We start from the raw sequence: 57,671 nt of genomic DNA on the forward strand, positions 1-57,671 counted from the left end.
CTTTGCTGATTTGTAATACTTGCTCCTGTGTGAATTTCAATGAGGAGTGCCCCTTTCCCGCCTAGACTTGGCTACTTCCTTATTAACCAAGTTTCCAGAATTTGAAAAGGGGTACCTAAGTAGTAACACTAAATTTTACTATTTGGGAACGACATTTGCCTATTTGCTCGCCATTTCGATCGTTTCGGGCATTAACAAACGGTATTTCACTATTACTGAACTTAGGGACATTAATAGTGAACAAACATTCGGTAATCGCTCGTTTTCGAGTATTTCGAGCCAAATAGCGCAACGAGGTTAAGTAATTAAGGAAATTTCGTTCGTTAATTAGTTTCGGCAGCATAAGGTACGTCTTCGGCTAATGGACTTTTCGCGCGCGCGTTCGACTTCCACAATCGCGTCTCGTTGCGTCGTAAGCTTTCCGCCTTAGCAGGCATAGGCGCAATTTAGCGAGCACCTCCCTTGCAGGGAGGTGGGCCGTAGGGAAGGGGCGGTTTTGTAACCGCCTCATCCCTCGGCTCCTCCATCCTCGCCTATCCGCCAAATCTCGCTTGCCGCCGGCTTCCGGCTCCCGGCTTCGGCCACTCGTTTACGGCTCCGCTTCTCTGCCTGTCTTGCTCATCGGGTCTCGCGGTCGTTCGCCTGTACTCTCGTTAGCTCCCGATCGCTCCTCTGCCTCCCTTCGGCCAACCTGCTTGCGCTCGCTCCTCCGTCTTGCCTTGCTCACTACGTCTCGCTACCGTTCGCTCCTACTCTCGTTGCTCGTTCACTCTCCGCAGTATCGCACTCGCTTCGGCCGATCTCCTTCGCTCTTCTCCGTCCGCCCTCGCCTCGGCCGACACCTTTGCTCCTTTGTCTCCCTTCGGCCAACCTGCTTGCGCTCGCTCCTCCGTCTTGCCTTGCTCACTACGTCTCGCTACCGTTCGCTCATACTCTCGTTGCTCGTTCACTCTCCGCAGTATCGCACTCGCTTCGGCCGACTCTCCTTCGCTCTTCTCCGTCCGCCCTCGCCTCGGCCGACACCTTTGCTCCTTTGTCTCCCTTCGGCCAACCTGCTTGCGCTCGCTCCTCCGTCTTGCCTTGCTCACTACGTCTCGCTACCGTTCGCTCATACTCTCGTTGCTCGTTCACTCTCCGCAGTATCGCACTCGCTTCGGCCGACTCTCCTTCGCTCTTCTCCGTCCGTCCTCGCCTCGGCCGACTCGCTTGCGCCCCGCTTCTCCTTCCACCTTGCCTCAACCGACTCGCCTATGCTCCGTCCCTCTCCAACTTCGCCTCCTTCGCTGCCTACGTCACGCTTTGGCCGACTCGCTTACATCCGACTCGGCCGTCTTCCCCCTCCCCAATGCTTGCAAACCTCCCTCCGCTTCCGTTCGCCTCGCCCGCCGCGTCGGATTAGCCGCAGCCGTCTCGCTGCAGAAGCTCCTTCGCCTTGTTCAAATATTTGACGACGGCGAGCACGAACGTGGCGTGCGACCAGGTGAGCGGCGCGACGGACAGCGGGCTGCCGTCGAACGGATCGAGCTGCTCGGACAGCAGGCCCGACTCCAAAGCGTGCCCGGTCACCCACTCCAGCGTCCGGCGCGGCGCGGCCAAATCGTCCATCGACTGGGCGCATTCGATTTCCCATTCGGCCATCCACAGCGTGCAAATGATCCACGGATTGCCGGGGACGCGTTCGATATCTTGCGACCGCTGAAAGTAATAATCGTTTTTGTAACGCGCGATGCCGCCTACGTCCGTCCGAACCGTCAGCTGCTCCTTGAGGCTGCGCATCGTGCTGACGACGCGCGCATCGCTTGCCGGAAGGACGCCGAACTCGAAAATGCCGTAAACGCTGCTTTCCGGCGTCATATCTTTCGCCCACGTGCCGTCCTGCCGGAACAGCCCGCGAGCGAACGTTCCGCTCTCTTCGTCCCACAAATGCCGGATAATGCCCGAACGGACGGAGGCGGCTGCTTGCCTGTACCGCTCGCTCCGCTCCCGGTCGCCGAACAGTCCGCAAAAATCGGCGGCCGCCTTCAGCCCGCCGTACACCGCCGAAGCGGTAAACGTATAAATCCCGTACCGCTCCTCCCACAAATCGTAGCTCGGCTTCGGCAAACCGAGCTCCTCGTCGATATAGCCGCGCATGAACTTGGCCGCCTTGCGGATCAGGCTCCCGTACAGCGATTGGCAAAGCTCGATATTGCCGGACGCGCGGTACATTTGCCATAGCGAAAACAGCACGAGCGCCGTCTCGTCCTCCTGAATCGGCAGCTGCGCCTGCCCGTTCGCGATGAACGGATGCCAACTCGAGCCGACCGTACCGTCCGGATTGTATTTATGATGCAAGTAGCCTTCGGATGCGATCGCCTCGGCGCAAAACCGGTAAAACGGAACAACCGTCTCATGATAGCCCGCCATGGACATCGCATACGCGATCAAAGCGCCGTCGCGCGGCCACATGTAGCTGTAATGATCGCGGTTATAGTGCAAAATGTCGGTATCGTTCGCCGCGATAATCGCCCCGCGCGCATCGGTTTGCGTTCGGACGACAAGCAGGCTTTGTCTGAACATCGCGGCGACCCGCTCGGGGAGATCGGCGAAATCGCGCTCCGTCTTGTTCGACCATCGCTGCCAATAAATTTGCACGCGATCCAGCAGCTTGCCCGGGTCGTTCTCGCGCACGTATCGGTCGAGCCGCTTCGCCTCTTCGAGCGAATCCGCCACGGACAGCCAATAATAGCACGGCTCCGCCGCGTTCGCGCCGACACGCAAGCGAAAGCCGACCGTGCTGTCGACCGATCCTTGCGCGATCGAATTGCCCATCAGGTGGCCGTCCTCGGCGTCCCTCCACGTCCCTTCGGCCAAGTGGAACCGTTTGACGCCCATCGCGTACTGGACGATCCCTTCCCCGCCGGCCAGCCCGTTCGCCATAAAGTACCGGTTTTTCTTATAATGAAATACCGTCCCGTTCTCCGGATAAAAAGCGGCCGTATCGCCGACCTCCGTTTCGTTGATCGAGAAATCCTGCGTGAAAAAAATCCGGATGTCCCGTTCCCGATCCGTCCGGTTGACAAGGCGAATCCGTTTGATGTAAATATTGTCCCTTTGATGGACGCCGTCGTTGATGTCCAGCCGCAAACCGAGCTCGTCATGTTCGGCGGATACTTGCGTGACGAGGGAATCCGGCACGTAGCCGGGCGTCCAGCGCCAGCCGTCGTCGCCGAGCCAGACGAAAACGCCGTCCGCCCATACGCCGATCCGGCACGGATAGCCGCCTACGTGGTTAAGCTGTCCGACGTACGGATAATACAAATCGCGAATGCGCGTATACCGGTCCAAATTGATAAGCATCGTGCCGTTGCCGATTGCGTAATGGCGGGGCATCTCGTGACGGTCACCCTTTCTGGTTGCGGGAATTAGGACCCCCTCCCCGTCCGCGGGAGCCGCGGCGGAAAGGGGGCTCGATATCGTTGAGCGTGCCGGAACCGGCACCGAAGCGTACGGCGAGCCCGCGGGATCGGCAGCAATCGGAGGCGGCGCGTGAACGCTTAACGGAGCGACGGTTTAACAGAGCGATGGTTTAACAGAGACGGTTTAACAGAGACGGTTTAACAGAGACGGTTTAACAGAGACGGTTTGCAGAGACGGTTTGCAGAGACGGTTTGCAGAGACGGTTTGCAGAGACGGTTTGCAGAGACGGTTTGCAGAGACGGTTTGCAGAGACGGTTTGCAGAGACGGTTTGCAGAGACGGTTTACAAAGACGGTTTAACTGAGCAGCCCGATTTGGCCGTAGTCGGATAGGGAGGCAACCGAGCGGCGGCCCGACAAAGCAGCATGACATGCATCGGGCAAAAACCGAAACGCCGCGCGACAGAGCGGAAACTCGTTAGAGCGGCGCAGTCCGACGGAATAGCGGTGCGACAAACCAGCGGTTCCGCCGCTAGGGACGGCTTGTTACGGCGTTATCCGACGAGCCCTGTTTGATAAAATAGCCCCGCTCGATCGAGCGAGCGGCAGCCGACGGGACGGCGGCGGATGGCCGCCTGCGCCACGGCCGACGGCACGGCCCAAGCGTAACCGACGAGGGGGCGGTCGACTTGGTTTATAGCTGCAGAATGGGCTAGAGACACCGGGTACGGTATACTTTGCACACAGTGCTCCTTCGTATCATGAAAAGGTCGCCGGTCATTAATGAACTTCATTTTACTAATAAGGGAATCGCATTTGCTTATTCGCCCGCCAATTAGAAGGTTTCGAGCATTACGAAACGATACTTCACTATTACTGAACTTAGGGACATTAATAGTGAACGATCGTTCGGTAATCGCTCGTATTCGTGCATTTCGGGCCAATTAGCGCAATGAAGTTCACTAATTAAGAAGGTTTTATTCGTTAATGAATTCGGCTCCACGTACGCTCGGCCTAAACGGACTTTTCGCACGAGTGCGTTTCGACTTACGCTAATCGCGTCATGCTGCGACGTAAGCCGACCGCTTGCCCCACGCCGTTTGCAGACGGGACTGCACTATTAGCGATGCCCCCCGCCCCGCCCCGCCTCGCCTTACCTCACCTAAACTATACCTTCCCCATCCGCAACTCACTTAACCTCGCCTAACCTCGCCTAACCTCGCCTAACCTCACCTAACTTACCTTACCTTACCTTACCTTACCTTACCTCACCCCTCCGCACCCTCACCTCACCTCACTTAACCTCACTTAACCTCAATTAACCTCACCCATCCTCACCTCATCCTCACCTCATCCTCACCTCATCCTCACCTCGCCTCACCCATCCTCACCTCGCCTCACTCCTCCTCACCTCACCTCGCCTACCCTCTCCTCGCACCTCTAGCCTTGCCCGCCCCCTAGTCTCGCTCGTTCCGGGATCCGTTCGCCGCCCTGACGTAAGGCGGCATGTCGGCCGCATGCCGCGCGGTGAGACGGCTCGTCATCCGTACGAAGCAGTCGTACTTGTTGCTGGCAGCGCCGAGGACGGCATATTCTTCCCGCGACACCGGATAAACCCGGATTTCGCCCGTGGCGAAATGCGCGATCATGCACGACCGTTCCGCATCGTACTCGACGTAACCGATTTGCTTCGATTCGATCGGAATTACATTCATGCCGGTTCCTCCCTGCTGTCCGCATCCAAGATATGCCCCCCCCGCATCCCGCACACGGATACGCTGGGCATAGCGGAACCGTTGTTCCGCTAATCGCCGGTAACCGGACGATTTTCGAAAAGAACGGAACAAGCCTTTGTTCCGTTAAATCGCCCGTATCGTTCCAAACCGGCCGAATATTCGCCAAAAACGGACCGATAGCGGAATTCGAGTTCCGCTATCGGCCGTGTTCGATCGCATACCGCTCCTCGCCCCCCGCTAAGAGACTGGGGGGCGCCGCCGCGCCGCCGCACCGCCGCACTGCCTCGCAACCGTGCGGCGCGCCGACGCGTCAAAGCACCCCCCGGCCCGCGGCTATCCGAAGTGGCGGGTCAGCTCCCGCCTATACCTCTCGGCCAGCTCGACCGCCGCCTCCTCGCGCTCCCCGTGGGCGATCAGCGTGAAGCGGGGCTCGCCCGTATCGGGCAGCAGCAGCACCCAGCCCGCCCCCGATTCGTCGTACACTTTGATGCCGTCGAGCAAATCGGCCTGCCGGTTCCGCACCTGCTCCGTCAGCAGCCGCATCAGCCGCCCCTTCTCGTCCCACGGCACTTCCACGTACGTGCTGTGCAGCGAGAAGCTCGGCATGAACTGCAGCAGCTGCGAGACGCTCATCCCGCTCCCGAGCATGTTGCGCGCCAGCAAGCCGACGCCGAACAGCGCATCGTGGACCGGATGGAACGGATGGGCGGCCGACGCCTCAAGTACGGCCCGCGGGCTGCGCTTCGTGCGGACGACGCGGCAGCCGAGCGCTTCCGCCGCCGAATCGAGAAACGTCGGGGCGCTCAGCGGCACGCCGACCGTCCGGTCGCGGCAGCACCGGAAGTACGACAAGTAGAGCAGGACGTCGGCCTTTTCCTCGGGAACCGGCATGCCGTTCTCGGCGTAAAGGCGCAGCAGCTCGCCCGCGCTGTCGAAACGGGCGCCGAAATCGGCGCCGCTGTCGGCGACGGCCGCTCCGAAGCCGGCGTCGGATACGCCCGGCTCGACGTGGACGATTTTCCAGCGGAAAGCGCCGGCTACCGTTCCGATCAAACGGCGAACGGTCGGATTCGCGGCCGAAACGGCTACGACGAGCGGCTTGCTCCCGCCGCCGCCGAGCTCGGCGATCAGCTTTTTGCCGTACGCTTCCGTCAAGCCCTCCGCCGTGCAAATGTCCGGAATGCCGCTTACATCCATACGCGAATAATCTTCGAGCGCGAGCGCGTTGTCGACTTTCCGCTCGTCGCTTTTGCCGATCGGCAAGCCGGCGGCGTCGATGCACTCGATCCGGCACAGGACGCGCCCGCCGACTTCGGCGCTGCTTACGTGGATGCCGCCGCCGGCGCCGAGCGCCTTGACGCCGAAGCGCGCAGCCGCGGGCAGGCTGTCGCCGGCGTCGGTAACGCAGGCGCCGACCGCCTGCAGCGCCGGCATGAGCACCGAGCGGATAAGGCGGGAGAAGCCGTCGGCGGACGAGCTGACCGCGATCCGTTTGCCCTTCGCGAGGCTCGCGCCGTAAGCGCCGGCAAATTTCGCCGCGAAATCCGGCGTCACCTCCTCGTTCGCATAGCCGTACACCGCTCCGTCGGAAAAGAGCGGCTTTCTCGCGCTTTCGCCCCAAATGACCGAATCGCTTTGCACCGCATGCTCGCGCACCCGTTTATGAGGCCATAGTTTGACGCGGGGGAGGACGTGGGCTTTCGGACCGATCGTGCAGTGGCTGCCGATGACGGCCTCGTCCGCGATGACCGTTTCCGGATGGCAGCGAATGCGGCTGCACAGCGTAGCCCCCGATATTTCGCTCCGTTCGCCGATTCGGTTATGATCCCACATGATCGTTTGGCGGAGCGTGCTGCCGCACCCGATCCGGTTTCCCGAGCCGAGCACGGTGTAGGCGCCGATCTGCGCGCTCTCCTCGATGACGGTGCCCCGGCCGATGTATACCGGTCCGTCCCACCCGGCGCACCCGGAAGGAAGCATGACGCCGTCCTCGACGTAAACGCCGGGATACAGCTCCCTGCCTTTGAACGCCGCCTTCACTTTGCCGTCCAGCATGTCGAAGTGGGCTTGCCGGTACTGCTCCATATTGCCGATATCCGACCAGTAGCCTTCGCTGACGCAGCCGTACAGCCGCTCTCCCCGTTTCATCAGGAGCGGAAACAAATCGTTGCTAAAATCCTGCTCCTTGCCTTCCGCGACCCCTTGCAGCGCCTCGGGCTCCAGCACGTAAATGCCGGTGTTGACCGTGTCGCTGAACACTTCGCTCCAGTCCGGCTTTTCCAAAAACCGGACGATTCTCCCTTCCTCGTCCGTCATGACGACCCCGTATTCGAGCGGACGCCGCACCCGCGTCAGCACGATCGTCGCGAGCGCCTCCTTGCTCTCATGGAACCGGATCGCCGTTTCCAGGTCGAAGTCGGTCAAAGCGTCGCCGCTGATGACGACGAACCGTTCGTCGAGAAAGGCGGCGGCGTTTTTCACGCTGCCGGCCGTCCCGAGCGGCGCGTCCTCCTCGAAATAGTGCAGCTCGACGCCGAAATCGCGGCCGTCTCCGAAATGATTGCGGATCACTTCCGGCATAAATTGCGTCGTGACGCCGATTTGCGTTATGCCGTACGTTTTCAACAAGTCGATAATGTATTCCATGCACGGACGGCCGAGCAGCGGAACCATCGGTTTCGGAAGCTGGCAAGTCAGCGGGCGCAGCCTCGTTCCTTTACCGCCTGCCATGATGATTGCCTTCAATCGTGTCCCCCCTGTGTAGGTTCGATCCAAAGTTTTTAGGTCAGTCTATGTCTATATTTCGCAGCTCCCGCCGCGTCGATATGCGGAAGCTAAACCGTCCCCATAGCCTCCGCCCCGCTTGAAACCTCCGGGACTTCGGCGTCCGGGCGGCGAGTTCCGTGCGACCCGCCGAGCAGCGTGTCGTAAATGTCCCGGACCCGCTCCGCGATGGCGGCCGGGGCGTAATCCGCGAGCAGTTTCCCATAGGCTCGATCCGCCATTTCGCGGCCGCGGGCGGGATCGAGCAGCTGCTCGGTAATGTGCCAGGCGAGCGATTCGGCATGGCCCGGCAGCGCCTTGTAGCCGTCGTGCCCGTGCTCGACCAGCTCGGCGAGCCCGCCCGTATCCGAGACGACGAGCGGCGTTCGCGACGCCATCGCCTCCAGCGCCACGATGCCGAACGGTTCGTACAGGCTCGGAAACGCACAGACGTCGGCGGTCCGGTACAGCCGCGCTTTTGTCCCGTCGTCGACGAATCCGGGGAACGAGACGCGATGCCCGATGCCGAGCTCCGCGGCTTGGCGCTCCAGCGTCTCCCGCATCGGACCGGCTCCGACGACGACGAGCCGCGCCTCCGGCACGCGGGCCAGGACCGACGGCATCGCCGCCAGCAGCACCTGCACGCCTTTCTCGTAGACGAGGCGGCCGACGAACAGCACGACGCGATCGTTCGACCCTCCCCGCGCCTCCGCGCCGTCGTCCATAAGCGGCTCCTCTTCCGCCGGAATGCGGATCCCGTTCGGCACGACGTCGACTTTCGCCTCCGGCAGCCCGAACAGGCGGACGACTTCGTCCTTCATGGGCTTGCTGCAGACGAACACCCGGGCCGCCTCGTACGTCAGCTTCCATTCCAGTCCGTGAATGCGGCTGGACAGCTCGCCGTCCAGCTTCCCCTGCCGTCTGCCCGACTCCGTGGCGTGAATCGTCGCGACGAGCGGCAGCCCGTAGCTGTGCTTCAGCTCCCGCGCGGCGTGAAACACCATCCAGTCGTGCGCGTGCAGCAGATCGACGCGCCCGCCGCGCTCCTTCCAGCCGACGACGAAGTCGACCATCGCCAAATTCATTTCGAACGTCCAGTGGTAAAACTCGGTATCGCCCGAGCAGAGCACGGGCAGCCGGTGCACGTGGACGCCACCCCGGATTTCGTAATCGGGAGCGCCCTCGACCGCGGTCGTCACGACGTGCACCGCCGTCTCTCCCCGCGCCGCCAGCGCTTCGGCCAAGTCGGCCACGGCGCGCGACAGGCCGCCCACGTATTTCGGCGGATATTCCCAGGCGAGCATGAACACGTTCGGTTTGTCGCGGACGTTCTCCGCGCGCGGATCGGGCCATGGCGCCGCCGCAAGCGCCGGAACGTAATCGGCGAAATCGATGTCGGGAAAGCAGTTATGCCGGTGCTCCAGACTTTCGAGAACCGGGACGTCGATCCGGCCGGCCTCGATCATGCCGCACAAACGGTCGAACGCACCGAGATGCTCCTTCGTCCGGCGGACGGCGTAATCGACGACCGTGCGGCTGTCCATGATGAACGCCCAGTCGCTGCTTTGCGCCAGCATAAGCTCCCGCGCCGCCTGGTTCAACGCCCGCCGCATCGACCGCTCCGGCTCCCGCCCGGCATGCCGCGCGGCAAGCCGGATCATCCGCTCCTCGGCCTGATGCAGGTGGCGGTACAGCCAGTCGTTCGCGGGCTGCAGCCATACTTCCGACGAATGGCTGCGGCCCCAGCTCGACGCGTTGATACGGCCGGTATCCGCGACCGGGTATTGCCGCAAATATTCGCTCGGCGTCACCATTTTGACCGTATGCTGATCGTAGTACGCTTTGCGGCACAGCATGTCGACCCAGATCGGCCCTTCGTACCACCAATGCCCGAACAGCTCCGCGTCGTAAGGCGACACGATCAGCGGCAGCCGGTCGAGCCGGCCGTTCCAGGCGCTCGCCTGCTTGCCCCGGCACTCCAAAAAATGGTCGGCCTGCTCGGCCGCCGCTTTCCGCGCCCATTCGGGATTGTACGGCTCGCGGTGACGGCCGGCCCCCGTAATCCGGTAATATTTGATTCCCGTATTGATCCGCTCGTGCGTCGGCAGCACGTACGGCCGTATATACTCCCACTCCTCGGCGTCGTCCCAACCGAGATCCCAGCCGATATCCCGGTAATATTCCCGGTAATCGTAATGGCCCGGATAGCCGTCCGTCGCGCTCCACACTTGCTCGGACGATTCCGGATCGCGCGGGAACGCCGTCACGCCGTATGGCGTCATAAGCGGAGCGAGCAGCTTGCGGTTCGGCGCGGGCGACGCGTATTCGACGGCCGTCGAGTCGCTGACGAAGTAGTCGATCCCCTCCATTTTCAGCAGCCGGTCGATTCCCGGCGCATACGCGCACTCCGGCAGCCATATTCCTTTCGGGCTCCGGCCGAAATGCCGCTCGTAATCGCGGATGCCGGTGCGGATTTGCGCCCGGATCGCCTCCTCCGTCTTCATCAGCGGCAAATAGCCGTGCGTCGCCGCCGACGTCATAATTTCCAGCGCGCCCGCGTCCTGCAGCTTTCGGAAAGCCGCGACGACGTTTCGCCCGCAGCTCTCGTACTTCGCTTTCAGCGCGCGGAACCGCTCCGCGTACATGGCCGCGAGCGGGCGCAATCGCTCGTCGCGCTTCAGCCGCGCCGTTTCCTTGTCGGCCAGCCCGATCAGCCGGTCGAGATGATCGGCGCAGCGGGTCTGCATCAGCGGATCGGAGCACAGCGACAGCAGCGTCGGGGTCATCGACAGCGTCACGCGGAAATCGACCCCGTCGCGGACGAGGTTGTCGAACACGTCGAGCAGCGGCAAATACGTCTCCGTCATCGCCTCGTAAAACCACCGCTCCTCCATCACGTCATCCCGTTCGGCATGACGGACGTAAGGCAAATGGGCGTGCAAAATCAACGCCAAATACCCTTTCCATTCAGGCTTCGTTTTCCACCTTCGGCGCATGGAACCCCCCGGTACGTTTTCTCTTATGGCGGCATCCGGTGCGGACGCCCAAAGCTTACAATCGGTAAGACGCGAAATGTTCCAAGCCGTCCGGAGGAATGTAACGCGTCGGACGGGGAACGGAAGCTTCGGCGGCGACGCTGGCGAGCGGAGCCCCGTAGCTTGCGGGACGGTCTCTCGGTGTCTGCACGACGTTGGCGCGAACGAAAGGGACGAACTGCCTTTCCCACGTATACCCCCCGAGATCGGCGGTGTAGGCCCGGTCGGCTTCCAGCCCGGTGATGTACCAATTGTCGGCTTCGGGCGTGAGCGGATAGTCGATCGTCCGGTTCGCGTTATGACCGTTAAAGAGGAGATGCGTCACGTCGTAAAGACGGAGCGCTTTCGGCAATTGCCCGTAGTCGCATTCGAAATGCTGCGAGGCGAGCCATTTTTTGCGGTCGGAAATTTCCCAGTACGCATAAAGCGTGTGCGCGTCCCGCGCGAGCAGGCGCAGCATATCTTTGCGGTACGCGCCGGGCGGTTCGTAGCTTTCCGGCACAAGCTGCTGCAAACGGATCCCCCTTTCGCGATTGTGATACTTTTAACCATACGAGAGGTCTACCCGATTTATGACTAACCCACAAATTCAATTTGGGGAGTCAGAGATCGGGAAGGATTCGAAGCCCCCCGTCCCGGAAGCGCCTCTTAACGATCTCTTTACACCGGTTCGCCGTTTTTTCGGTTCTCCGTCCGCGCCATTTGCGGTACAATATATACGTTCGCACAGATAAAGCGCTTTCTTGCAGGCAAAGGGGTCCCCGCCATTGGCACGCATACCGTTCAACTTCCAATCGCTGTTCGTGAAAAGCATGATCAGCTTCGTGGCGATTATCGTTCTTCTCGCCTCGTTCAACATTTTGTCGTTCGCCTTCTTCAAAACGACAATCGAGCGGGAAATCATCCATAACAACCGGCTGTCGCTCGTCAACGCGGCGGATCGGTACGAGAAGCATTTGGCCATCGTCAAAACGCTGCTGTTCAAGCTGTACCAGGACGAAAACGTCGTCTCCTTCGGCAGGCAGCTCGCCGCCAAAGACGGCTCCGGCGTCAACTATTTGAAGCCGGCCGAAATCCGGGACCAGCTCCGGCGCGACGTCAACAACCCGTTTCTGTACCTGGACAACATCCTCGTCTTTTACAACTCGGCTTCGTACGCGGTCGACAAAAACGGCACCGGGGACGCCGACCGGTTGTTTTCGCTGTTTTACGCCGGAGAGCCTTACGACATCCGCTATTGGCAGCGGCAGTTCGCCCTGCCGTATACGTCCGAGCTGCACCCGAGCCGCCCGTTCGCCATCGTCTCTTCGGATACGCAGAGCAAGCGGCTGCTGCCGATGACGGTCAAGCTGCCCGGCTACAACCATCTCGTCATCGGGTTGCTGGACGCGGAGCGGCTGTACGAATCGTTTTACAGCAAAGACGGTTCGGACTTCGCCATCGTCCATCCGAACGGGCGGGCGCTGTTCGACTCCGCCGACCCGCAGTCATCCGGCAAACGAATCGTACCGGACGGCGCTCCGGAGTTCGTCGCGAGCGATAACGTGTACACGTTTTACGAAAAAAGCGCGGAAACCGGCCTGACTTATACGACATCGGTTCCGTACGCCAGCATCGCCGCGCAAATCGACAGGCTGAGATGGACGCTCGCCGCCTTGTCCGTCTTGTCGATCGCCATCGCCGCGGCCGCTTCGGTCGTGTTCAGCCGCAAAATCGACGCCCCGGTCAAACGGATCATCGATTCGCTGAGACAGCGCAGCCCGGAAGTCGTTCGCAGCGGCATTTACGAATTCAAGCTCATTAACGAAATTTCCCGGGAGCTCATCCGGGAACGCAACGACATCCACGACGATTTGCAAACCAAGACGTCGCTGCTGACCGATTTCGGCTATTTGAGCAAATTGAAAAAAATCGCGACGGGCTCCGGCGAATGGAAGGAGCCGATCGACCGGCCGGAGCCGTTCCGCGTCGTGCTGTTTCAGTTCCGGTTCCGGAACGCGATGCTGCAGGCCGCCGGCGTGAGTGCGGACGGACTGGTCTATGCCGCGCGCGAATGCGTCGACCTGACGATGTCGGGGACGTTCGAGCATTCCCGCACGCTGCTGACGGACGGCAGCCAGCTCGTGTCGGTCGTTTACGGCGAGGCGGCGGACGGCGAGCTGGGGCGGGCGCTCGGCAAGCTGAAAACGATTTTCGACCGGGACCGCGACCATTATCTCGTGACGGCGTCGGTCAGCTCGTCGTTTCCCGCCGGCTCCGATTTCAACAAGGCGTACATGCAGGCGATGGATCGGCTGAAGCAGGAGAAGCTGCTCGGCGACATGCAGCTGCTTTGGGAGGACGTCCCGCCGCAAAGCCATTTCGTGTTTACGGCCGAGCAGGAGCAGGAGTTTTACGTCAACATGCGGGAAGGGAACGGGGCGGCGTGCGGCCAGCTGCTGTTCCGGATGCTCGAGCAGATGCGCAAAAAAGAAGCGTTCCGCTCCCAGTTCCGCATCTTCGCCTTGAGCGCCGCCGCCAAAATCGTCAAAATCGCGGAAATGGCGAAGGTCGACCCGAGCCGGACGGAACGGCTGAACGCCATGCTGGGCGAGCTGGAGGAATGTTGGACGTTCGACGATTACGTTCGGTTTTTCGACCGGTTCGTCCCGCCGGCCGCCGAAGCCGTCAGAAGGAAGCGCGAGGAGAAAGACCCGGTCGTCGAATTTTTCGCGCACTATTTGGAGTCGCATTACGCCGAGGATTTGTCGCTCGATACCGTCGCCGACCGGATGAACATGTCGAGCAACTATTTGTCCGCCTATATCAAGGAGAAGACGGGCACGAACTTCAGCGATCATCTGAACGGCATACGCATTCGCGAGGCGAAGGACATGCTCGTCCGCACGTCGCTCAGCATTCAGGAAATCGGCGAAAAAATCGGCTACCGCAACGTCACGTCGTTTATCCGCATGTTCAAAAAAATAACCGGCCTCACTCCCGGCGACTACCGCAAACGGTCGGCGCTCGGCAGCGAAGCCGGACTCCAGGCGTGATGCCGGCGCGGAACGTCCGCTATATTCAGGCAGCCCTTCCTAATCGGCAAACGAAAAGCTTATTTGCTTCGCAAATAAGCCTGAAACGCTTCGTTGTATTGGTTCATGTAGCTTTGCAGCCCGATCATGTTCAAATGCCCGATATATTTGTCCCAGTCCGCAAACGGCACTTCGCCGGTAATGAACTTCGCCTGCATGTCCTGGACGTACTTCGTCACTTCCGTGCCGAGACCGCCCGGACTGAAATTGAACGCCGGCCATATTTCTTTCACCGCGTACGGCTTCACCTTCTCCGCGGCGTCGAGCGATTCCGGCAAGCTTTCCGAGCCTTTGAACAGCGGAGACCGCACGTAGCCGGGATAGCTGCCGCCGAGCCAGGTGACGTAAGGGGTCAGCGCCTGCTCCATCGTCAGCCCGTCCGGGCTCGACGTAATCGGCTTCAAGTAGCGCAGCTCCCCGTCTTCGGTTTCCTCGTACGTAACGGACGGAACGCCCATGAAAAACAGCTTGCTTCCTTCGTCCCCGAACAAATGGTCGATCCATCGGAGCGTCGCTTCCGGGTATTTGTTTTTGCTCGTGATCGCAAACGCGCCGGGATGGACGAGCGGCGCCTTCACGTGGGAGTACAGCCGGTCGCCGTGCGGGCCTTGCAGCGCGGGGGCGCCGACATAGCCGGTCTGCTTCATCAGCGTAAACGGGTTCGGCATCACCGTCGCGCCGTATACGCCTTGCGTCCCTTTCGCGTAAAACTCGCTGCTGCCGATCGTGAAGACGTCTTTCTCGATCAATCCTTCGGCATACAGCTTATGGATATATTCGAGCAATTCCTTGTAGGCCGGATCGGCGGGAATGAACCGGAGCCGTCCCGCTTGTTCGTCCCAATCGACGTTCGTATTGGCCAAGCCGCGGTTGCCGAGCCCCCACGCCCCCTTCAGCTGGTGAATGAGCACGTTAATGCCGATGCTGCCGTACGGAATTTCGTCGGCGACGCCGTTGCCGTTCGGGTCGCGCTCCTTGACCGCCTTCAAGTACGCGTACAGCTCGTCCGTCGTCTGCGGCTCGGGCATGCCGAGCGCGTCCAGCCATTTTTTGTTGATCCACAGCGGCGTCCCGATCAGCATCGACAAAAAATCCGGATCGTAATAGGACGGGATCGAATAAATGCGGCCGTCCGGCATCGTGAGCGAGTTGCGCAAGTCCGGATGGCGGTCCAGCAGCCGTTTGATGTTCGGCGCATGCGCGTCGATCATCCCGTCGAGCGCGATCAGCACGCCGTCCTTGCCGTATTTCATCAGCTCGGCCGGGGTGAGACGGGCGGCGTAAAAGGCGTCCGGGTAGTCGCCCGTCGCCAGCGCCAGCTTTCTCGCTTCTCCCATGCTTTCGAACGGTACGAGCCGAAACCGGACGTTCATATTCGTCATCTCGGCGTACCGTTTCCAGACGAGCACCTCGTTCCAATCGGAGGCGTTCGTCGCCGATTTCCCGGCCAGAAACGTCAGCTCGACGGGCCTGCTCATAATCGGCATCCCTTGCGGCAGCAGGGAAGGCGGCTCCCCGGCCGGAACCGCGCCGTCCGTACGCTTCCCGCCGAACCAAACGAGGGCGCCCGCCAGCACAAGCAGCAGGACCGCCCCCGCGGCCAGCCGGCCCCGGTATTTGTTCGTTGCGGCCATCCGTCGGCCCCGCCTCCTTCCCGTATGCGTTCCCGCAAATGCGTTCTCAAACAGCATTATACCAAAATTGCGCCGCCGGAACGTTATTTCGGCTGCTCGGCGATATATTTGTCCATCAGCTCGTCGTAGCTGCGCAGCGCGGTGTTGACGTCGACGTTGTTTTTGACGACCTGGGTCATCACCTTCGTAATTTCGTTGAACGCCTTGTTGGCGTGAATCGTCGTCGGGAACGGCTTCGTCGGCGCCGATTTGAAGACGGCCTGCACGTTTTTCCCTTTCAAATAGTCGAGATGTTGGCCGAACGCGTCCTGATACTTTTTGTCCTTCAGCACCGACACGCGCCCGTTTTGGGCCATGTCCGACTGGACCTCGCCGGAGACGACCGTTTCGATCACCTGAAGCGCCGCTTCCTTATGCTTGCTCGTGCTCGGGACGATCATGACGTGCAGGTCGATCTGGGTGCCGACGCCCGGCTTGCCCGGCCATGTCGGATACGAGGCGAGGTCCCAATTCGTAAACTGGCCTTTCACTTCCGCAAGGTTCGGCAGCCAGTTCAGGCCGGCGAGCATGGCCAGCTTCCGGTCTTTGACGAATGCGTTGACCCCCGAGCTGAACGTCTGGATCGTCGAGTTGCCGGGAATCGCGTAGACGTCTTTGGCCATCTGGACGACCTGCTTCCATTCGTCGGTATTGCCGACCGACTTGAACGTCTTCGGATCGATCAGCGGCAGCCCGAGCTGGGAGCCCGCCCGGTATATCGAATCCGGCTCGAAGCCGCGATACTGCACCGTATCCTCCTTGCGCGTCACTTTTTTGGCAAGCTCCGTCACTTCCTGCCACGTCATGCCGTCCTTCGGGTATTCCGCCCCGAACTTGTCGAAAATGTCTTTGTTGTAGTAGAGCGCGTTGAAATGCATCGTATACGGAACGCCCATCAAAAAGCTGTTTTCGCTCGTAATTTTGATCGCGTCGAGCGTCGTCGGATTGAATGCGGCCAGGTCGATGTTCGCCGTTTTGATCGCGTCGGTCAAATCTTGGTCGATTTTCAGCCTTTTCAAGTCCGGCAGCAGCAGCGACGTATGGAAAATAATGTCCGGCAGCGAGCCGGCGGCCAGCAAGTTTTCGAACGAATTCGTCTTATCGTCGAGGACGATCCGGTTGATCGTAATATGCGGATATTTTTTGCTTACCGGCTGCACGATGTAACGCTGAATTTCGTCTTCGGTCAAATAGCCGGTCGCCCTGATCCCGATCGTGACGGTAACGGGGTCTTGCTTTTTGTTCGCTTGCTGGGCCGGGGCTTTGTCCGCGCCGCCGGACGCCGCTTGGTCTCCCGTCCCCGATCCGCCGCACGCCGTCACAAGAACCGCCGCCGCCGCGCTCGCGGCGATAGCGCCGATCCATTTGGTCGCTTTTTTCGCTTTGTTCGCTTGATGCATCTCGTTCGAATCCTCCCGTTTGTTCGCTAAAGTAACGTTGCCGTCAAAGCGCCCGCCGCGTCGACGGTCACCTTGTAGCAGGCGCCCGAAGGCGCGTACAGGCGCAATTGGTCGGACGACGTGGCGGAGGCGTTCCGGAAAGGCGCGGAGACGCCGTCCAGCATGTTGCCGCCCGTTTCGATCCGCTCGCTGCTCGCGGCGATTTGCAGGCCGTACCGGTTTTGGTTGCCCGTCTCCGCCTTGCGGACCGCATTGTCCCGCACGACGCCGTCTTTGTTGCCCGCGCTGACGATAATGCCGTCGTACCGGTTGTGCTCGGATAAGCCCGCCGTTCGGACCGTGTTGGAAACGATGCGGAAGCGCGACGTTTCGCCGGCCGATATGCCGTAGAAGCCGCAATCGCTCACGTCGTTGTCGGCGATCGCGACGTCGGCCGACTTGGCCGATTCGATGCCGTTGACCGCAATGTTCGCGATGCGGTTGCCCGCGACCCGGCAGCCGGCGGAATTGTCGACGTACACGCCGCGCCGGGCATTGTTTACGATATTGCGCTCCACGATAGCGCCCCGGCACCGCGAAACCGTTATGCCGTGTTTGCCTGCTCCCGCGTCGTAGACGAAATTGTCCGTAATCGAGACGTCCTCGACCAAAGCGGCCGGATCCCCGTAGCAGCCGATGCCGCCGTAGGCCGCCGCCCCGGCGACGAAATTGTTCGCGATCCGGATCGAACCGCCCGCCTGCGGCGTTCCGCGCTGCACGCCGTCTTTGTCTTTCGTCGACTCGCTGTTCGGGGCGGGCGTGCTCACCGATATGCCTCCTCCGCAGTTCAAAATCGCATTGCCTTCGACGAGGCATCGTTTCCATTTGAACAAACGAACGGCCCAATACGTCAGCCCCTCGAACGTGTTGTTCGCGATGACGATGTCGGACGACCATACGTCGTGAATCGCGCCGTGCGTTCCGACGCCGGCCGCCCAGGCGGTCGTCCCCGGCGTTCCGCTCGCGCCGAAGTAGCAGTCGCGAACCGTCACGTTTCGGCACGGCGTTCCGTCGTGACGGCCGAACGCCGCGAAGCTGAGCTTCGTCGGCACGTCGATCTGGATCGCCTCGGAAAAATAACGCGATCCGTCGTCCGCGTTTTTGTAGCCGACGAACCGGCAATGGTCGATCAGCACGTCGCGGCTGGCGTTGATTTCGATCGCGTGCGCCCATACGACGTCCTTGATCGTGACGTCGCGAACGGCGACATTGCGGGCGTGGCCGAAGTTGAAGCCGACGTAGGCGTCGGGGTATTGCAGCACGTTGCCGTCCCACGTGCCGCCTTCGACGACGATATCGCCGTGCCCTTCGTAGCCGTCGTACTGCGCGCCGACGTCGCCGTTCAGCAGGAAGCTGTCGTTGTGGCACCGCAGCATGACGGCGCCGGGGTGAAGCGCCAGCTTCGTGCCGCGGTATATGCGCAGCATGCGCGTCAGCTTGTACGTGCCCTGCGGTACGTAGACGTGCGCGCTTCCGTCCGCCAGCGCCCGGTCGAGCGCCTGCTGTACGGCCTCCGTGTCGTCGCGGCTCCCGTCGCCTTCCGCGCCGAAGTCGCGCACGTTCAGCCAGTCGAGCTTGCGGTGGCGGACGGGATGCTCCCCTTCGCCGGGCCCGCTCCCCGGGCCGTCATGCCCCGGGCGGCCGTACACCGCTCCGCTTACCGCGTCCCCTCCCGCATAGCTGCGCTGTCCGCCCAGCATCGCCTGCGCGGCTATCGTCGCCCCGGCCGCTCCGAGGGCGGCGATCATGTCTCTGCGGCTCCACAGCTTGCGGCCTCCTTTGACGCCGCCGCTTCCCGTTTCGCCCCCGGTCGGGGGGCTTGATTTTTCCGGTGCCGCCGTTGCTGTCGACTCTGCCGCTCTCGCCGACGCTGTCGTTCCCGTCGACGCTGTCGCTTCCGCCGACGCTGTCGCTTTCGCCGCGGCTGCTTCTGCTGCCGATTCGCGGCCGTGCCGCCCTTTCATACCAACCAGCCTCCTTTGCCGAAACTTCTCTCCCAGTGTAAAGCCGCCGACCGGCATGACCCTATACACACGTTTCACGATACCTTGCAATTGTCCGGCCGACCGTAACGTTTGCACACAATCGTAAAAAATGGCAACTGCGAGCGGCCGCCCAGATACCTAACCGCCCAGGCGCGGCCGCAGTTGCCCGGAATCGGCAGCTTGTGGTCGGCTGTCGGTCTCCTTCATTCGGTTCCCGCGCCGATCTCTTCCAAATAACGGAATAACATTCCGTGATCCCGAAACGTCGAGGCGATTCGTCGCTCCGGCGCACCCGGCACGCCCAAAGAACTGTACAAAAAACGAACAAATGTAAATTGCGCCCTGCCCCGCGGCGACCTTAGGATATACATGGCAGCGCCGCTGCGAAATGAACGATGGAACAACGAAACACGGAGGAACGAAACGGATGAACAACATTATCAGCTATTCGGATTTGCTGCTGCTCGGAGGCAAACCGGAGCAAAACGCGGAAACGCTGCTGCGCGAAGGAGCGGCCCATATCGAGCTGCTGCTGGACGGGGAGGCGTGGGACGAGATGGAAGCGGCGATGGAGAGACTTGCGGCGCATTTGCGAGGAACAACGGCTTCCTTTACGGTACATCCGCCGGCCTGGGATACGAACTTGACGAGCGAAAATCGGGCGATACGCGAAGCTTCGTTCGCGGAATACCGCAAATCGATCGCATTCGCCGGCCGGATCGGAGCGACGCACGCCGTGATCCACCCCGGCTTCCGCTTCTCCCCCGCGTTCGACATCCGAACCGCGGCGCTTCGGGCCGAGGAAGCCGTCGGCCGGCTGTGCGCGGCGGCCGCGCCGCTCGGCGTCAAGCTCGCCGTCGAAAATGTCGGCTACCGCGGCAGCTCGCTGTTTACACAGGACGAATACGTGCGGTTCGTGGAACGGCTTGACGATTCCGCCGTTTACTTAATCGACACCGGCCATGCCCATCTGAACGGCTGGGACATCCCCGCCCTGATCCGGCAAGCCGGCCGCAGGCTCGGCTGCGTCCATCTTCACGACAACTTCGGGGACGCGGACGCCCATTTGCCGGTCGGCGAAGGCTCGATCGACTGGGGGCCGGTCTGGGACGCGCTCCGCGACGCTCCGGCCTGCCAGCTTATTTTGGAGTACGCCCCCGGAACGGACGTCTCCAAGCTGCGCGCCGGGCGGGATTTGCTGCGGTCCGTGGGGCTTTAGCGCGGCCATCCGCTCGATGCGCAAACAATGACGGGTACAGGAGCGCGTCCGACGGAGCCATTTGGGGCGAAGCTCATCCCTTGCGCCTTTCCCGCCGCCCAAATAAGAGTCTTCGGAGTACGCTAAATCAACGGGTTCGGCAACGAAACTGGAGTTAGCGGTTTTTTGAGGCTCTTAAAACAGTCCTGAAGCCGCCGGAAGCCTTCCTCAGGACGATATCGAAGGAAAGAAGAGTCTCAAACACCCCCTATTTCCCCAAATTACCTATATGGGATAGAAATAAGAGGTGCAAAAGACCGCTATTTGCAGCTGCATTCATAAGCGAATACAAGATGCGAAAGATGCCCCCGCAAAAAAAGCCGCCCGCTACCTGTTCGGGTAACGGGCGGCCCGCGACCGTCTCGCGGCGCCGAGACGGGCCTCGGATTCGCCAGCGAGTTGGAAACTTCGTATCGAGTCTTGCATCACGCCTTCTCGCCTTCAGCCCTCACGCCGCCACGCCGCCACGCCGCCACGCCGCCATGCCGGATCGGCTACGTTCCGTCGGCGAACGCGTTCGCGTCTTCGGCGCCCCGCCGCTTTCGGAACTGATTGGGGCTCTGCCCCTCGATCGATTTGAACACTTTGCTGAAATAGTACGGATCGGAAAACCCGACCTGCTCGGCGATTTCGCCGATCGAAGCGGACGTGCTCCACAGCAAATGTTTGGCCCGCTGGACGCGAAGCTCGCGAATGTAGGACACCATCGGCATTCCGGCGTATTTTTTGAACAGCTGGCACAAATATTCGTATTTGCGGCGAAACTGCTTCTCCATCGTCTCTTTCGTAATCGGCGTGCTGTAAAACTCGTTCAAATAGTTCACGATGCCCCGGTACGTCTGGAACGAGGCGGGGATCGCGCCGGCCGCGCTGCTCCGTTCGAGAAGCTCCTCGGCGATGTTCGCGAACATTTGCCCGAGCAGCAGCGTCGCGGCGAAGCGGAAATAGCCGCGCGGCTTCGTCTGCCCTTCGAGCAGTTTTTCGAACAGCCCCAGCAGCTCGAAGCGCCGCAGCGGGGTAAACCGGCGCGGAATCCAGAGCGGGTCGTGATCGACGCTAGAGAACGTGCGAAGATCCTGCTTTTGCAGCTGTTTGATTTTAAGATCGCCGTCTAAGTTTCCTCCATGCTCGAGCGGGCGCAGCGGCGGATCGGCGGCAAACTGCACCCAGAAAAAGCCGGCGCTCGGCGGAAGCGCCTTCCAGCTCCGATGCGTTTCCCACGGCAGCAGCAAGTAGCATTCCCCGGACCGCAGCTCCAGCTTCTCCTGCTCCACCTGCAAATAGACCGGGCCTTCGATGACGGCGATGAGCTCGAAATACGGGTTGGAATGCCCCCAGTCGTGGAACGAATGAATGCCGAGATGCTGCTTGGCCCATTTGACGTCTAGCCTGGCGAGCCGCGATAGCGCGAAGAGCTGTTCCCCCATATCCGTCTCCTCCGTTTCGGGATCTCGTTATCCTCATTATACTAGCCCTCGCTTGCGGCGGCATCCTCCTTTTACGCCGCTCCCGGGCCGGACGGAACTAACGATCGTCCATTTTATCGGGCGAAAGGCGCTGCTATACTGGGGCTACCGGCGACAGGCCGGCCACGGCGGCAAGACCGTCTTCTCGCTCAGCCTTCGACCCGAATCCGCGGTCTTTCCCCGTTCCGGGCACTCGCCGGCCGGGTAAGGGATTTCCTTTTCCTTGCCGGATGGCGACGCCGGAATCACGTTGATCGATGGAGGGAGTCGAGCATGATAGGAAAAAAGGGGCGAACGGCAGTCGCGGCAAGCATCGTTGCGGCGATCGGATTCGGCTGCTCGGGAGGACCGGGCAAGCAGCCCGCGGAGGGGAGCGAAGCGTCGAAAGCGCCGGAGCCGGTCACGCTAAAAATGTATACGCTTGCAAAGTCGTTTTCGGAGGCGGACTTCAAGCGGCTCGTGACGGAGCCGGTTCGCAAAAAGTACCCTCACATCAGCATCGAATTGATGGAGGAGCCGAACGACAGTACGGGCGCCGGCCTGGAAAAGTTTATCGTGGCCGGCAACGTGCCCGACCTCATTTACGCGAATACGCAAAACATCGGCAGCTACAGCCGCGATTTGCAAGTCGCTCTCGATTTGAACGGTCCGGTCAAGCAGTACCAGTTTCGGCTCGACAGGCTGAGCCCCGAGGCGCTCGACTCGATCCGCTCGTACGGCAAAAACGGCGAGCTGTACGGCATCCCGTTTTCCACCAACGGGGCGGCGCTTTACTACAACAAAGACATTTTCGACAAATTCGGCGTGCCTTATCCGAAAGACGGCTCGACGTGGGAAGACATTTTGGAGCTGGGCAAACGGGTCGGGAGAACGGAGGGCGGGGTCGAGTACAAGCCGCTCGGGCTGGCCAGCTTTACGCATCTGGCCACGTCGCTGTCGCTTCCGTATATCGACGCGAAAACGAACAAGGCGGCGTTCGGCACGGACGGTTGGACCCGGGTCGCGCAAACGTACAAAGCGATCAAGGAGCTGCCGAACAACAAATATAAAGGCGGCAACGACGATTTGTTCATGTCGAAGCAGGAGCTGGCGATGTACGCCACGTACGACAACGTGCTGCTGTTTTTGGAGGAGCTGAACAGGAGCGGGAAAGCGCTCGACTGGGACATCGCCTCGTACCCGAACTTCAAGGAAAAGCCGGGCGCCGGGCTCGGCTTCGATGCGAAGGTGCTGCTCGTTTCGTCGAAAACGAAGCACGTCCGGGAAGCGTTGCAGGTGATCGAGTCGATGACGTCGGACGACGTGCAGATGGCGGTGACGCGCAGCGGCCGGATTTCGTCGCTGAACGATCCGAAGTTCAAAGAAAATTTCGGCAAAGACCTCCAATCGCTGCAGGGCAAAAACGTCGCCGCGCTGTTCAAAAACGTCCAGGCGTTCAAGCCGCCCGTCACGAAGGAAGTGAACGCCGTCTCCAAATTTATGGGCGAAGCCGCCGCGGACATCGAGGCCGGCAAAGACATAAACACCGCCCTGCGGCAGGCGGAGGAAAAGGCGAACAAAGCGCTGGAAGCGCTCGGCCATTGACGCCCTATGCAAACCGAAAGCCGGCTCCGATCGTTCGACGACGATCGTCCGGCTTTTTTTCGGCGTTTTTTCCGTTTCCCGAACGAAGGAACGGACCTTTGTCCTCACACCCGGAGCGTCTTCCAGGCTCCCTTCTTGAACCGTTTCATGATCAGAAACGAGCGCACGAACTGGTCGGCGGCGGCGGCGAGCCATATGCCGTACAAGTCCATCTTCATGCCGTACACGAACAGCAGGCTCAGCACGACGCGAAACCCCCATACGCCGATAAACGTGGAGTAGAGCGGATAACGCGTATCGCCGGCCCCGCGCAGCGCCCCGCTCAAAATAAACTGCGTCGCCTGCGACACCTGGATAAAGCCCATGATGCGGATCGACAGGGCGCCCTTCTCGATAATGTCCGGCACCGTCGTGTACAGCATCATAATTTGCGGCGCGAACGCGATAAACCCGACGCCGATCGCTCCGGCGACGTAAACGCCGATTTTGCGCACCTGCCAGCCGTACCGCTCGGCAAGCTCCGGGTTGCGCGCCCCGAGCGCCTGGCCGACGAGCGTCGAAGCCGCGATCGCGAACGCCATGCCGGGCATGAACGAAAGCCCGAAAATGCTGAACGCGATTTGCGTCGCCGCGATCGCCATCGTCCCGAGACTGGCCGCCACCTTGAAAAAAATGAGCATCCCGAGCCGCATGACGATTTGCTCGAGCGCCGACGGGAAGCCGATTTTGCCGATTCGCGCGATCGTCTCCCGGTCCAGCCGGAACAGATGGCGCAGCGAAAGCCGCACCTTGTATTTGCCGCTGAACATGACGATCGTCACCCACGACATCGACACGAGCTGCGCGACGAACGTCGCGACGGCCGCTCCCGTAATGCCCATGCCGCCGTAGCTGCCGACGCCGTAAATGAGCGGGTACCCGATCAGCACGACGAGAACGTTGGCGACGACGTTGATTTTCATCGGCGTCCGCGTATCGCCCGCCCCGCGCAGCGTAGCGGTGAACGACATCGAGATCGTCGTAAAGCCGAGCGACAGGAAAACGATTTTGGCGTACGTCAGCCCGTGCGCGATAACGTCCTCCGTTCCGCCCATCAACCGGAGAAAATCGGCCGCGAACGTGTAGCTGACGGCAATCATGACGACCGACAGCACGATGTTGAGCAGAAACGCCTGCCCGGCCGCCCGGTCGGCTTCGTCGAGCCGGCCCGAGCCGATCGAACGGGCGACGATGACGGTCGTGCCGACATTAAGCGTCGAGAAAAGCGCCAGGAAAAGAAAAAAGGGCTGGTTCGTTAGCCCGACCGTCGCCACCGCTTCCGGGCTTAGCCGCCCGACCATGATCATGCTCAGCATTTGCGTAAAATTCGCGAGAAGCATTTCGACCAAGGACGGTCCGGCCAGCCGCAATATCGATTGCCGAACCGCTTTCTTGTCGTTCGGGTCAACGAGGAAAGCGTCCGTCGCTTTCGTTTCCGCGGCGGGTTCCGCGTGGCCGGACGGCGACTGCCGCTCGCGCTCGGTTTCCACGTTCATGTCCTTCGCACCTACGCTTTCGCTGTGAAGTTATGTTCATCATACCACAGATCGGCGCGGGCGAACGGACAAAATCGTTTTATGTTTCGACATCGGCCTTCGACAGCATCCTTGCCCGTTTTCTAGTAAGCTGGTAGCGACAACTATTTTCATAGAGCGAGTTCAAACGAACATCCGCCAAAAGGAGGCCGTACCGTGGAACAGCAAACTCGCGAAATCGCCGGCGAACCCATGCTGCCGCAGCCGTCTGACGCCCCTGAAGGAGTACGTGTTGAGCATCGGAAACCGAAGCTTACGATGAAATTGCTGCAGGAACAAATTCACGACCTGGAGCTCGAAAACCGTCTGCTGATCCGCCGCCTGGAGCAGCTGGAGCAGCGTTTGCCCTCCAAAGCGCCTTGGCTGGACGAAGCGGCGGCGGCGCGCGACGAAACGGAGACGGAGAACGCGCGCGAATCGCCGGCAGGCGAGCCGGCGCAAGCCGGGGCAACCTTAAGCGCAGACGACCGCGCGCTTGCGACCGCGCACGCCGAGCCCGTGCTCCTTCCGCGATCCGTGCGGCATCCCGTCCCGAAGCGCACGTTCTGGGGACTGTTCCGGTTTCGCAGCCGGACGTGAGCGGACGACTCAGCCTGGCGTCGCAGGCGGATAGCTAGAGCCGATCCGCACCGTTCCGAGCCGGGCCCCGCCCAAGTCGCGCAGGCTCTCGAACGCTTGAACGGCGGCGGTCGCGATCTCGATATCTTGGGCGCTCGTGCCGCCGCTGACGCCGACGCCCCCGACGATCGTCTTGTCTTTGACGAGCGGGATGCCGCCTCCCAGGATGACGAGCCGACCGCCATTCGTCGTGTTGATGCCGAACGTCGGCCCGCCGGGCTGCGCCGATTGGGCCAAATTGGCCGTCGGCATGCGCATCGCCACGCTCGTCCACGCCTTCCCTTGGGAAATGTCGATGCCGGCGATCCGGGCGTTGTCCATCCGGTGAAATGCGACGAGATTGCCCCCGTCGTCCACGATCGCGATATCCACGGCCAGCCCGAGCTCCCGCGACTTCCGTTCCGCCGCCGCGATCAGCGCTTTGGCCGTTTCCAGCGTCATTTTGTGCATATCGTTCCAACTCCTTCAACGTTTCGCTCCGATAGCATATGGCCGCCCGCCCAAATCGGTGACCGATGCCGCCGTTTTTGAAACTTCCGGGGCTCCCGCTGCGTCTTAGTTGACAAAGGAGTTGAGAGGCATGCGCATACAGAAGCGGTTTCTTAGTCTCGCGTTGCTTGGCATTGCGGTAATTGCGGCATCGTGCGGCCAAAAAAGCGGTCCGGCGGACTCCGGAGCAAATCCGCCGCCCGAACCGAAGACGCAAGCGGTCAAAGCTGTCGACAACGGAACGATTATATCCAAAGAGGGGAATCGCTGGCTGATCACGGCCTATATCGAAAAAAACGGCACCCCCTACATCGACGCCTACTGGTTCACGGTGACCGATCGGACGGCGCTGCAGACGAGCGGCGGCCAAACCGTAACGCCCGACAAAGCGGCGATCGGCGCGCAGGTGGAGGCATGGCATACGGGGACAGTCGCGGAATCGTATCCGATGCAAACCGCCGCGGCCAAAATCGTCGTTCGCGACGATGCGCGGAAGGCGCCCGAGGGCATGATCGGCCAAGCGGAGGCGGTGCGGCTCGCCCTGCAATCCCAAACCGGGTCAACGATGGCGCAGGCCGTCAAAAACGTCTCGCTCCATGCGGATAACGGGTACTGGAACGTCGAGCTCGTCCGGCACGAAGCCGTGGGGCAGCCGGCAACCGTACGCATCGACGCCCGTTCCGGCCGGACGATACCGATCCCCGTCGCGGAAAACGACGCGTTCCGCCTGTTTTCGCCCCGGCCGGGGACGGAAGCTTCTTCCCCGATCGTTGTCGAGGGCGAAGCCCGCGTATTCGAAGCCGCCTTCAGCTGGACGCTCGAAGACGGGCACAACGTGTTGGCCGAAGGACACGCGAAGGCCGAGGAGGGCGCTCCCGCCTGGGGCCGCTTCCGCTTCGAGATCGGCTACGGGAAAGCTTCACAGCCCAACATGACGCTCCTATTGTTTGTGCACAGCGCCAAAGACGGAAAGGTCGAGCATCAGCTCGCCGTTCCTTTGAAGGTGCCCAAGGACCGGATCGATTACACGATCAAGTAATGCCGAGCCCTGCCGGCAGCGGGGCTGACCCGATGTAAGAGTCACGTCTATCGACGTATTTCGAGGATGAGCGCAAACCGTCGGCTTCGGAAACGTAACGGACGCCACGGCGCTTATTTCGCGAAAATCGGCCGTTTTCCAATCGTAACGGACACCACCTGCGCTTATTTGCTCCGAACCGCCGTCCAAAAGGGGGTTTTTCCCAATTAGGTGCGCCTGTGTCCGTTAGAATAAAAATAAGCCGAAATGAGGCTCGAGAGCGGCCGCCGTGTCCGTTAGACACTTGGAGCTCGGAACTCGGAACTTGGAACTTGGAGCTTGGAACTTGGAACTTGGAGCTTGGCCAGTCCCGCCGCCTCATGCTCGCCTCCGCTCCAAGCGACGACGCCAGCGAGGTCATACGAGCCGATATCGCCTTTCCCGCCGCCTGCAGCAGGAAACCCGCTCCGGCTTCGGCGCTTAAGCGAAGGTCGGGACGGACGGTCTTTTCTGCGTAAACCGAACCTTGTTGGTTGTGCCGAACCGGCAGCGGAGCGGGAAGCGAGGAGCGAGATGGAAATGTTCCCGCTACTTTCGGTCGTTTCCCGTTTGCGGGCAAAACAACGGGAAAACATCCCGCTACTTTCGTCCAAACCGCGCTTTTCGCCGATTCGGTGCCATTTTATCGGGAGCTTCTCCCGGTATTTCGCCACGATACCTATAGGAGAGCGGGTTAGCGGGAGGTTTTCCCGTTCGTTCTGTTCCAACCGCCCGGCAGGATTCGGTTCCGCCGGACGTGGAAACGAAAGGCTCGCATCCATACCGCGAGACGATCCAAAAGAGTTCTCTTGAACAAAAAAGATGCGGCCCGCGAAAGGCCGCATCTTTTTTGTCCTGCTTAAGCGCCCTTGCGCTTGATCGGAACGTAAATGTCCATCTGCACCTCCGGCTTGTCCGGGTGGCAGCGCTCGTCGTACAGCTCGAATTCCGGCGTCCCGGCGTGCTCGTAGCCCGAATGCGGGAACCATTCCGAAAATACCGACTGCCACGTGCTCTGAATCGACGCCGAAAATTGCTCGCGCGGCACTTTGGGCGTCGTGAACACGGCATATTCGGCCGCCGTGAATTCGCGACAGGCGAGATCGTCCGGCACCCCTTCGAAATGCTCCGCCTCCATCCCGATCATGTATGTAAACGTTCCCGAATCCATATCGAAGCTGTGGCAAATGCCGAGCTCGACCGGACTGTCGCGGTGCACGGCGTTCGGAATGCGCTCCCACCGGCGGTTTTGCAAATATTGCTGCCAAAAAGCGGGGATTTCCCGCAAATTTTCGCCGTCGCACGTTGAGGTGCGCAGCTCGTAGCCGATCACTTTGAAAGCGGGCTTGGCGACGATCCGGTATTCCATGCGAATGCCCCCCAAATATGGATTGTATTTGCGCTGCAGCACGTTCAGCTTCGGGTATGCCGGCGGCTTGACGCCCTGCTTGCGGTAATCGGCCGGCGTCATCCCGAACATCCGCTTGAAGGCGCGCGTGAACGTTTCGTGATTGCGGAAGCCGTTCTCCAAGGCGACGTCGATCAGCTTCGCATCCGTATAAGCGATCCGGTAAGCGGAGCGCGCCAGACGCCGCTTGCGCACGTAATCCATCACCGCTTCTCCCGCCATCGCCTGAAAGACGCGATGGAAGTGATAGTCGGAAAAGTTCGCAACCTGCGCCAGCCGCGACAACGACAGCTCCTCGCCCAAATGCGCCTCCGCGTAATCGATGGTCGCTTGAATTTGCTTCAAGTAATCGTCCTTCACGCTTTCCGGCCGACCTCCTCCGTCGTGCTCGTTTCATTGTAAACCGCCAGCGGCGGCCGGTTCTTGATCTTTCTTGCTATTTGAGCGGCGGCACACCGCCGCCCGGCAGTCGCTTCCGCGGAGATAACGGAAACGATTTCCCTCCGTTATCCGAACGAAATGGCGCTGCAAAACGATCCTGGCGGAACCCTTTTTCCGCTATCGGCCGTTTTCGCGGCGAATGTTCGAGGATTGCGGCCGAGATCTGCCTAACGGAAAAAAAGTTCCGCTGTTTTCGGGAGCGCGGGCGAAAGTACGGCAATAGCGGAAAATTTGTTCCTCTATACGATCAGCCGACGCCGCGCGAATGCTTTTCCCGGAACTGTCCCGGAGTCATTTCCGTGCTTTTCTTGAACAGCCGGATCAGATAAGACGGCTGGTAGCGCAGCGTCTCGGCGATATCGGCGATTTTCATGTCGGTCGTCACGAGCAGCTCCTTGCACTTCTCGATGCGCAGGCCGGTCAAATAGTCGATGAAGTTGACGCCGGTTACCTGCTTGAAGGCGCGGCTCAGCTTGAACGGACTGACGCCGAAGCGGTCGGCGTACAGCTCGAGCGACACGTCGGTCGACAGCTCGCCGTGCAGCTGCTCGACGACCCGGTCGACGATGCGGCGCGTCTCCGGATCGATCGCGGCGGATACGGAGCGGACGAACGGCTCGATGACCGACGCCGCGAACCAGCGCGTCATGTCCTCCGGATGGCGGAGCGCCATCAGCTCCTCGTACAAATGCTTCCCGCCGTACACGCTGCCCGGATTGACGCCGGAGCGGAACATGGCGTCGTAGGCGCTCCCGAGCAGCTTCAGCATCGCCTGCTGAACGTGCATTTGCGTACCCGCCTTGCTGCGGACCGCCTCCGCAAACTGCCGCACGCCCGCGGCCGCTTCCTCTCCGAGCCCCATCCGCATCGCCCCGATAATTTCCTTTTCCAGCTCGAGCGGAAATTCGACGGGGTGGCCGATGTCGGGCATCGCGTCGTCCACGTCCAAAATGTCCGTCTTCGCGTTCGGGTCGCGCAGCCGAAGCGTCTTCGACGTTTCCTCCAGCATGTCGGGCAGCTCGAGCACAGACTCGGACAGCTTGCCGACGGCGATCGCCACGTTGACCTTCAGCAGGCCGCTCACCGCGGAAGCGATGTCGCCGGCAAGCTTCAGCAGCCCGGCTTTCGCCCGCTCCGCCGGGACCGACGGATCCAGCGCGAGCAGCACGCCGACGGTCGAATCCTGGAAATTGATCGCATGCGCATACTCGGCTTCCGAGCGGCACAGCTCCTGCATGATGTTCGTTGCGGCATAATCGATCAGTTGCCCGTCGCGCCCGGAAAACTTCGTTTCCGGAATCCCTTTCCCGTACAGCCCCGCGACGAGAAACGCGAACCGTTTCCCTTCGATATGCCAGTCGTACTGGCGAAGCTTCTCGACGACTTCCTTCTCTGACGACGGCATAATGCGCCCTTGCAAAAATTGCAGCAAAAATCCTTCCCGGAGCGACGGCAGCGACCGCCGCAGCCGTTCCTGCAGCACCACGCTCTCGTCGAGGTGCCGTTTCCACTGCCGCTCGATGAAGGCGATTTCGTTCAGCCGGTCGGCTCCCGTCTCCTTGGCGAACGGGAACAAACCGACGAGCCGCCGGATCGGATGGTACAGACGCCCCGAGGCGTACCACGACAGCAGCAGCGCCAAGGCGAGACCGAAGGCGCTGACGGCTACGATCATGCGCGACATCGCGTGAACCGGAGCCGTAATGGACGACAGCGGCGTCGCCGAGACGTACACCCAGTCGTTGCCGAGCCGGGACAGCTGCCCGAACGAAACGGAGTAGCTTCTGCCGTTCCAGTCGTAGACGAACGTGTCTTTGAACGTATTCACGGGCATGATGCGGCGGATCGCCGCGTCGCGCAGCCCCCCGCCCCCGGCGTCGTCCGACGCCACGACGCGCCCGTCGCGGTCCATCAGAAACGCGGTGCCGTCGCCCGCCGCGAGACGCCGGACCAGCTGGTCGAGCGCCCCCTGGTGCAAATAAATCAGAAACGCGCCGAACGGCCGGTCGCTGCCGCTGGCGTACAGCTTCGTCACGACGCCGGGATAAGTCGTTTCGCCGAAGCCGACTTTCGGCAGCGCGTCGATCCAAACAATTTTCCGCTCGCCCCCGAGCAAATCGCGAAAGCTCCCCGCTTCGTCGCCGCCGCCGATCGTCCGGACGCCCCAATGGTCGCTGATCAGCTTGTCGGTATTGTCCAAATAGAGCGCCACGTCAAAGACGAGCGGGTTGCCGTCCTTCATGAGCGCGAGCGAGCGGTACAAATCTCGCGTTTTCTGAAACTGTTCGGCGAAGTTCATGCCGGACAGCGATTCGTCGAACTCGGGATTGAAAGCAAGCTGGGCGGAAAACAGCTCCAGCTGGGACAAATATTCGTCGACCCGCTGGATCGATTGGTTCAGCTGCACTTGGTGAGCTTCGTTCAGCTCGCGCACGATCGGCCCGGCGCCCAAATTGTAGACGCCGATGCCGATGAGAAGCGCGGGCAGGCACGTAATCGCCAGGACGAGCACGAGACTTTTCCAATAAAACGTTCCTTTGCGGTATTCCGTTTTTTTCATAAGCCGCTCCCCCTTTTCCGCAAACGTCCGTGCAACCGCTTCCTCCGTTCTCACTTGACCATTTTAGCCGATTCGGACCGCCGTCCGCAATGGCCTGCAAAACAATACTATCGCCGGAAATCCGCGCCGCTGCGGCATTTTCGCCTGGCAAAAGGTTAGCATTGCCGGAAATTGGCGGACGGCGGTACGCTGGGAATACCCTCGAAGCGACCGGGGCCTTCGAAGCCGCCCCTTCAAGCGGCCGCGCCATTCACAATCGCCGCGCTCGCCACAAACGACCAATCACAACGATAGGGGGATACCGACGATGACGACCGAAACGAAAGCCGCCGCGCGGCAAACGTCGGCGGGGCCGGATGCGCGTACGCGGCAAAGAACGAAGCTCGGGCGCCTCGCCGCCGACCTGGCCCGGGATAAATATTTATATTTGCTGGCGCTGCCGGGAATCGTCTATTTTATCATTTTCAAGTACGTGCCCGTAGGCGGGCTCGTCATCGCCTTTCAAAACTATTCGCCGTACTTCGGCATAATGCAGAGCGAATGGGTCGGGCTCGAGCATTTCCAGCGCTTTTTCTCGAACGACGATTTCGTTCTGCTGCTGCGCAACACGCTCATGATCAGCCTGTTGAACCTCGTCTTCTTCTTCCCGCTGCCGATCGTGCTGTCGCTCATGCTGAACGAGCTGCGCAGCATGGCGTACAAGCGGTTCGTGCAGACGGTCGTTTACATTCCGCACTTTTTGTCGTGGGTGCTCATATCGGGTCTCACGTACTTGATGCTGTCGCAGTCGGAAGGGCTCGTCAACAAAATCATTCACGAGCTCGGCGGAAGCCGGATCGGCTTTTTGACCCATCCGGACTATTTCTGGGGGCTGCTCACCGCGCAGGTGATGTGGAAGGAAGCGGGCTGGGGGACGATCATCTTCCTCGCGGCGATCGCCGGCGTCGATCCGCAGCTGTACGAGGCGGCCGTCGTCGACGGAGCGGGGCGTTTTCGCAAAATGTGGCACATCACGCTGCCGGCGATCCGGAACGTCATCGTCATCCTGTTCATCCTGCGGCTCGGCTCGGTCATGGACGTCGGCTTCGAGCAGGTGTACTTGATGATGAACGGAGCCGTCTCCTCCGTCGCCGACGTATTCGACACGTACGTATACCGCAACGGGGTCCAGCAGGGCGAATTCAGCTACAGCACCGCGATCGGGCTGTTCAAATCGATCGTCGGCATCGTTCTCGTCGTCGCCGCCAACAAGCTGGCGAAACGGTTCGGCGAAGAGGGCGTTTACTAACCGCACCGGCAGAAAGGAGCCACACATGCGCACCAGCACGGGAGACCGGATCTTCGAAGCGGGAAACGTCTTGGCGCTCGCCGTCGTCAGTCTCGTTTCGCTGTTTCCGATTTACTATACGTTCATATTGTCGTTCACCGACCCTACCGAGTATTACCGGAAGCCGCTCATCTTATTTCCCGAGAAATGGACGCTCGACGCGTACCGCTACTTGCTGTCGACGGATACGTTTCTGACCGCGATCGGCAACAGCGCGTTTCTGGCTACCGTCGGAACCGCTTTCAGCCTGATCGTCACGTCCGGGCTCGCCTATGCGGTATCGCGCAAAAGGCTGCGGGGCCGCAGGGTCATCCTGTTCGGCGTCCTGTTCACGATGCTGTTCCAGCCGGGACTCATCCCTTCGTATCTCGTCGTCCGCCAGCTCGGGCTGATCGACAGCATTTGGTCGCTGATCGTGCCGGCGCTTACGGGCGGCTGGTACGTGCTGCTCATGAAAGGCTTTTTCGACAGCATTCCGGACAGTCTCGAGGAAGCGGCGCGCATCGACGGCGCCAACGAAATCGGCATTTGGCTGCGCATTATTTTGCCGCTGTCGCTGCCCGCCATGGTCGCGTTCGGGCTGTTTTTCGCCGTCGGCTACTGGAACACGTTTTTCAACGCCATTCTATTCATCAACGACCAGCGCAAATGGCCGCTTCAGGTGATCCTGCAAAACATGCTCGTCGACCCGAGCACGTCGAACGCGAACGTGGCCGACTTCCGGGCGAATCGGAAAATGCCGTCCGAAACGCTCAAAATGGCCGCCGTCGTCATCGCCACGGTGCCGATCATGCTGGTGTATCCGTTCTTGCAGAAGCACTTTGCCAAAGGGGCAATGGTCGGTTCTGTCAAAGAATGATCACATAACCGGTTTTGTTGTACAATAATCGATACAGGAGGTCACCGTAATGAACAACAGCAAGCTGCGATGGAAAGCCGCCGGCGCCGTCTTGATCGGCGCGTCGCTCGTCGCTTCGGCGTGCGGGTCCGCGACCGGAAGCAAGGATGGCGGCGCCAAAGGGGCCGACGGAGGGAAAGGGCAGGCGGAAATTACGGAAATTTCGATGAACACGCTCAGCTACGGCACCGAATTCCCGGACGACAACAACGCGATCGTCAAGGAGTTCGAGAAACGGACGAGTGCGTTGCTGAAAATCGACTGGGTGCCGGCGACGACGGCCGAAGACAAATTCAACGTGCTGTACGCCTCGGGCAACCTGCCGGACATTACGTTCGTCGAAGACCTGGACAATCAGCAAATCCGCAACATGATCAAGCAGGGCGTCTTTTGGGATTTGACCCCGTTTATCAAAGATTACAAAAACTTGTCCAACCCCGCGCTCAAGGACATGTGGGACATGTCCAAAATCGGCGGCAAAAACTACTCGGTGCCCCGCTATTATCCGACGCACGGCGGCGGCGTCTTCCCGATGCTGCGCAAAGATTGGCTCGACAAGCTGAACCTGAAAGCGCCGGAGACGATGGACCAATTTTTCGACACGCTGCTCGCGTTCAAGGACAAAGATCCGGACGGCAACGGCAAAGCCGACACGATTCCGTATTCGGCCAGCGTGCAGTACATGAGCTTCGTCTACAACGTCTTCAACGACACGCAGGGCGCCTGGAAGCTGCGCGACGGCAAGCTGTACCCGATCATTACCGAGGACGCGTCGAGGGATGCGCTGCTTTGGCTGAAAAAGGCGTACGACGCCGGGCTGTTCCCGCCCGATTTCGCCATCATGAAGTTTTCGCAAATCAACGATACGCTTCAGGCGGGCAAAGCCGGCGGCGGCGGATACGCGATGAACAACGCGCTCACGCGGACGAAAGAAATTCAGAAGATCGAGCCCAAGGCGGAATTGATCCCGCTCACCTCGCTCGCCGGACCGAAGGGCAACAAGTTCGTGCCGTCGGGGGCGCCGTTCTACGGACATTTCCTTATTCCGAAAAAGGTGCCGGAGGCGAAAGTGAAAAAGCTGCTCGCGTTTCTCGACTACGGCTACAGCCCGGAAGGAAACGAGCTGGCGAATTACGGCGTGAAGGGCGTCCATTTCAACGAGAAGGACGGACTGAAGGTGCCGACCGAGCAGTTTGCGAAAGACAAAGTCGATCAAGGCTTCCAATATATATTCCTCAAGCTGAGCGACGAGCAGGTGCTGGGCGATCCGTCGCTGACGACGAAGGACATTTACGCGCGCAACCAGGCGATCCTGAACGAGCGCAAAAAAATCGTCGTGCCGAATCCGGCGTTCGGGCTCATCTCCGAGTCGAACACGAAGCTGATGCCGGACATCAAGAAGAAAGTCGACGACATGCGCGTCAAAGTCATTCTCGGCCAGGAAACGATCCAGGCGTACGACGACTTCATCAAGAAGCTGAAGGAAGACGCCAATCTGCAAAAAATCGTCAAAGAAATGAACGACGCCTACGCGGACAAAGCGGCCGGGAAATAACGGCGGCGCGGCGGCGCGGCATGTGCAAAGAGGGGACCGTCCGGAGCGTTTTTCGCCGGGCGGTCTTTGCGTGTGCGGCGGGCCCTTGGCGGGTGCGCGCTCCTTTGGCGGTGCAAGCGTCGGGATCGCGCAAATGCGCCATCCTCCATTCCGACGGCCGTCTATTTCGCCTCGAAGCAGTCCGCATTCTCCCCGGTTGCCGCCGGACCCGCTTCTCCTCATGTGCGGATTAGGACGCGCCGCCGAATAAGTTGCGCGATTTTGGCAAACGATGATACCGAGCGACCAAAACATGGAGGATACGGACATGAACAAACAACGCGCCATGGAAATTGCCGCATCGCCCGTCATGGCCCATGTGACATGCAACGGGGTGCCGGTCTATATTCAGCATGTCGACGAAAGCAACGAGACGGCGCGCATTTATCCGCTCGACGAGCCGGAAAACGAGCAGGAAGTGCCGTTGAACAACTTGAGGGAGCATTAAAACCGATAAAGCGGGGCCTATGCGGAGAGCGGCATGGGCCCCGTTTGCATTCGGTCCTTTTTTGCCGCAACCATCGCCCTCCGGACAATCGCACGGGGGTCCTTTTACACCGCACGCCCTACCCGGGCGCCCGCTTCTTGCCATTTGCCCCGTTCCGTTCGCCAAGCCGCTCCCGCATCGCTATAATAACAGTACACGGACATCCGCGACGCGACGGGGGGAAGACGATGATGATGCGCGATCCATATTTGAGAGCCGTCGAGCTGGCGAAGTCGGACGTCCCGACCTATCGGGAGTACCCGTTTAATCTCGGGGCGATCCGCAGCCTGGAACGGCTGGAATTTCACCCGCACGTCACGTACATCGTCGGGGAAAACGGCACGGGCAAATCGACCTTGATGGAAGCGATCGCCGTCGCCTGGGGCTTCAATCCGGAGGGCGGCACGAAAAACTTCGCGTTCTCGACGCGGGCGACGCATTCGCGGCTGCACGAATGCATCCGGCTCGTGCGAGGGGCGCAAAAGCCGCGGGACGGCTTTTTCTTTCGGGCGGAAAGCTATTACAACTTGGCGAGCCATATCGACGAGCTGGACAGCGAGTTTTCGTACAGCCCGCCCATCAAGCAGTCGTACGGGGGCAAGTCGCTGCACGAGCAGTCGCACGGCGAATCGTTCTTCGCGACGTTCGTCCACCGTTTCGGCGGACAGGGGCTGTACGTGCTGGACGAGCCCGAAGCCGCCTTGTCCCCGCTGCGCCAAATGGCGATGCTCGCGCGCATTCACGAGCTCGTCGGGGCCGGCTCGCAATTTATCATTTCGACGCATTCGCCGATCGTGATGGCGTACCCGGACTCGTTCCTCTATCATTTGACGCCGGACGGCATCGAGACGAAGACGCTGGAGCAAACCGACCATTACATCATCATGAAGCAGTTTTTGAACAACAAGGAGAAAATGATCGGCGAGCTGTTCGATAACGGCTCCTGACTTAACGTTTCGCGTACCAGTACAGCGCATATTCGGTCATCGTGGAGGCGTGGCCCATTTGACGCAGCATCGCCGTTACGTTTCCGCGGTGATACGTGTCGTGGTTGACGACCTGCAGCACCATTTCCGACAGGCGGGTTTCGCGCAACCCGGCGTACGGATTGTCGAGCGTAATCGTCCGATCCAAATCGGGCTGCCCGTCCAAAAACGACCTGTATCGTCCCGCGAGCTCGGCGTACGCCTCTTCCAGCTCCTCCAGGCTTTTCGCCTCGATTTGCTCCTGCAGCTCTCTCGCGATCTCAAGCGCCTCGCTCATGCTCGTGCCGGCCATCGTATCCAGCCAGCCATGATCCGCGATGTAAATATGAGCCATCGTCTTCGCGACCGACGGAAACACGCTCCGGATATGCCGGACGTAAACGTCCCGCGGGAGCTCCTTCAGCCGGCCGAACATCGTACGGTTCGCCCATTCGTGAAAATCGTACATCTCGATTGCATAATGCGTCATCTTTACCGCCTCCTCGATTATTTACGCCATCCTTGCTTTCTGCCCGTATCATAAAACGGCTCCCCTGACAACGGTCTGTCAGGGGAGTCGAGGACGCTGCCGAATTAGGCCGGAAAAATTCGCTTCAAATAGTTCAGCCCGGCCGCCGCTTCTTCTTCGAACCGGTTCCACGAGCATTCGACGGACAGGCGCCCGTCGTAGTTCGCCCGCCGGACGCACTCTGCAAAAGCGTCGAACGCTTCGTCGCCTTCGGCGGGAACGAACCGGCGCGTGTCCGCGACATGAACGTGATGCAGCAGCTCCCGGTGCTCGATCACATGTGAGTACGGTTCGCCGTCTTTGCGCATATGGTAAAAGTCGGCCAATACGCGTATCGATCGGCGGTTCACGTGCCGGGCGAACCGGACCGCCTCGGGAACGGTGGTAATGATGTTGCATTCCGCCATGTTCAGCGGCTCGATCGCGATCGTCACGCCCAGCGGGTCGGCGACGTCGGCGGTCCATTCCAGGAAGCGGACGATCTGCTCCTCGGCCTTCTCCCGCGCAAAGCCGTCCGGCACCGCTCGCGCCTTGCCGCTGCCGAACACGACGGTCGCTCCGCCGGCCCGCTTCACCCGCTCGAGCGCTTTCTCCAAATACCGTCGCACCCGGGCCTCGTCGACGCGCTCGCCGACGATTTTCAAATCCCCCGGCAGCATGACGTTGAACGCCGCGACCGGTACCGGGCTTTCCGTAAATTGCGCCAGCCTGTCGCGCACTTCCGCATCGCTTCGCTCCGCCTGCAGCGAGACGACCGTGCACTCGATAAAATCGTAGCCCGCCGCATGCACGACAGGCGCCTGTTCGATAGGGGCGCATACGCCGAATTCCATCGCCTTCACTCTCCCGACTCATTTGTTTATTGATTAAGTAAATTTGCCGCAACAAGACGTCGTCCGCCGGAACGAACGCATTTCTTACCGCCAGTATACATCAATCTTGCAAGCGCATCCATCGTTTTCACAAAAATTCGCATTCGTCCGCTCCGGCCGCCCGCCGCGAAAAAAGGGGCGGAAGCGACGCCGTCCGCCCCTGCGGCAAATTTAGCCGCCTCGCAACCTAAGCCTTGACCGCCGCATGCTCCATGCAGGAAATGCCGACCGTCATCGGCCCCGCGCCTTGATTCGTGACAACGACGCGAAGCTCCGTCATTTCGGCGTTCAGCCGAAAGGCGGTGCCGAACGCGGATGCGGCATTGCCGGATACTTTGCTCAGCCCTCCGGCGGTAACGGACGCCGCTCCTCCGCCGCCCGCGATAATGATGCTTTGCTCGGCCGCATCGAATACGAGCGCCGCCTGCTGAACGCATGCCGTATACGTCAGCTTGACGACTTTGCCCGATCCGGCAGCTACGGGGTCGATCGCGAAGACAGCCGTTCCCGGGGCGCCCGCGGCCATGCGAATCGTTTGCGATTGTACGAATTTCACGTCGGCTGCGTTCAGCGAAGCGCCGGACGACTGGAACAGCCGCTCCAGGACGGGGGCGTCGTTTTTGCCGGATAACGTGTAATTGCGATTCGCGTATACCCGGATCGATCCGCCGGAGCCGCTGAACAGAATAAGCCCGTTCACGTCGTTTCCGGAAATGTCCAGATCGAGCTCGGGGCCGCGCACGATGCCGATCGAGCCGCTCGTAAAGCCGGAAGCGATCCGGTTATCGACGATCCGGCACGTTTCCGCGTACGTTCCGCGAATAAAAATGCCCCATCCTCCCGGCCCGGTCAGCTCGTTATGGCAAATTTCCAAATGTTTCACTTTCCCCGCGCGATACGTGCTGAACTTGTCGACATATATGCGGTCCGCAATATTGCCCGATATGATGACGTTTTTGCAGTCGTTGTCCTGCACGGTGACGAAAATGCGCTCCTTGACGATGTTCCCTTCGATAATGACCGTCGAGCTGTCGTCGATCCACAGCTGCTTGTCGAAGTTGTTGGACGAAATGACGACCTCGGCCCCCGGGGAATTTTCGATTTCGCAGGAGCCGTACGAGTTGTTGGAATCGTAGTTGCCGACGATTTTGATTTTGCCGTTGCCGCCGAAAAAATTGTAGCTCGTCGCGTTTTGTCCGTTGTAGCAAGCGTTTCCGCCGTAGTACGTATTGAAGGTGCAAATGTTTTGAAAATGTCCGGCGTTCGTCATGGCGGGCGCTGTCGACCGGCAGCCGGTCACCACGATATCCTTGATCGGATATTGTTCCGTACCGCGGAAATTGGTTGCGTAAAAGAAATCCTCGAACTCGCAGTTTTCGATCGTAATCCGCTCGATGCTCGCTCCGATCAGCGCGCTTTCCGCCTGAATGCAGCGGATTTGGCTCGTTGCGTCGACCGCCTTGAAGCGCAGCCCGCTGCAGCGAAAGCCGCCGGCAACGAGCGAAATATGCCGGCCGAGCAGCAGCCTTCCGGTTCCTTCGAGGGTCAGGCGTTCCTTATTGATTGTAAATCCGGATTGCAGCAAATAGTCTCCGGCCGGCACGTAAATTTTGCCGCCGTCGTTCGAGGCGTCGTCCACCGCTTTCTGGAAAACGGCGGAATTGTCGAAGCTTCCGCCCGGCTTCGCATTGTACGGCGGCTGCGTAATATCGATCCAGGAGCCCGGCTGCCGCTGATGCGGAAACGGCGCGCCGCCCGAAGGCGAGTAGACCGTTTCGGCTACCGAAGCGGCGTTCGCCCCGCGGGCGCCTACCGCCGTCATATACGCCCCCGCCCCTATCATCCCGAGCGATGCCAGCAGCTTTCTGCGGCTGAGCGGCCGCTCCGTCATCGGGTGCTGCTCCGGTCTTGCTTCGTTCGAATGCTCCCGTCCGTTCGTCAAATTAAGTCCTCCCCTTCCGTCGTAAAAAATGGCAAGCTTCATCGAGGATAATGTAACAAAAAAGCAGTCCGGCCGCTTTTCCGTTATTCATCAATTTGCGGATCCATTTGACTGAGGAAGCTTTTTTACGCAATGGATCACCCAAAGCGGGTCTTAATCGCATGATTAGGCTGCATAATTAGGAATTATTTGGGAGGATTCGAGTTGTCCGCCGGCGAATCTTTCATCATGCCCCCTCTTTAACGAAGGGAGATGCAAATGGGTTGAAACGTATCGAACCGTACATAACCGTCCGCCGGCTGCGCAAGCAGCACCGGGTCGCCCCATCGCCGGACGGCGCATACGCGGCCTATGTCGTGAAAGACCCGAACGAGATCGACGCCTCGCATCCCGAAGGTACGAGCTATTTTTACAACGGCTGCAGCGTCTGGGTCCGACATGCGGATACCGGCGCCGATAGACGTCGGCAATCCGGCCGTGGACATGAACCGCAAAGCGGTTATGGGCCACAGCTTCGGCGGCTACTCCGTCAATTGCGTCGTGACGCAAACGGATTCGTTTCGGGCGGCCGTCTCTTCCGCCGGCAAAAGCGATTTGTTATCCGCCTACGCGTTGTTTCATGAAGAAAACGGGGAAATCGACGGGTACGGCTGCCAGCTGCTGGAGACGGGGCAGCTGAAGCAGGGCGGCCCTCCGTGGGAGCAAGCCGAAAATTACGTCAAAAACTCCCCTATATTTTACTTGGACCGCGTATCGACGCCTCTGTTGCTGATCGGCGGCTCCGAAGACCCGATCTACATGCCGGGAGGGATGCTCGTCGGGCTGGAACGGCTCGGCAAGCGCGTCCGGTGCGTCGTCTACAAGGGCGAAGGACACACGCCTTGCAATTGGACGGTCGCCAACCAAGCGGACGCGGCGAAACGGGTTCTGGCTTGGCTGCGGGAGCATGTGTAAACGAAAACGTTCGCCGTCTGGAACATTTTGGGGGATTCCCGCGTCTAGGATCCGAGGTGACGTTACTTTGCGTATCAAATCGACGGTTATGCTGCTAAGCTTGCTGGTCGCCATCGGCGCTTCGCTTGCGTTCAAGCCGGTATCCGTATCGGCCTGCTCCTGCGTGGGTCCCGTTTCGGTACAGGAGGAATTCAACCGGAAAACGGTCGTGTTCGCCGGGAAAGTGAAAAGCATTACAAATACGAACCAAGGCATATTCCGCTCTTCCGCCGACCCGGTCCGAGTATCGTTCGAGGTGAAGCAAGTATGGAAAGGGGAGCTTCCGGTCCGGACGGACGTATACACGGCTTCCGGCTCGGTCAGCTGCGGGTATGACGGTTTTGCCGCCAACCGGGACTATATCGTATTCGCCTACTGGGGCGTGGAAGGGCTTAAAACCGGTCTTTGCGATCGGACGAAGCTGCTGTCCGCCGCTTTTGAAGAGCTGGCGGTGCTCGGGACCGGGTACGGACCGTCCGGCGCGGAGCATTCCGCCCGGGGCGGCTACGCCGGCGCGGCGCTCGGAATCGGCGTCGCGGGATTGGTCGCGGGAGCGATTATCGCGTGGGTTATGGTGCGGAGAAGGGGCCGGGGCCGTTCGTAAAAAAACGGCGGGCCTTTCGCGCCGCCGCCGTCCCGGCCGGATCAGGCCGGGGCGGTTATGCGCTTATTTTGCAGTCGTTCTCCGCTCCGGCTTCGTTCCGCTTCCCATCCGTGTGGCGGATACGAGGTACAAAACCAGGACTAGGCCAAAAAGGTTCCATATGCTTGGTATCGACGCAAAGCCTAAATACAGACCGTACGGCAGCGACCATACGAAAACGATTACCATCAAGCTTCGCCTTCTCCAGTACGAACCGACGATGCCCAATAGCGCCGGAAACATCAACGCCATCCACATAATCGTAACCGTATCGGCGCCCGCCGGTTCCCGCGAATACGGATTCCGGAACAAGAAAACGGCACACAACACGATACAGGCTGCGGAAGCGGCCAAACCGGAAATCGATCGTTTCGTTTTCAACGCATGAAAGCCTCCTCTACCCGAGCTTTCGACGATTGGCCCGGATCGTGCTTCCATTGTGCTCGGGCGGGATTTCCCCGTTTCGGTAGAGCGAGCGAATTGCCATTATAGCCGTAGGATCGGTCGGCAAATACATATGGTTCCCGCCCAAACGCGTGATCACGATCGGCAAAGACCCGTCGTTTTTGCGATACATCGCGATTTCGAACGAAGGCTTCGTTTTTCCCGGCCTCCATATTTCGATTTCGGCGACGTCGTCGAATTCGAAAATATCGTTCCCCGCTTCAATAATATGCTTCCACGTATTGCCGATGCCGAATATGAATTTGACCTTTTTCGTTTTCGCCATATGCCGGATCGCTCCTAGCGAATGCCGGGTCGACTCCAGATTGTAAATCCAGCTTCGCTGCTCGTTCAAATGAACCGTCCAATTTTTGGAATGGAACGGAAAAAATTCGATCGTATGAAGGAACGGCACGCGTTCGCCGACAATCGTTTGCGCCTGCTTCCTGCGCGTCTCCCTCCATCCGATCGGCTCTTTGGCACGGAATTGCTCGGGGGTCCATCCCAAATAGCGCTGCCTGACGTCCGCATTCCACAACGCCTTGCTCGCCTCCTTATCGCCGCCCGGCGACGGATAACGGCTAACCAAATCGCTGTCGGGCACTTCGCCGGGGTTGATCAACAACAGCAGCGCGTCCTCGGAGCAGTCCCGGTCCAGATAGCCGTAGAAGGGCTCCGGGTAATAGGTTAGATCGAAACGGTTGAATATGTTCTTCGGCACTTCGCTCCATCTTTCATTTTGATGCAAAAACCGAATCGGGTTCTCCGATTCGAAAACGGTTCTCCAATATCGAATGAGGCTGTCCAGGTTGTACTCCAATGCATTCCCTCCGTAAGATGCGGTTGTCGACAGACAGTCTGTCCGTATGAATTTACTATACACGATAACCGCCCGGGCATAAATTCCGGCTTTTTTTGCCGCTCCATCCCGACTGGAAGGTCATCGAGCATGCCGAACGGAACACGGGACTTCCCATCGTCGAAGTACCCGAACGAAACGGCTTTTTTGCGAGGTAATGAATAAAGCGCAAAACTAAAGCCGAGAAAATCGGTCGCCTTCGTTTTCGCTGCGGACGCAATGCCGGGAGCGGACAAGCCTTCGTGTCAAATATAGTCGCCGCGAGTATCGAAAACGGCCGGGTTCAGCTTCTCCCAAGGCGTAAACGTCGTCGTCAGCCCGTACCGTTTGCCCGATTCCGCCGAGCGGTACGCGCCGAACATGATTTCGTGAACGTGCAGCTGCTGCCGGGCGGATTGCACGGGCTGCTTGCCGTCCCGCAGGCAGCGGACGAAATGGGCGATCACGTCCTCGTGCGGAATCGCCTCGATCGTTCGGTGCGGCACGAAGCAGTCGGCCAGGCCGCGCCATATTACGGGCTCGGCATCGGGCAGCGGCCGTCCGGGCGAATGGACTTGTCCCATCCTCCTATCATACCGTGCGGCTCGGAAAAAGTTTCGGAGTATGGTCAGACGCCGGTGCCGTTCATCATATGGAATAAGACATAAGATGTCTTATTTTTCTTGTACAATGGTTGTACCGATCGATAAGGAGGAATCGTCCGATGAAACCGTTGGAAGGAAAAGTGGCTCTCGTGGCGGGCGCGACGCGCGGCGCCGGAAGAGGAATCGCGATCGAATTGGGGGCGGCCGGAGCTGCCGTTTATGTTACCGGCCGTACGACGCGGGCGCAAAGCTCCGAATACAACCGTCCCGAGACGATCGAAGAGACGGCCGAGCTCGTCGATCGCGCGGGCGGCACCGGCATCGCGGTGCAAACGGATCATCTCGATCCGAACCAGGTTGGGGCGCTCGTCTCGCGCATCGAACGCGAGCAAGGACGATTGGACGTCCTCGTCAACGACATATGGGGCGCCGAAAACATGGCGGAGTGGAACGTGCCCGTCTGGGAGCACTCCCTCGAGAAAGGGCTGCGCATGCTTCGGCTGGCGGTCGATACGCATATCGTGACGAGCCATTTCGCGCTCCCTTTGCTGATCCGCGGCGGCGGCGGGCTGGCCGTCGAGATTACCGACGGCACGGAGGAATACAACCGGTCGAATTACCGGCTGTCGCTGTTTTACGATTTGGCCAAATCGTCGGTCATCCGGATGGCCCGCTCCTTGGCTCACGAGCTGTCGCCGTACGGGTGCACGGCCGTGGCGTTGACGCCCGGCTGGATGCGTTCCGAAATCATGCTGGAGCATTTCGGCGTTACGGAGGACAACTGGCGCGACGCCATAAGGAAGGAGCCCCATTTCGCCATCTCGGAAACGCCGCGCTACGTCGGCCGGGCCGTAGCGGCGCTTGCCGCCGACCCGAACGTTTCCCGATGGACGGGTCAGTCGCTTTCGAGCGGCCAGCTTGCGCGGGCATACGGCTTCCGCGATTTGGACGGCTCGCAGCCGGATTGCTGGAGCTATATCGTCGAGGTGCAGGACGCCGGAAAACCGGCCGATGTGACCGGGTATCGCTAACGTAAGTGCGGGGCGTTGTGCGGGGCGCTCAAGCGAAGTGTTCGTACCGAGCGGCCATGCGGGCGGACTTTCAGGCGCAGTTCGTGCTAGGTGTTCTTGCTGAATGATCATGTATAGCTCGTGCAGGGGCTCTTGCGGAGTGTTCCAACGGAGCTCGAAATGGTCGTACCGAGCGTTAAGCGTCTTTTGGGACCGCTAATTCGACCAAATCAAACCAAAACGCTTCGTTTCCGACTCGTCCGAAAAAATAGAAGTCCCAAACGTCCGCTAACTCGCAATCCGCGCCGCATCGCTCCAAATAGCGGTCCCAAACGTCAGCCATTCCCGGCCGATGATCCGGCGCCCGGCCTTCAATCGCGTCGGACCGGCCCTTATTCGCGGGCGAACGCGCCTCGCCCCGCCGACGGCCCAACGCCAAAAAACCGGCAAGGACGCTTCGTCCTCGGCCGGTTTTTCGCGTAACTTCCGCATTCTTCCGCATGCTTTCCGCATTCTTCCCGCGTCTTTCCGCGTCTCTCCGCGTCTCCGCGTCCCTCCGCGTCCTTACGCGATCTTTCCCGCGTTCCGTCCGCGCTCAATAGTACGTCTTCGCCTCGTCCGCGGTCGCCACGACGTCGATCTCGACGAGCAGACCGTAATTCAGGTCGCAATAGACGACCGTGCGCGCCGGATACGGCGGCTGAAAATAGCGCCGGTACATCTCGTTGAAGGGCGCGTACAAGCCGCGGTCGGACAAATACACCGTCGCCCGCACGACGTCGGCGAGCGTAAGGCCCGCCTTCGCCAGCCCCGCCTCGATGTTGCGCATCGTCGTCTCCATCTGCGTCGCGAAATCTTCGCCGGCGATGCGTTTCGTCTCGAGATCGATGCCCCCCTGGCCCGACAAATAGACGGACGAGCCGCTGCGCACCGCCGTCGAAAACGGCGGCTGCTCCAGCACTTGCTCCGGCGGGGGCTGATTCGCGTTGCGTTCTCCTCTGCTCATGATCGAAATGATCCATCCACCCCTCGCCCGTATTCGATTTGCAGCAGCGGCGCCTCGACCGGCTTTTTCGCATGCAGCGATTCCATGCCGTAGCCGATCAGCCCGGTGCTCATCAGAACGCGCTCCATCGGAAACGGCGGGCGGCCGCTGATGACGAACGATTCGATCATGCGCGTCAGCCGCTCGAAGTGGCCGAACGGACGCTGCTTCTCGCTGTCGCAGCGCGCGACCGTCACGCCGCCGCCTTCGGAACGGAACGCGTAGCCCCATTGGTCGACGAGGTCTTTGAATTGAATGACGTACCCCCGGCTGCCGTCGGCGTATTCGGCGGCGAACAGCACCGGATGCTGCCCAAGCTCGCGCGGATGGCCGGGACGAATGTCCGGATAAACGGTCAACGCGTCGAGCATGAGCGACTCCGGCCATTCGCCGCGGTCCATCGCCCGCCAGACGTCGTCGCCTTCGAGCGCCCATACGGCGCGAACGCCCGTCTCCCCGCCGTGTCTCCGCTCGGCGAGCGATTGCAGCACCTCGAGCCCGTGATAGCCGTACGCTTCGATCGAAGTCGAGAAACTGACGACGAGCCACTCGTTCGCCGTCTCAAGCAGCGCCGGATCGTACGCCGGCACCGGATCCGTATGCGGAATCGAGGAACCGCCCATAAACGGAATGCGCCGCAGCTTCAGCTGGTCGTACATCCATTTCGCTTCCCCGAGGTCGTACGACAAATGCTTGTCGGAAAAAATCGGCACCGTTACGCCGAGCTCGTCCAGCGCCTCCAGCGTTTCCCGGAGCAGCCGGCAGCGCGGGTACATTTTCTGCCCTTTCTCGTTCACCGGGTAATCGCCGTGCTCGCCGATTATAACGACGCCGTCGATCGGCGCCGGAACGGAGGGCGCCTTTACCGCTTCCGCGATCGTCGGATAAATCGGCACGCCTCGCCGGGCGGCCATATCCCGGCTCATGTCGTTGCCGGGCACCTGATCGGTGTAGATCGAGACGACCTCCACCTGCGGCGTATAGTCGAAATCGCCGAGCAGCCGCCCCAAAATAACGTCCGCGTGGGAATTGAACCGATACTCGGTCACGATGACCGCCACCCGTTTCCCGCTCCCGAAAGCCCGCCCCCGTTCGCCATGCGCCGCCCGATTCGCGTTCGCTCCGTTCACAGCCGTCCCTCCCCTCGCTCCATCGCCTGCACCGTACGGACGAGCCATCCGGACACCGCCTCGGCGATCGCATCCAAATACAGCCGGCCTTTGTCGGCCGAAGCCCGCACCGGCGCGTCGGTATAGCCGTCGCACCCGGTCAGCTCGCCGTGCCGCCCGACGAACGCGCCCGGAGGGCCGGCGAAAATCCAGTCCCGCTCCGGATGCGAATCGCCGATCCGGTCCGAGCGGACGAGCCCGGGGCTGAGCGCCATGACCGCCGACGTCTCGAAGCCGCCCGCGTGGCCGGGCACCGGCCCGACCTCGCTCGCCCCGATCCGCTGCAGGCTGTCTCGCGCAAGCGACCAATACGAGGCCGCCGCCGTCCAGATCGGATGGCGCACCGCCAGGTCGTTCGCAGCCTGCTGCATCATCGGCTCGTTGCCGCCGTGGCCGTTGACGAAAATGATTTTGCGGAAGCCGTCCTTGACGAGGCTTTCCCCGATGTCGCGCAGCACCGCGAAATACGTCATCGGCGCGAGCGAAATCGTGCCGCCGAACGACAAATGGTGCTCCGAGCAGCCGATCGGCAGCACCGGCGCGAGCAGCACCGGCACGCTCGCGGAGGCGGCGCGCACCGCTTCCTCGGCAATATGCCCGGCGATCCGCGTGTCCGTGTTTACGGGCAAATGCGGGCCGTGCTGCTCGGTCGCCGCCAGGGCGACGACGATCGCTCCGCCGGCGGCGGCGAATTCGCCGATCTCCTCCCGCGTCCGTTCCTGCATCCAGATCGACCTCATGCGTGATACCCCCCGTCTACCGTATAAAGCGAGCCGGTGACGTAGGAGGAGGCGTCCGACAGCAAAAACGCCGCGACCTGGCTCACCTCGTCCGCGCTGCCGCTGCGCCCCATAAACGTTTCCCGGCGGATCATCTCGACCGTGGAAGCCGGCAGCGCCGCCAGCTTCTCCGGCGCTTTGAAATCGCCGGGCACGAGCGCGTTGGCGCGGATGCCGAATTCGGCGTAATCCCGCGCGATCACCCGCGTCAGCTGATTGACCCCGGCCTTTCCCGCCCCGTAGCCGAGACAGCCTTTCTTCGGAATATGGCCGAGAACGGACGACGTGTTGACGATCGAGCCGCCTCCGGTGCGGATCATGAGCGGCACCGCGTATTTGCAGCACAGAAACGCGCTCGTCAGCGTTCCGGTCAGCGTAGCTTCCCATTCCTCCAGCGACAGCTCGAGCAGCGGCTTCCATACGTTCCGGTACGCGTTGAAAAACGCTCCGTCCAGACGGCCGAACGCGCGGTCGATTTCGCCGACGACGGCTTTCACCTCTTCCTCGCTCGAAGCGTCGGCCCGGATAAACCGAAACCGCTCTTCGCCGTACTGCTCCGCCACGGCCTGCATGGCCGGAACTTGCTCCAGCGGCGCGATGTCGCTGCCGACGACGACGGCTCCCTGCCGCAAAAACAGCGGAACCGCGGAACGCCCCAGCTGCCCGAGCGCCCCGGTAATCCAAATCGTCTTGCCTTGAAGCATGCTCTCACTCCTCTTCTCCTCGTCCGTTTCCGTTCCCCGTGTTTACCCTTTCACCGCTCCGAGCGTCGCACCCTCCGCGATTCTGCGCTGGAAGACGATATAGATGATCAGCGACGGGATCATCGCGATCGTAACCCCCGCAAACAGCGTAACCCAATCGGCGCTGTATTGCATCTTCTGATTCGCGTGGAACATGTTGACGCCGATCGTATATTTTTTGCTATCGGTCAAGTAGATGAAAGGTCCGAGGAAATCGTTGTACAGGTTCAAAAATTTGAAAATGGCGACGGTGACGATGCCGGGCGACGACAGCGGCACGATAATGCGCCAAAACGTCTGAAACAGCGAAGCCCCGTCGATGAAGGCGCTCTCCTCCAGCTCCTTCGGCAGCGAACGCATAAACCCGCCGAGCAGCATCAAGTAGAAGACGCTTTCCCCGAAGCTGTTCAGGATGATCAGGCCGGTCAGGCTGTTCGTCAGGTGCAGCTCGCGCATCAGGACGTACTGCGGGATCAGCGCGTTGATGCCCGGCAAAAACAGCGACAGCATAATGAGTCCCCAGACGAACCGGCGCCCTTTGAACGCGACCCGGGTGAGCGCGTAAGCGTTCAGCGTCGTCAGAAAAACGCCGAGGACGAGCCCGCCGCCGACATAATAAAGCGTATTGAGCACCGCGCGCCCGAGCTCGTACGATTTCCACGCCTTCGCGTAATTTTTCCACTGCAGCGCGTCCGGCCATGCCCAAATATCCTGGAAAAACTCCCGATTCGTTTTCAAGGATTGATACAGCATCCAAACGATCGGCAGCAATATCGTAATGCCCCAAAGCAGCAAAATAAGCCGAAGCAGCGGATCGAGCCAAGTCCGTTTGTTCTCGATGGCCGGTCCCCTCCCTTTCGCGGTCGTGCTACAACTCGATTTCAAAGGCTAATCCGTCAAAATTCGTAGCCGTCCTTTTTCGTATACTTGTCGATGACGAGCTTGGCGACGATCAGGATGACGAACAGCAGCATGCCGATCGCCGATGCGTAGCCGTAGTTGTGGCTGTCCGCTCCGAACGCCAGGTTGAACATGTAAAGCCCGATGACGTCGGTCGAGCCCGCCGGGCCGCCGTTCGTCAAGATGAGCACCATCTCGAACCCTTTCAGCACGCCGAGAACGAGGAACAGCACGCTGACGTAGATGACCGGACTGATGAGCGGAATCGTGATGCGGAACAGCCGCGTCCAGTGGCCGGCCCCTTCCATGACGGCCGATTCGTACAGCGAATCCGGAATCGAGCGCATCGCGTTCATGAAGATGACGACGTAGAAGCCGACGCCGCCCCAAATCATCGGCGGCAGCAGCGCCCAAAGCGCGGTGCTTTTTTCCCCGAGCCAATAATATTCGCCGATGTCGATGCCGATCAGCCGAAGCAGGCCGTTCAGCATCCCGTAGCTGCCGTCATAGATGAACGCCCAGAGCAGCGTCACGACGACCGTGGCCAGCACGTTCGGGAAAAAAAACAGCACTTTGTAAAAGGACGCCTCGCGATATCGCTTGTAAATGAGCAAATAAGCAAGACATAAAGACAGAAATACGGTCAAGGCGGGCACCGTCAGCATGAGCAGCAAATTGTGCGTCAGCGCCCTCCAGACGAAACGGTCCTTGATCATGTAAACGAAGTTTTCGAAGCCGACGAACTTTTTCTCGGATATGCCGTCCCAGCTCAGAAACGCGTAGTATACCGACAGCAGGTTCGGGTACAGCGTAAATAACATATACCCGGCGAGGCACGGTCCTACGGCGACGAGCACGAACAGCCGTTTTTGCAGCTTCGCCTTCTGGTTCCAGCTTTTTTTCGTCCGGGCCGTTTCGCTCACCGTTGCGACGGAATCGGTCAAGCGGCTCCCTCCTTTGTCGTACTGTCGCGGCGCCCGGGGGAAGCCTCATCGGCTTCCCTTTAAGGCGGCCGCCGGCCCGACGTCCTTGCGAACGAACGCGCCTTACTTTTTCTGGGCGTCGAGCCCTTCCTTGAACAGCTTCTCCAGCTCTTCGAGAAACGCGACCGGATCTTTGTTGCCGAGCGCCACGTCCGGCAGCTGCTCCTTGTAAATTTTCGACGCCTGGGCGTGCGCCGGATGCGGATCGAGCACGACGTCCCGCTGCAGCGTTTCGAAGCGCGTCTTGTTTTTCTTCGTATATTCGAGCACGGAGCGGGGCGCGTCCTGCATTTGCTCGAGCCGCTTCGGATCGTCGGCGAAGTCTTTGCGGATCGGGAGAATGCCGGCGTTTTTGTTGTTGAACGCCTGCACGTCGTTCGTAAACAGCCACAGGTTGAATTCCTTCGCCCACTTCTTGTTCAGGTCGGGCTTGTTTTTCCAGATCATCATGCCGCCCGAGCCGGTTCCGTTCTGGATCCATTTCGTCTGCTCCGGCTTCGTGCCGAACGGGATGACCATGAAGCCCCATTTGAACCCTTCCGGAACCGAATCCTTCATCTCGTTCTGCACCCAGTCGCCGGTGAAGACGAGCGCCGCCTTATGCTGCAGCAGCTGCATTTGCGATTGCGTGTGGGTGAGCGCGGACACCCCTTGCGGGAAGTAGCCTTTTTTGCCGAGCTCGGACAGCCGCTTGAACGCCTCCACGTTTTCCGGCGCCATGTAGTTCGGCAGCCGCTGGTTTTTGAAATCGCTCAGCGCCTTGTCGAGCGTGCCGTTTATTTCCGCCAGCTCGAACCGCTTCAGGGCGAAGCCGTAATCGAGATAGGTGGCGTAAATGCCCGGGAACGTCAGCGGCACGACGCCTTTCGCCTTGATCGATTCCATCAGCCGGATGAACTCGTCCCACGTTTGCGGGTTTTGGTTCCAGCCGTTTTTCTCGAAAAACGCGCGGTCGAAAAACAGCCCGGTCGCGTAGCCGCCCATCGGCAGCTCGTACGTTTTGCCGTCGTAACGCCGCTGGTTTTTGTAGGCGCCGTCGATCAGCATGTCTTTCAGCTTTTTGCCCGGCGCGTCCGGCAGGTCGCGCTCCCACAAGTCGTCCAGAGGCTCGAACTTGCCCGCCTGGATAAGCGTCACTTTCTCGTTGTCCCCCCCGTTAAAATACGGGGAAATGATGTCGAACATGTCGTCGTCGTTGCCCGCCGCGATTTTCGTGCTGATGACGGTGTTGATTTTCGGCGAGTACGTGACGTCGAATTTGACGTTCGGGTACTTTTTCGTAAACGACTCGATCGCCTTGTCGATCCATTCGCGGCCGTAGCCGTTTTCCCAAAACCCGAATTTGAGCGTCACCTTCTGATTTTTCGGAAGCCCGTTGTCGTACACGTCGGTTGACGTTCCCCCGGGCGACTCGCCCGAATTGTTACCGCTTTCATTCTTGCTGCAGCCGATCGCCCCTACTGCCAACATCATGGATAAAGCCAAAACCGTAAACGACTTGAACCGCTTCATGTGCTACCCTCCGTTTTCGTTTGGGAAAGAGTGGGTTTGCCCTGCGCAAAGCCGGGAATCCGGTTCACGAACGAGTGCTGTGACTGGAACAAGGATAACGAGCTTCGAGAACGAACGATTCGAACGAACCTTCCCCCGTCTTACGACTCCATGGTAACCCGAGCGGCCGACATTTTCAAGAAGAAAATTCAAGATGATGAAAAACTTTTTTGTATATGAGTTACATTGCGAAAAACGGACCGTTCGCCCACCGCATTCAGCCTTTCCCGTTTTACTTATGTAATAAATTTTCATACAAAAAAAAGACCGCAGCCCGGACTTTCGTCCCACCCGGTCTTTCCCTTTAGTTTTGACAGTAGACGCGATAGCTCAGCTCGCGGCAGCCTTGGCGAATCCAATCCGTCGCCCGGCTCCAAATGTCCGCGGATATGCGCACCGTCGGAATCGATATGCTCATCGACGCCACGATGCGGCCTTCCGGGTCGTAGATCGGCCCGGCGATGCAGTGAACGTCGCCCACCGTCTCGCCCAGATTGAACGCGATCCCTTCCTTGCGCGCGGTTTCCACCTGCTGCAGCAGCCGGTCGACGGACGTAATCGTATTCGCGGTCAGCGGCTTCAGCTCGCCGGCCGGGTACATGTCGCGAATTTCCTCTTCCGTGCAGTTGCACAGCAGCATTTTGCCCGAAGCGCTGGCATACAGAGGAAGCGTTTTCGCAAACTGCGTCGTAAACCGCAGCGGGGTCGGAATATGCTTCTCCGCGATATAGATCAGCTGGTTGCCGCCGCGCACGCCGAGAAACACCGTTTCGTTCAGGTTGTCGACGATTTTGTCCGCGACCCGGTAAAATTCCGAAACGAGACTCGTGCTGCGCATGTAGCGCGTCCGGATTTCGAAAATTTTGTACCCGATGTGGAACAGCTTCCCGGAACGGTCCGACTCCAAATAGCCGCGGGAAAGCAAATTTTGCACGAGCATGTAGGCGCTGCTGGCCGGCATATCGAGCCGCGTCGCGATATCCGTAATGCTGTACGCCTCCTGCTCCTCCGCGAACAATTCCAGGATGTCGAGCACCCGGTCGGCCGACTTTACTTTGTGCACCTTGTTCTCCACTAGCCCCAGAACCCTTCTGCAAAAAAATATTTTCACATATATGAATAAGTCTAGTCGAGTTCGGCGGCGGATGCAAGCGAAAAATGAACGCTTTTTTCCAATGCGGACCCAAGCGCAGGAAACTATTTACAAGGCGGGCCGGCGGTGCTATTGTACGTTTAGACCTTATTGTAATAAATATTCCTACACCTTAAATATCTGAAGCAATAAAATTTCAACTACAAATTCGAGCCCAAACCCGCTACAGGAGTGAACTTATGATGCGCTTCGCAAACGATCGATCCCAGCCCCCCGCCGTTATCGAAAGCTTCGATACCCCCGAGCTTGTCGGCGTCCGCTCCGTCAACGCGAATCATGCGAGCATCGATTCGGAATGCCGCCCCGAATACGTCCGGCACGGCACCCGGTCGCTCCGGCTGGACTACGACTTTACCGGCGCGGTCGGAACGTCGGCCGCCTATTTGCTGTTCCATGAGACGCCCGGCGGCGCTTATCGCAAGCTGGCCGGCTATCCGCGCAAAATCGGCGTTTGGGTTTACGGCGACGGCAGCGGACATTGGCTGCGCGGACTGCTGATCGACGGGGAAAACCAGTCCAGGCCGATCGACTTTACGGCCAAAGGCGGCTTGCTGTGGCATGGCTGGAAATACGTCCGAGCGGCCGTTCCCGAAGGGATGAAGCTGCCGGTATCGCTCGCGCAGCTGTACATCGTCGAGACGGATAACGGTAACAAAAACCGCGGCGTTTGTTATTTCGACCGGCTGCAGGCCGAATACGACGAGCGGGGCGAAGACTGGAGCGGTCCCGAGTTCGGCGGCATGACCCCTCGGGCGAGGCAGACGGTTTACGCGGCCGCTCCCGAAATCGGCGCCGTCGTGCGGGACGACGAATCGGGCGTCGACGGGAAGACGGTGCGCATGACGGTCGACGGCGTCGATGTCCCCTTCGCCTACGACGCCTCGAGCGGGCGCATATCCTACGTTCCCGAGCGGCCGCTGTCCGACGGCGAGCATACCGTCGTCATCGAAGCGAGCGACAGAGCCGGCAACCCCGCCGTGCCTCACGCGAGCTGGACGTTCGCCGTCTACACGGGGCCCGACCGGGTTCCGCCCGACATTCGCATCGTCAGCCCTTTGCCGGATGTCGCCGTCAATACCGATTGCCCGCGAATCGCGGCCATCATCCGTGACGAGCAGTCGGGCGTCGATTTCGCGCAAGTTCGCGTATCGATGGACGGGCGGCCCCGCCGTTTTTACGTGCATAACGACGAAACCGTTTATTTTACGGTCGAAGAACGCCTCGAGGCCCATTCCGTTCACGAGGTGACGATTCGCGCGGCGGACAAAGCCGGCAATCCGAGCGAATGCAGCTGGACGTTCCGCGTCGGCCGTCTGCCGGGGCAGCCGCGCCGGGCCGACCGCTTTCAAATGACGATCATCGGCGACGGCGGCTACTACACCGCGGACAGCCGCGTTCGTCCGACATCGGCCGACCTTCTCCTGACCGAGCAGATCGCCCGCATCCGGCGCGAGCCGTCCGAGCTGATCGGCTATACCGGCGACATCGTGGAGCACGATACGGCCGCGAATTACGCCGAAGCGAAACAGCGCATGAACGGATTCCATGCCCCCGTCCTGATCGCCATCGGCAATCACGAGGTGTCCGGGACCGGGTCCCGCCTCCATTACCAGCATCATTTCGGCGATCCGACCTATACGTACGTGTTCGGCAATACCCGCTTCATCGTGCTGGACTCCGCCTCCGGCCATCTGACGAGCTCGGACGCTTCGCAATGGCCGTGGCTGGAGCAGGTGCTGGAGGCGTCCGAGCAGCCGAATATTTTCGTGCTGATGCACGTGCCTCCCGATCAAATCAGCGCCTCGGGCGAAGATTTTAATACGGGTCACGGCTTTCAGGACAAGCGGGAGGCGGACCGGTTTTACGATTTGCTCGGAGCGTGCAAACGCCGCGATCCGGACCGAAACATCGTGGTGTTTTCCGGCGATTTTCACGTTTACCATCATAAGGTCGTGCAAGGGGTGCATTATGTCATATCCGGCGGAGGCGGCAAGCAGGCGCATATCGCCCCGGAGAAGGGCGGGTTCTACCATTACTTGAACGTCCGGGTGGACGGCCGTTCGGTGACGTGGGATGTCGTTCCGCTGCTCCAATCCATCGCGTGGGCGGAGGACCCGGTGACGATGCGCGTCGGCTCCAAACGGCGTCTGCGGGCGACCGGCACCTTCATGACCGCATCGAACCGGCCTATCGTTATGCCGATCGGCGCCCCGTTCCGTGCGGTTTGGACGAGCGAGCGGCCCGATATCGCCGAAGTCGATCAAGACGGTACCGTCACCGCCCGCGCGCCCGGCGAAACGTTCGTTGCGGTGGAGTGCGGCTGGCAGACGGGGCGGGTTGCGCTGAACGTCGTTCCGTCCGAATAACGGGTCCGTCTTATCGAGTTCGAGCTTGTTCGCCCATACGGAATCGAAGGAAGACCGTCCGGCTGCCGGACGGTTCTTTCGCATGCGCAGTCGGAGTCGAGACCGAGCAGGCGCGAAGGCGCTGATCGCCAAGAGCGGTTGCGCCATCTAAGTATTATTTGTATTATAATGAATAATACAAATAGAATTCGCGAGGTGAAGCAATCTCATGATCCTATCCTTGCAGGTGGACAGCGAAACGCCTCTGTACGAGCAACTGCGCAACCAAATCGTGATCGGCATTGCGACAGGCGAATTGGCCCCCCAGGAGAAGCTTCCGACCGTCCGGCAGCTTGCCGAAGATTTGGGCATCAACACGATGACGGTCAACAAAGCGTACATGCTGTTGAAGCAGGAAGGCTATATCGTCATCGATCGGCGGCACGGGGCCAAAGTAAGTCCCCGAACGTCCGATAATCCCGATCTTTCCCCGCGGTTGGAAGAACAACTCCAATTGCTGATCGCGCAGGCTGCGATCCAAGGCGTGAATCAGTCGCGGTTTCAATCGCTCTGTTCGCAAATCTTCGCAAAAATGGCTTACCGGCATCCCTAGCCCGACATGAAAGGAGTCGATTCCGATCCTGTTAACGATCATTTTATTCGCCGCGGCCGCAGTCCATTTTCCAATATTAGCCGCCGTCTATAAGTCGCAGGCTCGATACAAGAACGGCATGCTGTTTGCCGTCGCCTTGCCCGAATATGCGCCGGGCGACGAGAATATCCGGGACATCCAAGCCCAATTCAATAAGCGGCATAGGCAAGCTTGCGCGTGGATGGCCGTATGTCTCGTTCCGGTTCTGCTGCTGTACAACTATGCCGCCTATCAGGTCGTTTTCTTTTTCCTCTGGTTTTCCGCCTCCTTTTTCGCGATCCTCTCCCCGTTTCGCCGGGCGTTTAGGGAGACGCTTGCTTTGAAACGCGAAAAGGAATGGTTTGTCGGCGAGAAACGCGTCATCCGGAGCGATCTGCGCGCGGCATACTTAAAAAACAGGCACTCGGCTCCCCTATGGCTGTTCGCGATTCCATTGGCGATGGCGATCGGTCTCCTGCTGTGGGGAGCGGGCGAATCGGCTCCGTTTCTCGGCGCCGCTTCCGGCTCGTTCGTCCTCACGATCGTTCTATTCCCCGTTGCGCTGCAAACGCGCAAGTCCAGGGCCAACGTGTACAGCATGAACAGCGACGTGAATGTCGGCCTCAATCAGGCCAGGCGAAGACGGTTGTCTTATATGTGGTTGGGGTTGGCCGTTTTGTGTATACCATTCCCTCCGGAACCAAGACGAACGGAGAGGGGACGCATACGTTCGCCCGCGGACATTTCAAACTGAACGAACTGGGCAAATCGCGGCTGTATGTATTCAAAAATCCGCCGTACATTCGGATCAAGCTGCCCGACACGTACGTGTTCTATAACGAGCGAGACCGACAGCAGACGGAACGGTTGTTCGAGCAGCTGCAGAAACGGGTACAAACCCCTTAATGAGAAAAGAGGTCAACCGGTAAAAACCGGCTAACCTCATACTCGACAAAATGAGCGGTTATGACGCTGATTGTCGTGGCGATATTCCCCCATCGACCGGCAGCTTTACCCGAAGATGCCCATGCTCAAATAGCGCTCGCCCGTATCCGGAGCGATGCAGAGCACCCGCTTGCCCGCGCCGAGCCGGCGCGCCGCCTGCAGCGCCGTCCATACGGTCGCGCCCGCGCTCGGCCCGACCAAAATGCCTTCCTGCGCGGCGAGCTGCTGCGTCGTACGAATCGCGTCTTCGTCGGCGACCTGGACGATTTCGTCGTATACGGACGTGTTCAATATTTTCGGAATGAAGCCGGGGCTGGTCCCGACCAGCTTGTGCGGTCCGGGCTGCCCGCCGGACAGCACCGGGGACCCTTTCGGCTCGACGACGTAGATGCGGATGCCGGGAATGCGCTCGCGCAGCACTTCGCCGGTGCCGGTAATCGTTCCGCCCGTGCCGGAGGACGCGACGAACGCATCGAGCTTGCCGTCCGTCTGCTCGATGATTTCCAGCGCCGTCGTGACGCGATGAATGTCCGGGTTGGCCGGATTTTCGAATTGCTGCGGGATGAAGCTGCCCGGAATTTGCTCCTGCAGCTCCATCGCCTTGCGGATCGCGCCGGGCATCCGCTCCGCCGCCGGCGTCAGCACCACTTCGGCGCCGTACGCCTTCAAAATGTTGATCCGTTCCTTCGACATATTGTCCGGCATGACGAGTATGGCGCGGTA

The 57,671-nt window shown here is 60.2% G+C and carries 43 protein-coding genes (1 of these 43 running past the window's edge); 16 read left to right on the forward strand and 27 right to left on the reverse strand.

What is annotated here, in order from left to right; all coding sequences use genetic code 11:
* Nucleotides 1–1,395 precede the first annotated feature (1,395 nt).
* The 5 genes from PV407_RS23545 to PV407_RS23565 form a co-directional block, all read right to left on the reverse strand.
* Nucleotides 1,396–3,372 carry a glycoside hydrolase family 15 protein gene (locus PV407_RS23545; RefSeq protein ID WP_332092452.1) on the reverse strand — a complete coding sequence of 659 codons (1,977 nt, stop codon included), beginning with the start codon at nt 3,370–3,372 and terminating at the stop codon, nt 1,396–1,398.
* 1,482 nt (nt 3,373–4,854) lie between these two features.
* Nucleotides 4,855–5,112, reverse strand: coding sequence for a hypothetical protein (locus PV407_RS23550; RefSeq protein ID WP_332092453.1), 258 nt, complete (start codon nt 5,110–5,112; stop codon nt 4,855–4,857).
* A gap of 354 nt (nt 5,113–5,466) precedes the next feature.
* A complete protein-coding gene (locus PV407_RS23555; protein WP_332092454.1) occupies nt 5,467–7,878 on the reverse strand; it encodes a sugar phosphate nucleotidyltransferase in 2,412 nt (803 codons plus the stop codon).
* Nucleotides 7,879–7,967: 89 nt separating this feature from the next.
* The gene (locus PV407_RS23560; protein ID WP_332092455.1) at nt 7,968–10,892 is read right to left on the reverse strand and encodes a 1,4-alpha-glucan branching protein domain-containing protein; all 2,925 of its coding nucleotides are present in this window, start codon (nt 10,890–10,892) and stop codon (nt 7,968–7,970) included.
* Nucleotides 10,893–10,947: 55 nt separating this feature from the next.
* Nucleotides 10,948–11,445, reverse strand: a complete 498-nt coding sequence (locus PV407_RS23565) for a DUF4912 domain-containing protein (RefSeq protein ID WP_332092456.1) — start codon at nt 11,443–11,445, stop codon at nt 10,948–10,950.
* A 253-nt stretch (nt 11,446–11,698) separates the two neighbouring features.
* On the opposite strand from PV407_RS23565, the gene PV407_RS23570 reads away from it, so the two are divergent.
* Nucleotides 11,699–13,966 carry a helix-turn-helix domain-containing protein gene (locus PV407_RS23570; protein ID WP_332092457.1) on the forward strand — a complete coding sequence of 756 codons (2,268 nt, stop codon included), beginning with the start codon at nt 11,699–11,701 and terminating at the stop codon, nt 13,964–13,966.
* 59 nt (nt 13,967–14,025) lie between these two features.
* Here PV407_RS23570 and PV407_RS23575 read toward each other — a convergent pair whose 3' ends face one another.
* The 3 genes from PV407_RS23575 to PV407_RS23585 form a co-directional block, all read right to left on the reverse strand.
* On the reverse strand, nt 14,026–15,639 hold the full coding sequence (locus PV407_RS23575; protein WP_332092458.1) for an extracellular solute-binding protein: 1,614 nt from the start codon (nt 15,637–15,639) through the stop codon (nt 14,026–14,028).
* Between the two features lie 83 nt (nt 15,640–15,722).
* Nucleotides 15,723–17,078, reverse strand: a complete 1,356-nt coding sequence (locus PV407_RS23580; protein WP_332092459.1) for an ABC transporter substrate-binding protein — start codon at nt 17,076–17,078, stop codon at nt 15,723–15,725.
* A gap of 26 nt (nt 17,079–17,104) precedes the next feature.
* Nucleotides 17,105–19,081, reverse strand: coding sequence for a right-handed parallel beta-helix repeat-containing protein (locus PV407_RS23585; protein ID WP_332092460.1), 1,977 nt, complete (start codon nt 19,079–19,081; stop codon nt 17,105–17,107).
* Nucleotides 19,082–19,529: 448 nt separating this feature from the next.
* On the opposite strand from PV407_RS23585, the gene PV407_RS23590 reads away from it, so the two are divergent.
* Complete coding sequence (locus PV407_RS23590) at nt 19,530–20,321, forward strand: sugar phosphate isomerase/epimerase family protein (protein WP_332092461.1); 792 nt, start codon at nt 19,530–19,532, stop codon at nt 20,319–20,321.
* 533 nt (nt 20,322–20,854) lie between these two features.
* On the opposite strand, the gene PV407_RS23595 is transcribed toward PV407_RS23590, so the two are convergent.
* Nucleotides 20,855–21,787: an AraC family transcriptional regulator gene (locus PV407_RS23595; protein ID WP_332092462.1), complete on the reverse strand. Its 933-nt coding sequence runs from the start codon at nt 21,785–21,787 to the stop codon at nt 20,855–20,857.
* A gap of 312 nt (nt 21,788–22,099) precedes the next feature.
* Here PV407_RS23595 and PV407_RS23600 point away from each other — a divergent pair, with 312 nt between their 5' ends.
* Nucleotides 22,100–23,410, forward strand: coding sequence for an ABC transporter substrate-binding protein (locus PV407_RS23600; protein ID WP_332092463.1), 1,311 nt, complete (start codon nt 22,100–22,102; stop codon nt 23,408–23,410).
* A 104-nt stretch (nt 23,411–23,514) separates the two neighbouring features.
* Here the strand turns inward: PV407_RS23600 and PV407_RS23605 are convergent, their stop codons facing one another.
* A complete protein-coding gene (locus tag PV407_RS23605) occupies nt 23,515–24,945 on the reverse strand; it encodes an MATE family efflux transporter (protein ID WP_332092464.1) in 1,431 nt (476 codons plus the stop codon).
* Nucleotides 24,946–25,242: 297 nt separating this feature from the next.
* Here PV407_RS23605 and PV407_RS23610 point away from each other — a divergent pair, with 297 nt between their 5' ends.
* Nucleotides 25,243–25,563 carry a hypothetical protein gene (locus PV407_RS23610; RefSeq protein WP_332092465.1) on the forward strand — a complete coding sequence of 107 codons (321 nt, stop codon included), beginning with the start codon at nt 25,243–25,245 and terminating at the stop codon, nt 25,561–25,563.
* A 9-nt stretch (nt 25,564–25,572) separates the two neighbouring features.
* On the opposite strand, the gene PV407_RS23615 is transcribed toward PV407_RS23610, so the two are convergent.
* Nucleotides 25,573–26,052 carry a GlcG/HbpS family heme-binding protein gene (locus PV407_RS23615; RefSeq protein WP_332092466.1) on the reverse strand — a complete coding sequence of 160 codons (480 nt, stop codon included), beginning with the start codon at nt 26,050–26,052 and terminating at the stop codon, nt 25,573–25,575.
* Nucleotides 26,053–26,182: 130 nt separating this feature from the next.
* Here PV407_RS23615 and PV407_RS23620 point away from each other — a divergent pair, with 130 nt between their 5' ends.
* A complete protein-coding gene (locus PV407_RS23620; RefSeq protein WP_332092467.1) occupies nt 26,183–27,130 on the forward strand; it encodes a Gmad2 immunoglobulin-like domain-containing protein in 948 nt (315 codons plus the stop codon).
* An 877-nt stretch (nt 27,131–28,007) separates the two neighbouring features.
* On the opposite strand, the gene PV407_RS23625 is transcribed toward PV407_RS23620, so the two are convergent.
* Entirely contained in the window at nt 28,008–28,916 is a 909-nt protein-coding gene (locus tag PV407_RS23625) for an AraC family transcriptional regulator (RefSeq protein ID WP_332092468.1), read from the reverse strand.
* Between the two features lie 328 nt (nt 28,917–29,244).
* Complete coding sequence (locus PV407_RS23630) at nt 29,245–31,557, reverse strand: AraC family transcriptional regulator (protein WP_332092469.1); 2,313 nt, start codon at nt 31,555–31,557, stop codon at nt 29,245–29,247.
* 307 nt (nt 31,558–31,864) lie between these two features.
* Between PV407_RS23630 and PV407_RS23635 the strand changes: the two genes are divergently transcribed.
* The 5 genes from PV407_RS23635 to PV407_RS23655 all read left to right on the forward strand — a co-directional run bounded on the left by PV407_RS23635 (nt 31,865) and on the right by PV407_RS23655 (nt 36,810).
* Nucleotides 31,865–32,845: an ABC transporter permease gene (locus tag PV407_RS23635; protein ID WP_332092470.1), complete on the forward strand. Its 981-nt coding sequence runs from the start codon at nt 31,865–31,867 to the stop codon at nt 32,843–32,845.
* Nucleotides 32,846–32,870: 25 nt separating this feature from the next.
* The gene (locus tag PV407_RS23640; RefSeq protein WP_332092471.1) at nt 32,871–33,743 is read left to right on the forward strand and encodes a carbohydrate ABC transporter permease; all 873 of its coding nucleotides are present in this window, start codon (nt 32,871–32,873) and stop codon (nt 33,741–33,743) included.
* Between the two features lie 49 nt (nt 33,744–33,792).
* Nucleotides 33,793–35,337, forward strand: coding sequence for an extracellular solute-binding protein (locus PV407_RS23645; RefSeq protein WP_332092472.1), 1,545 nt, complete (start codon nt 33,793–33,795; stop codon nt 35,335–35,337).
* A 307-nt stretch (nt 35,338–35,644) separates the two neighbouring features.
* Nucleotides 35,645–35,824 (forward strand): small acid-soluble spore protein H, encoded by a 180-nt coding sequence (locus tag PV407_RS23650; protein WP_332092473.1) that lies wholly within the window; start codon nt 35,645–35,647, stop codon nt 35,822–35,824.
* A 233-nt stretch (nt 35,825–36,057) separates the two neighbouring features.
* On the forward strand, nt 36,058–36,810 hold the full coding sequence (locus PV407_RS23655; protein ID WP_332092513.1) for an AAA family ATPase: 753 nt from the start codon (nt 36,058–36,060) through the stop codon (nt 36,808–36,810).
* Nucleotide 36,811: 1 nt separating this feature from the next.
* Here PV407_RS23655 and PV407_RS23660 read toward each other — a convergent pair whose 3' ends face one another.
* The 3 genes from PV407_RS23660 to PV407_RS23670 form a co-directional block, all read right to left on the reverse strand.
* Nucleotides 36,812–37,318 (reverse strand): DinB family protein, encoded by a 507-nt coding sequence (locus tag PV407_RS23660; RefSeq protein WP_332092474.1) that lies wholly within the window; start codon nt 37,316–37,318, stop codon nt 36,812–36,814.
* A 104-nt stretch (nt 37,319–37,422) separates the two neighbouring features.
* Nucleotides 37,423–38,190 (reverse strand): sugar phosphate isomerase/epimerase family protein, encoded by a 768-nt coding sequence (locus PV407_RS23665; RefSeq protein ID WP_332092475.1) that lies wholly within the window; start codon nt 38,188–38,190, stop codon nt 37,423–37,425.
* A 226-nt stretch (nt 38,191–38,416) separates the two neighbouring features.
* Entirely contained in the window at nt 38,417–40,171 is a 1,755-nt protein-coding gene (locus tag PV407_RS23670) for a glycosyl hydrolase family 28-related protein (protein WP_332092476.1), read from the reverse strand.
* A gap of 438 nt (nt 40,172–40,609) precedes the next feature.
* Here PV407_RS23670 and PV407_RS23675 point away from each other — a divergent pair, with 438 nt between their 5' ends.
* Together PV407_RS23675 and PV407_RS23680 are read left to right on the forward strand one after the other, a co-directional pair.
* The gene (locus tag PV407_RS23675; protein WP_332092477.1) at nt 40,610–41,125 is read left to right on the forward strand and encodes an alpha/beta hydrolase family protein; all 516 of its coding nucleotides are present in this window, start codon (nt 40,610–40,612) and stop codon (nt 41,123–41,125) included.
* Nucleotides 41,126–41,192: 67 nt separating this feature from the next.
* Complete coding sequence (locus tag PV407_RS23680; RefSeq protein ID WP_332092478.1) at nt 41,193–41,768, forward strand: hypothetical protein; 576 nt, start codon at nt 41,193–41,195, stop codon at nt 41,766–41,768.
* A gap of 436 nt (nt 41,769–42,204) precedes the next feature.
* Here PV407_RS23680 and PV407_RS23685 read toward each other — a convergent pair whose 3' ends face one another.
* Together PV407_RS23685 and PV407_RS23690 are read right to left on the reverse strand one after the other, a co-directional pair.
* Entirely contained in the window at nt 42,205–43,071 is an 867-nt protein-coding gene (locus PV407_RS23685) for a hypothetical protein (protein WP_332092479.1), read from the reverse strand.
* 284 nt (nt 43,072–43,355) lie between these two features.
* The gene (locus tag PV407_RS23690) at nt 43,356–43,673 is read right to left on the reverse strand and encodes a hypothetical protein (protein ID WP_332092480.1); all 318 of its coding nucleotides are present in this window, start codon (nt 43,671–43,673) and stop codon (nt 43,356–43,358) included.
* A gap of 140 nt (nt 43,674–43,813) precedes the next feature.
* Here PV407_RS23690 and PV407_RS23695 point away from each other — a divergent pair, with 140 nt between their 5' ends.
* Nucleotides 43,814–44,725 (forward strand): SDR family oxidoreductase, encoded by a 912-nt coding sequence (locus tag PV407_RS23695; RefSeq protein ID WP_332092481.1) that lies wholly within the window; start codon nt 43,814–43,816, stop codon nt 44,723–44,725.
* 574 nt (nt 44,726–45,299) lie between these two features.
* Here the strand turns inward: PV407_RS23695 and PV407_RS23700 are convergent.
* From PV407_RS23700 to PV407_RS23735, 8 genes are all read right to left on the reverse strand, one after another.
* Nucleotides 45,300–45,710 (reverse strand): RidA family protein, encoded by a 411-nt coding sequence (locus tag PV407_RS23700; RefSeq protein WP_332092482.1) that lies wholly within the window; start codon nt 45,708–45,710, stop codon nt 45,300–45,302.
* On the reverse strand, nt 45,707–46,879 hold the full coding sequence (locus tag PV407_RS23705) for a hypothetical protein (RefSeq protein WP_332092483.1): 1,173 nt from the start codon (nt 46,877–46,879) through the stop codon (nt 45,707–45,709). The genes PV407_RS23700 and PV407_RS23705 overlap by 4 nt, the downstream gene beginning before the upstream one ends.
* Nucleotides 46,876–47,658 carry a creatininase family protein gene (locus PV407_RS23710; protein WP_332092484.1) on the reverse strand — a complete coding sequence of 261 codons (783 nt, stop codon included), beginning with the start codon at nt 47,656–47,658 and terminating at the stop codon, nt 46,876–46,878. The genes PV407_RS23705 and PV407_RS23710 overlap by 4 nt, the downstream gene beginning before the upstream one ends.
* Nucleotides 47,655–48,401: an SDR family NAD(P)-dependent oxidoreductase gene (locus tag PV407_RS23715; RefSeq protein ID WP_332092485.1), complete on the reverse strand. Its 747-nt coding sequence runs from the start codon at nt 48,399–48,401 to the stop codon at nt 47,655–47,657. Before PV407_RS23715 ends, PV407_RS23710 begins: the two co-directional genes overlap by 4 nt.
* A 42-nt stretch (nt 48,402–48,443) precedes the next feature.
* Nucleotides 48,444–49,325 (reverse strand): carbohydrate ABC transporter permease, encoded by an 882-nt coding sequence (locus tag PV407_RS23720; protein WP_332092486.1) that lies wholly within the window; start codon nt 49,323–49,325, stop codon nt 48,444–48,446.
* An 11-nt stretch (nt 49,326–49,336) separates the two neighbouring features.
* Entirely contained in the window at nt 49,337–50,284 is a 948-nt protein-coding gene (locus PV407_RS23725; protein WP_332092487.1) for a carbohydrate ABC transporter permease, read from the reverse strand.
* A gap of 102 nt (nt 50,285–50,386) precedes the next feature.
* The gene (locus tag PV407_RS23730) at nt 50,387–51,835 is read right to left on the reverse strand and encodes an ABC transporter substrate-binding protein (RefSeq protein ID WP_332092488.1); all 1,449 of its coding nucleotides are present in this window, start codon (nt 51,833–51,835) and stop codon (nt 50,387–50,389) included.
* 343 nt (nt 51,836–52,178) lie between these two features.
* Nucleotides 52,179–52,937: an IclR family transcriptional regulator gene (locus PV407_RS23735; RefSeq protein ID WP_332092489.1), complete on the reverse strand. Its 759-nt coding sequence runs from the start codon at nt 52,935–52,937 to the stop codon at nt 52,179–52,181.
* Between the two features lie 269 nt (nt 52,938–53,206).
* On the opposite strand from PV407_RS23735, the gene PV407_RS23740 reads away from it, so the two are divergent.
* From PV407_RS23740 to PV407_RS23750, 3 genes are all read left to right on the forward strand, one after another.
* On the forward strand, nt 53,207–55,393 hold the full coding sequence (locus tag PV407_RS23740; RefSeq protein WP_332092490.1) for a metallophosphoesterase: 2,187 nt from the start codon (nt 53,207–53,209) through the stop codon (nt 55,391–55,393).
* 208 nt (nt 55,394–55,601) lie between these two features.
* A complete protein-coding gene (locus PV407_RS23745; RefSeq protein ID WP_332092491.1) occupies nt 55,602–55,985 on the forward strand; it encodes a GntR family transcriptional regulator in 384 nt (127 codons plus the stop codon).
* Nucleotides 55,986–56,681: 696 nt separating this feature from the next.
* Nucleotides 56,682–56,909 carry a hypothetical protein gene (locus PV407_RS23750; protein ID WP_332092492.1) on the forward strand — a complete coding sequence of 76 codons (228 nt, stop codon included), beginning with the start codon at nt 56,682–56,684 and terminating at the stop codon, nt 56,907–56,909.
* 105 nt (nt 56,910–57,014) lie between these two features.
* On the opposite strand, the gene cysK is transcribed toward PV407_RS23750, so the two are convergent.
* Nucleotides 57,015–57,671, reverse strand: partial view of a cysteine synthase A gene (gene cysK, locus PV407_RS23755; protein WP_332092493.1) — the 3' portion only. It continues 267 nt past the right edge of the window; the window shows 657 of its 924 coding nt (coding positions 268–924); the start codon falls outside the window, past its right edge; it ends in the stop codon at nt 57,015–57,017.

The organism is Paenibacillus sp. GYB003 (assembly GCF_036577625.1).
Taxonomy (GTDB): Bacteria; Bacillota; Bacilli; order Paenibacillales; family NBRC-103111; genus Paenibacillus_AB.

Excerpts from the sequence above, each read along its gene's own strand:
- PV407_RS23730 (WP_332092488.1), bottom strand. The coding sequence starts at position 51,835 with ATGAAGCGGTTCAAGTCGTTTACGGTTTTGGCTTTATCCATGATGTTG.
- PV407_RS23745 (WP_332092491.1), top strand. The coding sequence starts at position 55,602 with ATGATCCTATCCTTGCAGGTGGACAGCGAAACGCCTCTGTACGAGCAA.
- PV407_RS23610 (WP_332092465.1), top strand. The coding sequence starts at position 25,243 with ATGAAATTGCTGCAGGAACAAATTCACGACCTGGAGCTCGAAAACCGT.
- PV407_RS23690 (WP_332092480.1), bottom strand. The coding sequence starts at position 43,673 with ATGGGACAAGTCCATTCGCCCGGACGGCCGCTGCCCGATGCCGAGCCC.
- PV407_RS23700 (WP_332092482.1), bottom strand. The coding sequence starts at position 45,710 with ATGAGCAGAGGAGAACGCAACGCGAATCAGCCCCCGCCGGAGCAAGTG.
- PV407_RS23550 (WP_332092453.1), bottom strand. The coding sequence starts at position 5,112 with ATGAATGTAATTCCGATCGAATCGAAGCAAATCGGTTACGTCGAGTAC.
- PV407_RS23580 (WP_332092459.1), bottom strand. The coding sequence starts at position 17,078 with ATGCATCAAGCGAACAAAGCGAAAAAAGCGACCAAATGGATCGGCGCT.
- PV407_RS23615 (WP_332092466.1), bottom strand. The coding sequence starts at position 26,052 with ATGCACAAAATGACGCTGGAAACGGCCAAAGCGCTGATCGCGGCGGCG.
- PV407_RS23630 (WP_332092469.1), bottom strand. The coding sequence starts at position 31,557 with ATGAAAAAAACGGAATACCGCAAAGGAACGTTTTATTGGAAAAGTCTC.
- PV407_RS23710 (WP_332092484.1), bottom strand. The coding sequence starts at position 47,658 with ATGAGGTCGATCTGGATGCAGGAACGGACGCGGGAGGAGATCGGCGAA.
- PV407_RS23545 (WP_332092452.1), bottom strand. The coding sequence starts at position 3,372 with ATGCCCCGCCATTACGCAATCGGCAACGGCACGATGCTTATCAATTTG.
- PV407_RS23675 (WP_332092477.1), top strand. The coding sequence starts at position 40,610 with ATGCGGATACCGGCGCCGATAGACGTCGGCAATCCGGCCGTGGACATG.
- PV407_RS23640 (WP_332092471.1), top strand. The coding sequence starts at position 32,871 with ATGCGCACCAGCACGGGAGACCGGATCTTCGAAGCGGGAAACGTCTTG.
- PV407_RS23660 (WP_332092474.1), bottom strand. The coding sequence starts at position 37,318 with ATGACGCATTATGCAATCGAGATGTACGATTTTCACGAATGGGCGAAC.
- PV407_RS23665 (WP_332092475.1), bottom strand. The coding sequence starts at position 38,190 with ATGGAATTCGGCGTATGCGCCCCTATCGAACAGGCGCCTGTCGTGCAT.
- PV407_RS23620 (WP_332092467.1), top strand. The coding sequence starts at position 26,183 with ATGCGCATACAGAAGCGGTTTCTTAGTCTCGCGTTGCTTGGCATTGCG.
- PV407_RS23600 (WP_332092463.1), top strand. The coding sequence starts at position 22,100 with ATGATAGGAAAAAAGGGGCGAACGGCAGTCGCGGCAAGCATCGTTGCG.
- PV407_RS23695 (WP_332092481.1), top strand. The coding sequence starts at position 43,814 with ATGAAACCGTTGGAAGGAAAAGTGGCTCTCGTGGCGGGCGCGACGCGC.
- PV407_RS23655 (WP_332092513.1), top strand. The coding sequence starts at position 36,058 with ATGCGCGATCCATATTTGAGAGCCGTCGAGCTGGCGAAGTCGGACGTC.
- PV407_RS23585 (WP_332092460.1), bottom strand. The coding sequence starts at position 19,081 with ATGAAAGGGCGGCACGGCCGCGAATCGGCAGCAGAAGCAGCCGCGGCG.
- PV407_RS23605 (WP_332092464.1), bottom strand. The coding sequence starts at position 24,945 with ATGAACGTGGAAACCGAGCGCGAGCGGCAGTCGCCGTCCGGCCACGCG.
- PV407_RS23590 (WP_332092461.1), top strand. The coding sequence starts at position 19,530 with ATGAACAACATTATCAGCTATTCGGATTTGCTGCTGCTCGGAGGCAAA.
- PV407_RS23595 (WP_332092462.1), bottom strand. The coding sequence starts at position 21,787 with ATGGGGGAACAGCTCTTCGCGCTATCGCGGCTCGCCAGGCTAGACGTC.
- PV407_RS23645 (WP_332092472.1), top strand. The coding sequence starts at position 33,793 with ATGAACAACAGCAAGCTGCGATGGAAAGCCGCCGGCGCCGTCTTGATC.
- PV407_RS23740 (WP_332092490.1), top strand. The coding sequence starts at position 53,207 with ATGATGCGCTTCGCAAACGATCGATCCCAGCCCCCCGCCGTTATCGAA.
- PV407_RS23650 (WP_332092473.1), top strand. The coding sequence starts at position 35,645 with ATGAACAAACAACGCGCCATGGAAATTGCCGCATCGCCCGTCATGGCC.
- PV407_RS23560 (WP_332092455.1), bottom strand. The coding sequence starts at position 10,892 with ATGCGCCGAAGGTGGAAAACGAAGCCTGAATGGAAAGGGTATTTGGCG.
- PV407_RS23635 (WP_332092470.1), top strand. The coding sequence starts at position 31,865 with ATGACGACCGAAACGAAAGCCGCCGCGCGGCAAACGTCGGCGGGGCCG.
- PV407_RS23575 (WP_332092458.1), bottom strand. The coding sequence starts at position 15,639 with ATGGCCGCAACGAACAAATACCGGGGCCGGCTGGCCGCGGGGGCGGTC.
- PV407_RS23715 (WP_332092485.1), bottom strand. The coding sequence starts at position 48,401 with ATGCTTCAAGGCAAGACGATTTGGATTACCGGGGCGCTCGGGCAGCTG.